This is a genomic window from Streptomyces sp. NBC_01433, assembly GCF_026340105.1.
Classification (GTDB): Bacteria; Actinomycetota; Actinomycetes; order Streptomycetales; family Streptomycetaceae; genus Streptomyces.
Genome location: NZ_JAPEPM010000006.1, coordinates 172046 through 227739, shown reverse-complemented (window position 1 = coordinate 227739; position 55694 = coordinate 172046). Strand labels below are relative to the sequence as shown.

Sequence of the window (55694 nt, the reverse complement as noted above, 5' to 3'; positions counted from 1 at the left end):
GACAGTGCCCCGGACGTCATCAAGTCGGTGAACGCCGATCTGTTCCAGCGGATACGGGTGTACCCGTTTCCCGCCCACGGGTTCGCTCACGACACCCTCCAACGGCAGATCTCCGCGGGAAAGACAACTGCGTTGAGCTGCGGACGCGGAGGGCGGCTCGTCCGGGCCATCAGCCGGGCGGGCACCGTCGACTTCCCGACTGCCCCAGCGATCTACACCGACCGGCACGGCCGGCTGACCCTGCAGGCGCCCCCGCTCGCCGGGCTCCCTGCGGACGATGCCTGGTTCTACGCACCCGCCGAGGTGGCAGCCCTGCTTCTGTTCCCGCAACTGGCGCTCATCCTCGAAGGCGCCGACGCCGGCGTCATGAGCGGGCTGCGCCAGCTCCTCTCCTGAGCTCCGCCGTTCATGCCCGGACGGCGTGGTCGGCGGGGGGCGCAGTTTGGCAGGGCTGTTCTTGAGTTCACGGCGAGGTCGCAGGTCGGTTGTCCCGTTCCTCGTCGGCGGTTGAGCGTTTTCACCATCTGCTGAAGGTGCGTAGCGCGGGCAGTGGCGGGTTCAGAGACGGAGGGCGTGTATGCCTCTGTCGCTCGCGAAGTACAGCAGCCCATCGGCGGCGAGCGGCGGAGGCCCCGAGGTGCTCTCTCCCGCACTCACGCGCCAGCGGGCCTTGCCGGTGCGGGTGTCGTGGCAGTACCAGTCCTCCAGGTAGCTGATGAACAGGCGATTCCCGGGGGCTGCGTCCGCCGCGTAGGAGGAGTCGGGGCGCTCACTTCGCCAACGCTCATGCCCGGTGCGCGCGGCATACGCTCGCAGCGTCGTGCGGTCCTCGTCGAAGCTGCTGTCCTCGCTCCAGCTCAGATACGCACCGTCCCTGTCAGCGGCGATGGTTGGGCTTTCGTTGAGCGTGGTCGAGAAGGCCGGCGCGGTCCAGCGGCGCTTGCCCGACGTGGCGTCGAAGGCCTGCAGCCGCTGCTCGTCGCCGCTGCCGCGGCCCGGCGCGCTGATATAGACGGTGTCGCCCGACGCCACTGGCACCGAGGCGTGCGCCGCCGGTGCCGTCCAGCGGACGGCACCGGTGCGCGGGTCGTACGCCACCAGCTTCGAGCCGATGCCGACGTTGCCGTTACGCCCGAAGAGCAACCCCTCGGCGAAGGCGTCCAGAGTGCACCGGCCCCCCGGCTTCTCCAGGGGCGCCGACCAGCGGACCACGCCGGTACGTGGGTCGAGCGCCGTCAGGCTCTCATCCGGCGGGGTGACGTACGCAAGGCCGTCACGCACTTCAAGGAGCGAGGCGTAGGCGCGCCACAGCAGGTCCCCGTTCCTCGTGTCGAGTGCGTACAGGACACTGGACGGCGGGTCAGGATCATCGTCATAGGTGAACGGCAGAAAGCTGACCATGGCGACGGAGCCGCTGACCCACACAGCCCCCGCACCGGGCTTGCTCAGGCGGCGTCCTGGGGCCTGGTGCCACATCTGCTCGCCGTCCGCGGTGCGCAGCGCCTGCACGGCGCCGCCGTCCGTAGCGACGAACACGGCCTGCGACGTCACGGCCGGTGCGCCGGGGAGGGCGCCGGCCAACGGCGCGTGCCAGCGCCGGCGGCCGGTGACCGCGTCGATCGCGTACAGCCCGTCCTCCTTCGACCTGACGTAGAGCACGCCGTCGTGATGCACCGGCGGGCCGTCCAGGACCTGGCCAATGCCGTCCTTGTCCGGCAGGACGAAGGTCCACAGCGGCTTGCGGATCGGCGGTTTGGCCTCCTCCGGAGCACCGCCGAGGACGGTGCACGCGGAGGTGGTGATGGCGAGCCCACCCACCGCACCGGTCGCCAACTTCAGGGCCTGGCGGCGGCCGATTTCCTGCTGTCCCCCCGGTGTACGCATCGGGGCAGGCTAAGCGACGGCCGCGGACCGGGGCTACATTCACAGGACGATGCCGGCAGCGCGCTCCCGCCCCGGCAGACGACCGACCGGCGCAGCACGTCGGTCGGCGCCGCCACCCATGCGGCTGGACCAAGCTCCTGCCGGGCCCGAAGCCGACGAGTTCGGTGCCCCGCGGGTGGTGGGCGTGAACGGGAAGTTCGAGTGCTCCGCATGGCCGCTGCAGAACCGGCCTGAGAAAAACGGTGGGGCCCGGTCTGGAGTCGTGCCCATACTGGCGACGACGGAAGCGAGACTCCTATGCCGCAGGTTGACCCGGACGTTCTCGGCGCGCTCATGGAAGCGGCGAAGGATGCCGTCTCCTATGAGGCCATGGCCCTCGTGCTGGCGGCCGCGGACATCGACACGAACACGGCCGTCGAGCAGCGCGCCGCCCTGCTCGCTGCGCTGCGCCTCCGCCTTCCTGGGACCGGGAAGGCACAGGGCTTCACCGGGACGTTCTTCGGCGGCCCGCGCAGGCCTTGGTCTGTGAGTCTGCCCGAGGTCACAGCCGACCAGCTCAAGATCTGGAGCATGTACGCCGATGCCGTGAGCGACCCGTTTGTCCGGGGCCGGCTTCATCATCTGCTGTTGGTCGCAGGACACGGCCACAAGCCCGATCGCGTCCGGGGCGCCGCCTCCGGGTATCTGGGCGCGGCGCCGCTTCTGCTCGCCGCCCCCGAACGTGTCCCCGGGCTGGCACTCGCGACCGAGTGCCTGCGCTGGGCCGGAGAGCTCGCCCGAACCTTCAACCAGTCCGACCTGCGGAAGCACGCCACCGACGGCATGGTCGCTCTGGCGGAACGTGTCCTGGGCGACCCCGAGGACGAACCGAGGGTGGTGGACAGTCTTCTGCAAGGGCTGCGCACCCAGGATTACGACATCACGGGCCTCGCGGAACGCGCCGCGCATCGTTACGCCAGCGATGTGTACGCACAGGTCGACTTCCTCAAGCTGCTGCGGGGAGAAGTGGCATCCGGGCCCCGCCGAACTGACATCGACATCGCGATCGTCAACGCGTTCCTCGACGCCGCCGACGCCGACGTCAACACCGGGTTCCGCCGCCTGCATCTGCTGACCCGGGCCGCGACCGAAGCACGCGATCTGGGCCTGCCGGAGCTGCGGGTGCGTGCTGAGATGGCCCTGCAGCACACTGACCCAAACTCTCTGGGATGGACTCGCATTGGTCGCGAACTCAAGATCCCGCGTGCCCTGTTCGAGATGACGCGCGCGCACATCGACGCCGCCGCAGACTTGCGAGATGCCCTGTGGCGAACCACGGAAGACGTCCATCCGGCGATGCGCGAGCGCGCCGACGACGCCCGCGAGCTGGAGGGACTGCTGCGGATCCCGCGCACGCGCATCAACACCGTGGGGCCTGTCCAGGTCACCCCGCCCGCCGACGCCGACGACGACCACACCGTCGAACTGCAGGTCCGCGTGTTGGACGCCCTCGGAATCCTTACCGCCGATCAGCTCGACCACATCCAGGAGCGTTTCGTACCCGCCGAGGCCGAGCTGATCGCCGCCCTGGCCCACGGCACTGTGCTGCCCGAGCCGCGCGCCCGAACCCTCGCCCACGCTTTCCGGTACTTCTGGCTGGGGGAGTTCGACGCTTCCGCGTGCATCGCCCTGCCCCAGGTCGAGCAGATCCTCAGGCAGCTCCTGCGCCCCCGAGTTCCGATCGTGTCTGTGGCCAAGGGCCAGACACCCGGTACCGTCGACCAGCTGGGCGGGCTCATTCGCAGCATGCCGGCCGCCGGGTATCCCGCGGATTGGAGCCGAGCCCTGGAGCTTCTCCTCATCGACCCCGACCGCGGTATGAACCTGCGCAACAATGTCTGCCACGGCTTGATCGACACCCCACCCAAGCACCGCGTCGCGCTCATCCTCCAGGCAGCGATTTACCTGCTCAGCCACGCCCACGGTTATCGAACGCTCGCGCCGATGGCCCGGCCCGCACCCTAGACGGGTTCCGGGACTGGCGATCTCCCAGTCGCGTACTCACCGGGGACCGGTCCGACCAGGCGGTGGTCGCGACCCCAGAGGGGTCACGTGCGCTCGGGTGGGTTCCGTCGGAACGTGGCCGCCTCCAAGCAGTGGGCCCAGTTCGCCAGCCCGTTCTCGATGCGCGCGAGTGAGAGGTACGAGGTGTGCTGGAGTATCGAGGTGGCTTGGCTCAGCTCACCGGTGGCGACGGCCTCGGCGGCCTTCTGCCAGGCGGTCTGGAACTCCTGCTCCACTGCTGCGTCGACATCGCTGCCGGGCAGGCCTGCCGTCAGGCCGTCCGGCATGTTCAGCAGCGCCCGGGACAGGAGCGCGTCCAGGGCGCGCTCGCTCTCGCTCAGGGACTTGGCCGTTCCGGTCGCCTCCGGAACCTGGTCTACCGGGATGGCGGTGCCGTCAGCTATGGACCGGTCCATGGTGTCGAGCACGTCGGCGATGTCGGGCACGTCGTGGGCGAGGTACCGAATGCGCCCCAGGGCGCGGGCCATGGCCGGCAGCAGGATTTCGGCGCGCTCGCGCTCAGGGTCGGTAGGCACCACAAGCTCCGTCAGGTCGGATCGGCGATTGGGACAAGTGGTAGTCACATTAAGTAGGTTGGCCTGCTGCTGTTCAGAGAATGCGAGCGTGCCGGGCGGTTAGGTGCTGCCTCGAACCGACGCGGTGCCGCAGTCAGGGCTCCGGACGTTGGGAGCCAGACCGCTCATCTCTGGGACATGGGAGGGCCATGCATCGCAGGGCAGCCGTCAGCCACCGGCGGAATTCGCCCCACCTTCACTGCGACGCGTTACGCCGGCCCCACCACCTCGTGAGAGAAACATGCTCCATCGATGTCACACGCCGCCTGATTTCCACACCTCTATGGGCGTTGGAGATCCCCGAAGGAGGCCCAGTGACCACCATGACCGGACCGAGGTCCGTGCAGTCCCTCATCGCTCCGCCACCCATCCGGCGTGTCCGGGAAGTGGCCGTTTTCCGTAACCGCTTCGGCACCCTGTTCAACGACGACGTGATCGCCCCCTCCGGTGCTACCGGCCAGTACCTGCGATGGCAGTGGAACCAGGAGGGTGTCGTAGTCGTGCCCGTCGGCCCTGGCGGATACGCCCTCGTGACCTCCTACCGGTACCCCGTCCACGCCGCGTCCCTGGAGTTCCCGCGGGGCGGCGCCGAGGGCGACGAGGGACTCGCAGCGGCCGCCGCCCGCGAACTACGCGAGGAAACAGGGCTGGTCAGCCAGACCGTCCGCCCGCTGGGTGTCATCCATGCGGACACCGGCATCCTCGCCTCCCCGATCCACGTCTTCGTCGCGCAGGTGGACGCCGCGACGGCGCAGCCCGCCCAGCCCGAAGCCATGGAGTCCCTCACCGAACCCGTCTGGGTCACGCCCGAGGAACTGCCCCGGTGGCTGTCCGAGGGCCGGATCACCTGCGGCGTGACCCTGGCGGCGCTCGCGCTGGTCCAGTCCCGTCACCGCGCACCGGCTGGAGCGCGCGCCGGGACCGTGCCGGTGTAGGTACAGCCCGGGCCCCTCTGACGGCACCGCCGATCAGGTGCTCCGCCCGTGCCCATCACGGGCGGAGCACCCGCGGTCGAAGGCGCCGGTGCGGTGCTGGCGGCGTGATTCAGGCCAGGGCCACCGGTGGCCCGGTGCGCGCCGCCGGCGCAAGCGCCTGCTCTCGGGAGCAGGTCCTCGTCCGGGGCATGCAGATTTCCCCCTCCCGGATGTCACACGGAGGCCGCCGCGCACACCTCTATGCGGTCGGCACGTTCCCGCCAATGCCAAGGAGTCTCGTATGGACAAGTCAGAACACGCCGGACCGGCTCCCGTCCGGCGACTCCGATTCGCTCGCCTGCGCCGGCTGCTGTGGCGCGGAGCCGGCGGGGGAAAGCCGCTCGCCGAGCTGAGCACGGCGCGCGCCGTGTGCCGGGCCATGCTCTTCACGCTGCTGGCCGTCAGTCTCGTCGGCACGCTGCTGACGACGATCTACCTGCCTGCCCCGTGGGGGCGCCTCCTGGTGCTGCCCGCCGCCGTCGGAGCGTTTTGCACGGGCATTGCCGCATGCCTGTATGCGGCCCTTGCCTCGTTCTCCGTCATCGAGGCGGCGCACCGGCGGGCGGCCGCGACGAGTGCCGCGGTGAAGCAGAACGTGGCGCGCCGTAAGCAGGCCCGGACGGCCGCGGCGCCGGAGTGACATCCGTGCTGCTCAGCGGACGTCGGTGCCGTGCACAGACCCGAAGAGTCAAAACGGAAGAACCATCACAAAAGCATCTTGACGGGTATGGAGTCCGGTGTCAGATTCGGGGTGATCACCGCTCAGATTCACGACAGACGGCGGTGGTTGAGAGCTGGTCTGTTACGTGCCGAGGGGGTGTCATATGCGTTCACATGCGTCCGTACTGGCCGCAGCGATCAGGAGCGCGCTGCAGGGGGCCGGGCGCGCCCAGGAAGGACGTGCCGGTGGCCGGTCGCGGGGTGACCGACTTCGCTCCGGTCTCACTGCTGAGCGAACGCACGGCTGCGCAGCTGTCCCGGGAGGGCCTGGCGCAGGCGGCTTCCCGGGACGAGCCCAGCCTGAGCGCGGCACACATCAGCCTGTACGAACTCGGGCGCCGTACCCCCCAGCTGAGCACACTGACGGCACTGGCGAAGGCGCTGCGCGTCGAGGTCCGCGCGCTGCTCGTGCCAGTCGACGCTGCGGATCTGGCCCGTCTGCGGGTCGAGGCCGGGATCCGGCAGCGGGATCTGGCACGGATGCTGGGGCTGCCGCAGGCCCGTTGGTCCCGGACCGAGCGGGGTCTCGCGGCAGCGGAGGCTCCGGTCCTGGCACGGGCGGCCGACGCGCTCCACAGACCGTACGAGGTGGTGGCCCGCTCGGCCGTCCACACACGCCGTACGGCTCTCTCGGCTCCTGCTCCCAGGATGCGCCAGCGCGAAATGACCATGCCGAGGCCCCTGTTGACCACGTACGCTCCTTAGCTCGCACGCGCCCCATCGCGTAGATCCGGTCAGTGCCGGGTGTGCCGCACGGCGCACTTCCACGACCACAATTGAGGGGAATATGCCCATGGCACCGTCTTTCGAGGTAAACGTTCCGAAGACCGTCACGACGCGCGCGGGCGCCACGGCGGCAGGGTTGTGCGCCGTGATGCTCCTGGCGGGCTGCGGCGGCGGTTCGGACGCCCCGGCACGGAAGACGCCGTCCGCCCCGGCTGCCACCAGCACATCGCCCTCGGCCGGCCCGGAGGAGGAGGCCCGGAAGCAGGTGCTGGCCGCCTACCGCGGCATGTGGACGGAGCAGGTCAAGATCTACGGCAGCGGCTCGTTCAAGGGCGCTCAGTTGGAGAAGTACGCCGCCGACAAGGCCTTGGCGAAGGTGCGGGCAGCGGCCTTCTACTACCAGAACAACGACCTGGTGGTGAAGGGCGAGCCGAAGCTGAAGGACGACCCGAAGGTCACGCTCTCGCTGGGCGGCGACTCGAAGAGCGCGACGATCGTCGACTGCGTGGACAGCACTCACTTCGTTCCTCAGAACAGCAAGACGGGCAAGAAGTCCGAGCTCGCCGGCGACAACCGGCGCAAGGTGCAGACCTCCAAGGCTCAGTACGGCAGCGGGAAGTGGATGATCACCGACTCCACCATCGACAAGGGGTCGACATGCTGAGCCTGCGCGGCCGCGGGACTCTCCTCGCGGCCGCCGCAGTTCTCGTGCCGTTCCACTTGGGCCTGACTGCCGGGGTGGCCGCAGCCGACGGCGACAAGCCCGGCGGAGGTGTCGAGTGCCCCGATCTGGTCCCCGACTGCGACCTCAACGCAGGTGGTGGCGGCAGCCAGGACAAGCCTGATAAGCCGGATAAGCCTGGCGGCAAGCCGGGCGGCGGGGGCACCGGGGGCAGCGCGAAGTGCTTCATCGAGTGGGACGACATCGGCGAAGTCCCCTGTCACGACCCCGAAATGGGCTGGTTCAACCCGGCTGGCCAGTGCTACTGGGAGATCCTGGAGCCGCAGCCGGCCAAGGATGCCGCCGACTGGGAGTGGGGCACCGCGGCACCCGGCGACGATGCTGCGCGCGCCAAGGGCAAGGTCTACAACGTGACCTGCCCCGGCGCCGGCCGTGAACTCATGGGCGGCTCCACCTGGAGCCTGAACCCGCCGCCGGGCTTCGGCGGCGGCCCGACAGCCGAGGAACTCGCCCAGGAAGCAATCAAGAAGATGCGGCTCCTGGGCGCCGACATCGGCAGCGCCCCCAAGGCGGGAAAGACCGGCCTGGTCGGCATGCCGGTGTGGATCTGGAACAACAAGACCCCTCGAACCTGGGGCCCGGTGACCGCCAGCGCTTCCGCACCAGGGATCACGGTCACTGCTACCGCCAACGTGAAGAAGATCGCGTACACGATGGGCGACGGCGGCTCCGAGGAGTGCACCACCGCAGGAACGCCGTACGAGAAGCGCTTCGGCGGGCAGCCCAGTCCTGACTGCGGCTACCGCTACACCAAGACGTCCAGTTCCCAGCCGGACAAGGCCTTCACCGTCACGGCCATCACGACCTGGACCGTCCACTGGGCCGGCGGCGGCCAGGAGGGCGACATCACCACTACGCGGGTCGCCGAGCCCGCCCAGATCACCATCGGCGAGGCCCAGGCCGTCGCCAAGCCCTGATGCTCCCGCACCCTGAAGGAAGCCGTCCATGAGCACCGCACCCAGCCCGTCAGCCCCCGACACCACACGACCGGCACCCGCCCCGCAGCCGCTGGTACGCCAACCCGTCGTCCGCCGCCGCAGGTCCAGCTGGATCGCGCTCGGTGTGGCCGTGATCTGTGTATGCGGAGGCGCCGGCGGCTGGCTGTATACGGTGACCAGTCACCGTGAGCCGGTCGTCGCCGTCGCCCGGGATGTGCCGATGGGCGCGGAGCTCAAGGCCGAGGACCTCATCGAGGCGCAGATCGCCACCGACCCGGCGCTCAAGCCGGTGCCGGCCGCGGACCTGAACAAGCTGATCGGGAAGCGCACCACGGTGGGCCTGTCCCGCGGCAGCCTGATGACCCGCTCGTCGGTCACCGACGAGCCGCTGGTCAAAGCCGGTGAGCAGCTCGTGGGGGTGTCGCTGGCGTCCTCACGGCTTCCGGCGACCCGGCTGACTCCCGGGCAGACGGTCAAGGTGATCCACACGCCCAAGGAGTCGGCGACGGGAGCCGCGGGCGACGACAAGACGGCCGGCCAGACTCTGCAGGCCACCGTCATCGAGGTGGGAAGCGCGGACAACAGCGGCGACCGTGTGGTCGATCTCGCGGTCAGCGCGCTCGACGGGATTCGGCTGGCCACCTGGGCCGCCTCCGGCGAGGTTTCCCTGGTGATCGTTCCGGTGGAGGGCTGAGATGACTGTCATCGCGTTCTGCGGCGCCAGCGGCGGGCCCGGCGTCACCGCCACCGCGCTCTCGGCCCTGCTCACGTGGCCTCTGCCGAACGGGCGGCGAGTGGTGCTGGCCGAATGCGACCCCGACGGCGGGTCGGTGGCCGCCGGCTACCTCGAGTCGCGCGTCTTCGGCGACCGCGGCCTGCACCACCTGCAGATCGCCGACCGCCGCGGCCATCTGGAGGAGGTGTTCTGGCAGCAACTGCTCAACCTGTCCGAGCCGGAGGCAGACGCCAACCGGCTGCTGCTCCCCGGGTTGATCAGCCCGGCCCAGGCCGTGGGACTGCACCAGACGTGGCCCCGCCTCAGCCAGTTGTTCAGCGACCTCGAACAGCGCGAACCCGGATACGACCTCCTGGTCGACCTGGGCCGCTCCGGTGCCGCAGGCGCGGCCAGCGCCCTGGCCCGCAGCGCGGACCTGACGCTGGTCGTCGTCCGCGGCACGCTGCGCGCCGCACACGCGGCCAAGCCCCGGGTGGACGCCCTGCGCGCCGCGCTGCAGATGCACGGACGCGACAGCAGCCGCATCGGACTGGTGGTGATCGGCGAAGGACAGTTCCGGCCGCGCGACATCGCCGAGGAGCTGCAGCTGCCGGTCTTCGCAGAGCTGCCCTTCGACGAGAAGACCGCCCGCGTGCTGACCCACGGCGGGGACGGCGGGCGCGGCTTCGCGAACACGCCGCTGATGCGCAAAGCAGCCGAGATGTCCCGCACCCTCCAGGCCCTGGCCGTACAGGAGCAACTGCGCCTGCACGCCCCGGCCGAGCAACAACGCCCCACCACCCTCCTGCGCCGCCTGACCACGAAGGGAGCCACTCATGACACAGCGAGGTAGGCCGCTCTTCCCCGGGCCGGACTCCTCCGGCCACGGGCAGTTCTCTCCCGCCGCCCCGCGCCGCGGCGACTCCACTCCCGCGGCCTCCGGCCCCGTTGTGCTCCCCGGCGCGCCCACGGCTGCGGGGCGCGCGGCGCTGTGGGACTGGGGCACCGTGCGCGCGCTGCGCGACGAGCTCAGCACGCGAATGGCGCCGGAGTACCAGGCCTACAAGGAATCGGCCGGCAAGGAGATGACGGGCGAGGAGGCCGAGCAGCGCGGCTGGGAACTCATCCAGGACCTCGTGGCCCGCTGGGCAGCCGATTTCTCCGCATCTCGGCAGATCTCTCCGACCTCCGCGGACGAAACGGGCCTGGCCCAGGCCCTCTTCGACCTGCAGTTCGCCCACGGCCGGCTCCAGCCCTATCTGGACGACGACAGCGTCGAGAACATCCTCATCAACGGGTGCGACGACGTATGGGTGGACTACGCGAGCCAGCCCAACCGCAAGGTCGCGCCGATCGCCGAGTCCGACGAGGAACTCGTCGAGCTGCTGCAGATGCTCGCCCGGCGCCACGGCGCCGGTGAGCGCAGCCTGTCCAAGGCCTCCCCCACCCTGGCCCTGCGCCTGTCGGACACCTCGCGCCTTCAGGCCCTGACCGAAGTCACCCCGCGCCCCTACGTCGTCATCCGCAAGCAGCGGGTACGTGACGCCAGCCTGGAAAAGCTCGTCGAGTTCGGCACCATCGACGCGAGCCTGATGCACTTCCTTCGCGCCGCGATGGCCGCCCGCAAGAACATCATGATCAGCGGAACGCAGGGGGTGGGGAAGACAACCATGCTCATCGCCCTCGCCCGGGAGATCGACCCCCAGGAGCGGGTCGGCACCCTGGAGACCGAGTACGAGCTCTTTCTCCACGAGGTCGGCCACCTGCAGCAGGTCGTGCCGATGGAGGCGCGGGAGGGCAACGGCGAGCGGGTCGACGGGCGGGACGCCGGTGAGATCGAACTGGCCGACCTGATCGCGCCGTCGCTGCGCATGATGCTGCGCCGCATGATCGTCGGCGAGGTCCGCTCACGGGAGATCGTGCCGATGCTGCAGGCCATGAGCGCCGGCGAGGGCGGCTCGATGTGCACCATCCACGTCAAGCGCGCTGACGCGGTGTTCGCGCGGATCGCCCAGCTGTGCATCCAGCACGGCGGCGGCATGACCCAGGAACTCGCCTACCTCACCTCCGGCATGGCGCTCGACTTCGTCGTACACATCCACATGGACGACCAGACCGAGCACGGCGGACGGAAGGAACGTTTCGTCAACCAAGTCCTGGAAGTCACCAGCGAGTTCAGCGAACTCACCGGGGCCCCGGCCTTCAACCGCATCTTCACCCCGGGTCCCGACGGCCGGGCCGTGCCCACGGGCATCCAGCCGGCCTGCCTCGACGACCTGCTCCGCGCCGGATTCAACCCGGAGTGGCTCTCCACCTACCAGAACATCGGGGCCTGGACGTCCCGACCGAACGGCAAGGTGGCCTGAGCATGGGAATGCTGATCGCCGGATTCGCCACCGCCGGCACTGTGATGGGCCTGCTCCTCCTGATCGCCGGGGTGCGGGGCACCCCCGCACCGACCAGTGCCCGCCCGGTGAAGGTCCGCCAGGCCCGGCCGCCCCGGGCCCGCCGCATCCTGCGCCTTCAGATCGGAGGCGCGGCCGCGGGCGGCATGCTGATCTGGGCCGTCACCGGCTGGCTGCCCTCCGCCTTCATCATGGCCCTCGCCGTGTTCTTCCTGCCCTGGCTGCTCAGCCCCAACAAGAACGCCACCGAGCAGATCGAGCGCCTTGAGGCGCTCGCCCAGTGGACCAAGCGGCTGTCCGACCTGGTGAAGACGGGCATCGGCGTCGAGGACGCGATCGCCACATCGGTGCGCACCGCGCCCAAGCCGATCGAGCGGGAGATCGCCGACCTGGCGGTACGCCTGCACTCGCGGATGGAGCCGCGCGAGGCCCTGACCGCGTTCGCCCGGGCCCTTGGGGATCCGCGGGCCGACCTCGTCGCCGCGGCCCTGCTGCTGCGCATCCGCGACCGCGGCCCGGGCCTGGCCGACGTCCTGTCCGACCTGGGAAGCCGCACCAAGGACATCGTCCGCCGCCGGCGCGACACCGAGGCCGAACGGGCCAAGCACCGCACCACGGTCCGCTGGATCTGTGCCATCACCGTCGTCGTCGTCATCGCCACCTCCTTCAACAAGGAGCAGGTCGCACCGTACGGAACCCCCTTGGGAATGATCGTCATGCTGGTGCTGATGGCCGCGGTCGTCGCTCTGTTCTGGTGGATGAACCGGCTGGGGACCACAGTCACGCTGCCGGGCTTCATGGGCACCGGCGCCCCCGCCGCGCCCTCCGCCCAGCCGGTCGACCAGACGGAGGTGGCCAAGTGACCCCGCTCGCCCTTGCCCTACTCATCGGTGCCGGCATGGGCGCCGGCCTGTTCCTGCTCGTACGCGAGCTCTTCCCGTCCGGCCCCGCCCTCGGACCCGCCCTGGAGCGCCTGCACGGAACCGCCGCCGCTCCCCGGTCCCACACGTCCGGTGACGAGCCCCCTGCCCTGACCCGCGCCGGTGACGCCGTCGCCGAACGGGTGCGTCACCTGCCCGGCATCACCATCCCCGTCAAGAACCTGAACCTCGTCGGCGAATCGGTCGGGGAGCTGTTCGGGGCGAAGCTGCTGCACTTCGCCGTCGGGCTTCTCCTGCCCTCCCTGTTCACGCTGATCGTCGCAATGGCCGGCATCCAGTTCCCCATCATCCTGTCGAGCCTGGTCGGCCTGCTGACCGGCGCAGCAATGTGGTTCGTTCCCGACGCCCAACTCGCCAAGCGCGCCACCCGCGCCCGCGCCGAGGCCACCCAGGCGATCATGGCGTACGCCGAACTCGCCGCCATGGAACGGGTATCCAGCGCCGGCGCCCAGGACACCCTGGAACGGCCCGCCGAAGTCGGCAGCGGCTGGCCCTTCCAGCGCCTGCGCGCCGCCCTGCTGCGCGCCCGCCTCGACCGGGCGCCCGCCTGGGAGGCACTGCGCCAGATCGCCGACGAACTCGACGTACCGGCCGCCGCCGACATCGCCGACATCGTCAGCAGCGCCGGCACCGACGGCGCCGCCATCTACACCACCCTGCGCAGTCGGGCCGAAAGCCTCGCCGACGAACAGGCCGCCGCCGACCAGGCCCGCGCCAACGCCGCCTCCGAAAGCCTCGTAGTGCCCGTGACCCTGCTGTCCATGGTGCTGCTCGTCTTCTTCGGGTTCCCGGCCGTAGCGCGCATCTTCTCCGTCTGAACAGCAAGGGAGCACCACCGTGATCAACGACCTGAACCTGCGCATCGCCGTCACCGCCCACGCCGCCGTGCTCCGTCTCACCACGTCCCTCCACCAGCACCTGGACGAACTGCGTGAGGACGGCGAACGGGGCGACAACAACATCAGCATGATCATGTGGATCGTGGGGGTCGTGGCGTTCGCCGCCATCGCCATTGCCGCGTTCAAGGTCCTGGGCCAGGCCAAGCTCGATGGAATGACGGGGCTGTGATGCCCCGATCTGCGTGGCTGCGCCGCGTGGCGAGAAGGCTGCGCAAGGACGACGGTGACGCGTCACTGGAGGCTCTGATGATCTTTCCGGCGGCACTCCTGATCGCTCTCCTGCTCGCGGAGGCCGGCAACATCTACTACGCCAAGACCCTGGCGACCACCGCCGCACGCGAGGCGATCGCCGGTGCCCGCGGCTACGGCAGCTCCACCGACGAGGGCCTCGCGCGCGCCGACGCGCTGTTCGCCCGGGCCCCGGACAGTCTGCTCAGCCCGCGGGTCAGCGTCACCAGCGGCGCCGAGCGCATCGAGTTCACCGTGACCGGAAAGGCCCAGTCCGTGCTCGGCCTGAACATCACCGTGAGAGAACACGCCACCGGCCCGGTGGAAAGGTGGTCCAACCCGTGAGCGCACCCGTGCGCCGGAAGCTGGCCGACGACGAGGGCCGCATCGCAGTCGAGTTCGTCATGTGGGTGCCGGCCGCCCTGCTGTTCTTCGCGCTGGCCATGGTCGCCGGACGCATCATCACCTCAAGCAACGCGGTCGACGCCGCGGCCGCCGACGCTGCCCGCGAGGCCTCCCTCGCGCGTACCGCGGGCGAGGCCTATCCGCGGGCGAGAGCGGCAGCGCAGTCGGCGTTCGACGACAGCAAGCTGCACTGCTCGAGCACGTCGGTGACCGTCGACACCTCCGGGTTCAGCGCCCCTCTGGGCCAGTACGGGGCGGTCACCGCACGCGTGCGCTGCACCGTGCAACTTGCCGACCTGGGACCCGGTTTCGGCTCCAAGACGGTCGAATCGTCCTTCACCTCCGTCATCGACAGGTACCGCCAGCGATGAACCACCTGCCGCGTCTTCGCACGCTCCTCGCCCCGCTGCGCACCGATCGCGGCTCCCTGTCGCTGTGGTGGATCCTCATGGTGATCCCGCTGCTCATCATGCTCGGAATCACCTACGACCTGGGCGGCAAGCTCCGCGACATCGAGCACGCCGACGCGATCGCCGCCGAGGCGGCGCGCGCCGGGGCACAGGCCATCGACCCCGCCCAGGCGGTCCCCGGCGACGCCGTCGTCCTCGATCCGGGCAGGGCCTCCGCCGAAGCCCGCCGCTACCTGAGTGCCGCCGGAGTGGACGGAACGGTCACCGTCGAAGGCAACGGCACCACCATCACCGTCGACGTCACCACCCAACGCCCCACCGTCTTCCTGCAGATCCTCGGCCAGCCCTCGCTGGACGTCGAAGGCCACGCCTCGTCCGAGCTGCTCCACGGCGTCGGCGCACCTGAGGAGTGAACCCGTCATGACACCCCGCCGTTCCCGCAGCCTCGCCGTCAACCTTCTGCGCGGCCTGGCCAGCCTCCTCGCCCTGCTCACGCTGCTGGTCGGGCTGCCCGCCCTCCTGTGGTTCCTCACCAGCGTGCTGCTGCCCCACGGGGTCTCCCTCGACGAGATCACCGCCCTGATGACGTCCCGCAACCTCGGCGCACCGTTCTTCGCCGTGGTCATGGCGGGCGGCTGGATCGGCTGGGCCGTCTTCGCGCTGTGCACGTTGATGGAGGTCCCCGCCCAGCTGCGCGGCCGGCCGAGCCTGACCATGCCCTCCATGGGCGTCCAACGCCTGGCCGCCACCCTCGTCGGCGGCGTCCTGCTCCTGCTGCCCGCCCAGGCCGCCATGGCCGCACCGTCCAACAGTGCACCCGCGCACGCGCCGGCCGTCTCCGCCGCCACGGCGCCGCAGGCCGCACCCGCCAGCGCACCCCAGTCCGCTCCCGCGGCCCCCACCTCCACCAACTACACCGTCCAGCCCCGGGACAGCCTCACCAAGATCGCCCTGCAGGAACTCGGGGACGCCTCGCGCTGGACGGAAATCGCCCAGGCCAACGACGGCCGCACCATGGCCGACGGCACCACCTTCTCCGCCCGCGGCGTCCTTCAGCCAGGCTGGAAGCTGGACATGCCCAAGGACTGGAAGCAGCAGGACCAGAAAGCGGACCCCTCCGGCGCCCAGCACAGCGAACACACCGTGCGCACCGGCGAAACCCTCTCCAAGATCGCCGAGGACGAACTCGGGGACTCCGCCGATTACATGGACATCGCCCGCCTCAACCAGGGCCACAAGCAGGACGACGGCCGCACGTTCACCGACCCCGACACGATCTTCCCCGGCTGGAAGCTGGCCCTGCCCCAGACCGGCTCCGCCCCCTCCCAGGACAAGCCCGCCGACAAACACCCCACTGATGAACAGGACCCCCAGACAGACCAGGACGCCGACACGAAGGACCCGTCCCGGCAACCCGAACCCCCCGACCACGATGCCGCCGGCTCCGACACCAACCGGGACCCCATGCCCTCCTCCCCCGCCGAGCCTGCCCCCGAGCAGTCCGCCCCCGAGCAGTCCACGCCGGCGGCCGAGCCCGCGCCCCAGGACGACGGCCCGAGCATCGCCGTCACCGCGGCCGCCGTCACGAGCCTGTTCGCCGCCGCCGTCCTGGCCGCGCTCGGCGCGCGCCGAGCCCACCAGCAGCGCCGCCGCCGCCACAAGCGGCGCATCCCGATGCCCGCCAAAAACACGCCCAGCGCCAACCTCGAGCAGGAACTGCGCAACACCTCGTCCGCCGACGGCCTCGACCTGCTCCACCAGGCCCTGCGCACGCTGGCCGCCAACTGCGCCCGAACCGGCCGGCCCCTGCCCGAAATCGAAGCAGCCCGGCTCGATGCCCGCGGCCTCGAACTGCACCTCTCAGCTCCGGCCCCGGCCATCGCCCCTTTCACCGAAAGCGAGTCCAACCCCTCGCTGTGGTGGTGCCCCGGCCGAGGCGCCGCACTGCTGTCCACCGACGAAGCCCGCGACATCAACGCCCCCTACCCGGGGCTGGTCAGCATCGGGGAGACCCCCGATGGCGACCCGGTTCTGGTCAACCTGGAAAGCATCGGTCTCCTCCAACTCCAAGGCAGCACCCAGGATGTGGCCGCGATCATGCTCGGACTGGCGGTCGAGCTCGCCTCCTCCGCGCTCACCGACGACACCTCCCTGCTGCTGTCCGGACTCGGCGCCGAGCTCGAAAACGTCTTCCCCGCCCGCGTCCATCACCATGAAGCCCTCGCAACCGCGCTCGACGAACTGCACGCGCACGACGCCCTCCAGCGCGGCGCCCTGGACACGGCCGGCGCGGACAGCCTGCTCTCCGCCCGCCTGGCCACCGACGGCGGTGACACCTGGACCCCCCAGGTCCTCATGTGCCCGACGGCCCCCACCGGACAGCACGCCGAGGACCTGGCCGACCTGCTCTCCTCCCGCCCACGCACCGCACTCGCCGTGATCACCGCCACCGAGAGCGCCCTGGAGCTACCCGGCACCTGGCTGGTGCCGGCCACCCCCGGCGCCGAAGTCGAACTGCCGGGCCTGGACCTGACCGTCACCCTGCAGCGCCTGGAAGCCGAGGCGTACGCCCCGCTGCTGGAACTGCTGGCCACAGCCAACAGCACCGCCGACGCCCCCGCCCCCGCATGGACCGCAGAACCGAACGGGCCGCTCCCCAACGAACCGGATGGGCCCGACGACTCGGGTCTCACTCCGCAGGCCACCGCCGGCAGCCCGCCGGTGCCACCCGTCCAAGTCCACGTCACCACCACTTCCGCGGGCAACTCCGCCGCAGCTCTGCCCGACCTCAGCGCACTGGCCCCGCAGGCGGCCGGCGACGCTGCCGACGGATTCGCGGACTACGGGCCGGAACCGGACCCCGACGACGGCCTGTCACCGGAGGCCGCCGGCATCGGGATCGACCCGCAGAACGGGCCCGCGATTCTGCAGAGCCCGCCGACGGACGACGACTTCCCGGCCGAAGCGGCTTCGTACCCGTCCGAGGACCCGTGGGCTGCGGAAGAGAACAGCGCCCTGAGCGCCGCCGTCAGCGACCCGGACGCGCCCGCCCCGGTAGTCATGAACAAGCCGACGCTTCCTGATGACCCTGACGGCGAGGCCCCGGTGGACTTCGACGACGTCTTCGCCGAAGTCCTCGACGAGCGGCACGGCCACTCCCCCTTCGACGTACCGCAGGACGTCACCGATTCCGACACCGAAGAACCCGACTCCGCTGACCCCGCCCGCGCCCTTGCCGACGCCGCCGTCGGCGATGGGGAAGAAGACGACGCCTTCGCACCCGTGCCGGCCACCGTGCAGGCTCCGGAACCGCCCCTGGCCCGGGTCACCGCCGTCACCTCCAGCGTGCTCGCCGCGCTGAACACGCCGCCCGACCCACCCGCCGCCCCGCAGATCCGCGTCCTGGGCTCGGTCGACGTGGCCGGAGCCCTCGGCCGCGTCGAGTCCTACCGGCGCAACACACTCACCGAGATCGCAACATGGCTCGTCCTGCACCCCGGCCACGGCCGGCGCGAACTCGACGAAGCAATCTGGCCAGGCCAGCGGATGCTCGCGGGCACCCGGAACGCCCTCATCAGCAAGCTGCGGGCCTGGTTCGGACGCGATCCCCGCCTCCCCGCCGACGCTCCCGACAGCTTCTACCTGCCGCCCATCAACAACGGCGTCTACACGTTCAGCGAGGACGTCACCGCCGACTGGCACCAGTTCAAGGACCTCTACCGCCAGGGCATGCACCGCCAGGGTGAGGGCGCCGACACCGCGCTCGCCCACGCCCTGGCCCTCGTCCGTGGCAGGCCGTTCTCCGGCATCGACCAGAGCCGCTACGTGTGGGCCGAGCACGACATCCAGGAGATGATCTCCGCCACCGTGGACGTCGCCCACGAGCTCGCCGTGCGCCGTACTGCCGCCCGCGACTTCCGGGCCGCGGCGAACGCCGCATCCGTCGGACTGACCTGCGACATCCAGGCCGAACTGCTGTACCGCGACCTGTTCCAGATCTACAGCGAGACCGGCGACCGGGCCGGCATCGAGCGCACCGCCCATCAGCTCAACAGGATCGCGACCGAGACCGGGCTCGACAACTCCCCCGAGACGGTGGCACTTCTCAATTCGCTGCTGGCGGCGGCGAGTGCGTGAGAACCGGTCCAGGATCCGCGGTTTCGTGAGCAATTCCGCGTGAGCACCGTCCGAGCAAATCCGGACGATCATGAGCAGCGGCAACGCTCAGTAGCTGTCAGTTGTCCCGCTGCCACACCTGACGCCCGTCTCGCACCCGGCCACCGTGTCACTCGGCCCGAGCGCCGCCTGACCATCGGCTGGTGACCACCCGGAAAGCGCGCGGCGAGCAGGGACCGCGATCTCTGCGGCAAGCTGTGTGGTCACAAGTATTTGGGGGTCAGGTGGACGCCAACGGCACGGAATCCGTGGTCGACGACCGAGCGGACCGGTCGAGCTCGATCGGCGAACGGGCTGGTGACCTGGTGGCGTGTGTCGTCGTGTGGGGCGCCGCGCTGATGGCTGCGGCGGCGGTGCAGGAGGTGTTCACCTTCCTACCGGGGTTCGTGCCGTGGGGCGGTGAAAGCCCGCGGAGTTTCCTTACGTCGATCGGTGCGGCGGCAGGGCTTGTGGCTACGGCGGTCTTCGCGTCGTTCGGCGCGGGGACGATATCGGTGCGGGTCGCCGGTGGCCGGCTCGTCGACGGCATGGGACTACGGGCGCCGGTGTCGATGCGGCAGACGCTGCGGTGGGCGGCTGTAGGGGCCGCCGCCGCGGTGGCCTTGTGGGCGATGGCGAAGCTCCTGGCTCTCTTTCCGGGCCTGACGTCAGTTCCCGCCGGCGAGGATCCGCGACTCATCGCCGTTGCGCAGACCTCGACGCCGATCCGGTTCATGTACGGGCTCATCGCCCCCGCTCCGCTGGAGGAACTTGCTTTTCGGGGACCTTTGTTGGCGCTGTTGCTGGCCCTCCTCGCGGCGCAGCATCGCGGCAGTTGGACGGGGCGCCGGTGGGTGCGGTGGTCATTGATGGGCACCGCCATCGCGGCTTCGGCGGTTGTGTTCGCGGCCGGGCACACCATCGGGGGGAGCGTCAACGTCGCGCACGCGGTGGCCAACGCGGTGATCACCACGGCTGTCACTCTGTGGCAGCGGTCGCTCTTCCCGGCCATGGCCGCACATGGGCTCTACGATGCGTGGGCCTTCGCTTGGGGATGACGCACTACTGGGCCGTAGAACTCCGACCCGGGAGAGTCGGCCCTCTGGCGACAAGAGGTGTCCGATCAGAGCCGGGGCCGAGCGCAGCCGGTGCCGCTCGTCATCGAAGGCGTCGGGCCCACCCCACGGCAGGCAGAGCGGCGGCCGGCGGCGAGGTGCTGCGGGACTGGCGGGGCCCCACCCTTGACCATCCGGTCCGGCAGCTTCCCGGGGTAAACGCCGCCCAGGCCCGATCGGTGACGGCGGATGCCCGGGCACGGTCGCCATTGCCGATACCGTGCGGTGTCTATGGCGTCACATAGTGGGCGCCGAAATCTGGAGGCACCACCGCATGCTGATTGCTCAGCGCCCCTCGCTGACCGAAGAGGTCGTGGACGAGTTCCGCTCCCGGTTCGCCCTTGAGCCACTGGAACCGGGCTTCGGCTACACGCTCGGCAACTCCCTGCGCCGTACGCTCCTCTCCTCGATCCCGGGTGCGGCCGTCACGTCCATCCGTATCGACGGTGTCCTGCACGAGTTCACCACCGTGCCGGGCGTCAAGGAGGACGTCACCGACCTCATCCTCAACATCAAACAGCTGGACCTTTCTTCGGCGCACGACGAGCCGGTCGTGATGTACCTGCGAAAGCAGGGTCCCGGCCTGGTCACCGCTGCTGACATCGCGCCGCCGGCCGGTGTCGAGGTGCACAACCCGCACCTGGTCCTCGCAACGCTGAACGGCAAGGGCAAGCTCGAGATGGAGCTGACCGTCGAGCGCGGTCGCGGCTATGTCTCCGCCGTCCAGAACAAGCAGGTCGGTCAGGAGATCGGGCGCATCCCGGTCGACTCGATCTACTCGCCCGTTCTCAAGGTCACCTACAAGGTCGAGGCGACCCGAGTCGAGCAGCGCACCGACTTCGACAAGCTCATCGTCGACGTCGAGACCAAGCAGGCCATGCGCCCGCGTGACGCCATGGCGTCTGCCGGCAAGACCCTGGTCGAGCTGTTCGGTCTGGCCCGCGAGCTCAACATCGACGCCGAGGGCATCGACATGGGCCCCTCCCCGATCGATTCCGCCCTGGCCGCCGACATGGCGCTGCCGATCGAGGAGCTCGATCTCAGCGTCCGCTCGTACAACTGCCTCAAGCGCGAGGGCATCCACACGGTCGGTGAGCTCGTGGCCCGCTCCGAGGCCGACCTTCTCGACGTCCGCAACTTCGGTGCGAAGTCGATCGACGAGGTCAAGGCGAAGCTGGCCGGCATGGGCATGGGCCTCAAGGACAGTCCGCCCGGATTCGACCCGATCGCCGCCGCCTTCGGCGACGCGGATGCGAGCTTCGTCGAGACCGAACAGTACTGAACGCTGGGCCGGGTCGGAAGGCGATGCGTCACGCCCGTCATCGGCGTGCAGTGAACCGGTCTCCCGCCCCGAACTGGAGCCGATCTCCACCGAGCTCGCCCGGCATTGGGAGGCGGGCGACCGCTGTATACCCGGCCGTCCAACCGAGAGCGGACGCTCCTCGCCGCCACCACTCCTGGTCCGGTCGCTGATCGCGCGGTGCGGGCGCAGCACCGCACCCCTTTCGCGGGTTTCGGCAGGCACCGCATGTCCGGCACCGACGCACCACTACGCTTGCCGGGTGAGCACTGACGCACCTCTTGGATCCACCCCCGACGAGCCTTCCGATCCGCCGGCGGAGGCTGAGCTCGGAGACTGGGACGACCTTGAGATCGCGGAGGAATGGGAGCGGCTGTGTTCCCCGGCGACGCGCCGTGTCCTGGCGCTGGCGCTGGGCGCGCTGAGCGCCGCAGCCTCTCGCGACGCGGCACTGTTCGGCGACCAGCCGTTCGACACCACTGCGGCCGGTCGTGGTGCGGGATTCCTGGTGCGGTTGCCCCGCTGTACCGACGGCCTGGGCAGCGCCTTTCGCAGCCAGTTCTCCCCGGTCGCCGAGGGACTGCTGGACGATGTGCTCGGCGGCAGGGTTCCGCTGGGGCGCAATCCGGCCGAAGGCCTGCTGATGCACCTGATGATCGAGGAAGCCCGCGCGATCCACCTCCGCGCGGTCACCGACACCGTCTTCCGGGCTCAGTCGGGGCTCACTGACGATGACCTCGATGACTCTGGCCAGTTCGACTGGTCTGCACTGCGCGAGCTGCTGTTCATGGAAGACGATCTTCTGAGTATCTACGGCGGCATCGCTCTGAACCGTGCGAGCGGGCCGGCGCCCTCGCTGATCACCACAGCGGACGCATGGGCCTACCACTACGGCGTTCTTCCCTTCCGGGACAGCAGCGGGTCCTCTCCGCAGGAGCGCTGCGCTGGTACGCCGGTCCTTCTGAGCCTGGTGGAGGGCGACGCCTGGGCGGCACTGAATGAGAGGGCGGGCGATCGCCCACGCGGACCGCGGGCCGACATGCTCTCGCCGGCAGGTGCCTTGCTGTGGGCGGGCGTCGCCGAAGAGCTCGCTGACATCGGCTACCACGAGGCCCTGGAGTGGACGGACGAGCCCTACGTGCCGCTGATCCCGGACGACGAGGACCCCGAGGACATCCTCTTCATGCGTCTGCCCCGCTGCGCCGACCGGCAGGACCAGGCATTCCGGCTCCAAGTGGCCCGGGCGTTCGCGGACTTGGCCGCCGACGTCCGTGCAGGTGCGCTGCCGGTCCCCCGTACGCACGGTGAGGACCTGGCGATAACCATCACCTGCAATCGCGCCGCCGAGCGGGCCGAATCCGCCCAGTGCATGGCCGAGGATCCCTTCGATGCCGAGGAGAGCGAGGAGGACTGGTACGGCATCCCGCTGTCCGCCTTCGCCCGTCTCGCCCCGTCCGAGTTCGACTACTCGATCATGGACGAAACTCTCACCGCAGCCGCGGAGGCCTATCTGCTGTGGGGGGACGAGACGGGTTATGAACACCCCGCTCACGAGGTGAACCAGAAGATGAGTGGGGAGGATCTGCGCCCGGAGAAGTGGTTCGACACCTTCGCCAACGTCCACCCCCGCCCTGCCGGCCGCGGATACCCCGAAAGGGTCTGGGACCGGCTGCCTGCTGCCGCCCGCGACGCCCTACAGCTCCAGGCTCTGCAGCAGGAGATCAGCGACGCCCGCCGTCAGGATCCCGGACCGCAGCCCGATGACCTCGACCGCCCCGCCCGTGACTGCGGATGCGGCTCATCCTGCTGTCCTGGGCCCGGCCCGTGGCACGGCCTTGGCAGCGCTTCCGCGTACGAGCAGCGCGCCCTCGGTGACGTCCGCGCCCGCACCCCCTTCATCGCGGCGATGCGCCAGCGCGTCCTCGTCGAACTGGGCCGCCTCCTGCACAAGAAGAGCGGGCACGCCCAGCTCCTGGACACCGACGAGCCGTTCAAGACGACGGGCTGCCTCGTCCTGAGCGACCGTCCCCCGGTGGCACTTGAACAGCTGCACCGGATTCTTCCCGGTGTCACGGCCCCGGGACGTCGCATGCGGCTGGGAGTCTGCTGGGCCGGTCCCGACGGCCGTCACGAAGAAGCGCAGTGGTACTGCGTCGACGTGACCGGCATTGAGGAGCACTCGGCCGGCCCGAAGGACGAACCATGGCTGCGCGTGGCAGCCGACGAGGTCTTGCAGGCGGGTATGGCCCTGGCCGACATCATCGCCGTGCGACGCGCCGACCCGACCACACCCCTGTCCCCCCTGCCCGCCTGACACCAGCCCCAGGACCCCTCATGCCCCCATCAGCACCGGACCCCCGCCGTGCCGCCCTGACCTCCGCTCTCCTTCCGCTGCTGCGGGCCAGCTGCCCCTCAGATGCAGGCGGATACGGCGGCAGCGTCGAGGTGCGCTTGCCCGACGCCGAGGTGGAAGAACTGGGCGGCGCAGACCTGCTGCGGGCGTCCCTACGCGCTGCGGCGCAGCAGCTGGGTTGGAAGATCGAAACCTACGCCATGACGGGCACGCGACACGGAACGATGTTGGGGGTCATCGACCGCCGCCCGGTTCCGGAGGCCTTCACCACGGTGGTCGCCGCCGACATCGCACGCCGGACGCGTGCCGCTGTCGACCGGGTGGGGCGGCCGGGCAGCCCTGCCCCGCAGCCTTCACCCGTCTGCGACCCGCACATTCCCACGGGAGAGTTCAGGGCCGCCTGCACCACGGCAGGCCTCCGGGCACCCGATCCGGTCTAGTGCTGCTCCGCGAAGTGCCCGCGCAAGCGGGCCCCGGTCGCGGTTCCCATGGAGGGACAGCATCACGGCCCTTCAGGCGGTCGCAGACGTCCTTGGATCGTTCCCGGGAGCCGCCCGTGATCGGTGCTCGCCCTCATCTTCACCCGGCCCAGACCGCTCGCCCAGCTGGGCGTGCGTGTGCAGGGGCGCCTCAGCCTGCGGTGCTGGCCAAGCGACGCATGATCGTCATGAGTTCGTCCGGCGGGGCGATCCTCATCGTCCGGCTTTCCTGGTCGAAGTGCGTGATCGTTGTCAGGGTGCCGGCGCGCCACCAGAACACTCGAGGGGAGAGGCGTCCGGGGCCGTCCTCGTACGCGCCCTGCCCGAACTGCGCCAACGCGTTGGCGGCCTCGGCCACGTGCTGATCGGTGAGCGGATAGAAGACGAGGTTGTGCCGGTTCGGGACAACCAGCAGCGCACCCTCGTCCGGAATCTCGGGGCCGTCGGCGGCCCGCACCGCCTCGTCGAAGACGAGCACCTTGCTGGCCGCGAACACCGACTCCGGGTGGCCGAGGATGTGGAGAATCGCGCCCCCGGGGAGGTCGGCGGTGTCGTAGTTGACCGGCTCGCTGAGCAAATTGGAACGCGCAGCAGCCGCGAGGGTGTCCCACTCGACGAGGGCCACGTCGCGGTCGCTGAGGACGCGCACATTGTCAGGGGCGTCGAGGGCGATGCCCGCCAGGAGGTCCGCGGCCAGCGGTTGCAGATAGCTGAACTGCCCTCGCGCTTCCTCGGGTATCGATTCTTGGGCGACCAGCCTCAGGTACACGCCGCTCAGCGGGTCCGGGGCGCTGCTGGGGTCGATGCGGGCTGACAGGTCGCTCATACGCGATTCCTTGGTTTCGGTAGGTGGTCCGTCGGGCGGCTCACAGGTGGAGCGGCTCACCGATCAGATCACGCAGCCCACGCCGCCGCACCGTCATTCTGCGCAGGCGTGGGGATGATCACAGAATTGTCACCGGCTCGAGATAGCCGCAGGCCAGGGGCCCTCGGCATGATCGAGGGATGTTCGCCAAGCTCCGCCGAAACCGCCGTCCCACCTCTGCCCCCGAGCCGCCCGCCGCGCCCTTTCCCTCTCTTGATGTGCCGGCCGAGGCGTTGGTCGCGGACGGCGAGGTTCTGGCTCGCATTGAGCGTGTCCGGGCGGCGCTCACCAAGGCGGGAGCCCCGGTCTGCGCGTACGCCCCGGAGCCGGACTGGTTCGCGGAGGTCCGCTCGGGCGGACGTCTGGACCTTGGCCCGCAACGGTTGAGCGAGATCTCTGGTCACATCGGGGGCCTGCCCGCACAGTGGATGCTCTCCGAGGAGATTTGCGTAGAGCTCCTGCGCCGGATCGGTACGAACGCCGCTTTGCAGGAGCTGAAGGACGAAGGCATGGACGTGCGGTTCTGTGGCGGCGACCTCACAGGTGTCAACGAAGCGTCCGTACGGGCCTTGGGCGACTACGTGCGCGCGCAGCTCACCGCCCATGAGGAGTCCGGTGGCCGACCGAAGAGCTCCCGCCTCACCTGACCGGATCCTGCCGCGCCTGCGGGAAGGCGCGAAATCGGCCATCAGCTTCCTCGGGCGACTCGGGCCCGCTACCGTGGCTTCATGACGAGGTTCCAGGTCGAGATGAGCGACGAGTCAGGCAGCAGGCTTCAGCGGGCCGCCGCGGCCGAAGGGGTCGACCCCGACACGTTCGCGACCGCCCTCATCGAGGCGAACATGCCCCGGCATCTGTTCCTCACGGGCGCACAGGCGTGCATCGACGAGTTCGGAGAGCCCTTCGCCGTCCGGTTCGGCCCGAGCCGTCCCGGCCGCCAGGTCGCCTGAGCAGAAAGGCCTTCGTGCAGCTCTCGATCGATCGCGGTTGGCTGTTGGAAATCCTCGAGCAGCGCCTCGGTGACCACCCGGACATCTCTGACTGGGGCGCGACAGCCGCGGCCGTGGCCCGGCACAGCGACACGATCATGGATCAGGTCGTCTATCCGGAGCCGCATCACCGGGCGGCCTCCTTGCTGCACAGCCTGCTGCGGGTGCCGGCGCTCGCCCACTCCAACGAAATCTTCGCTCTTTCGGTTGCGTACGGCTTTTTGAACATGTGCGGCCTGACCGTGTCGGCGAAGGCCGACGAGGTGGGCGACCTGGTTGAGGCGACGCTTGCTGGAACGCTGGACGTTCGGCAGATCGCCGCTCGTTTCAAGAACTGGACCACCTGAGCGGCCCCCAGCGGTCCGCTTTGAGAGCGTTTTCCCACACTTCGGATATGCCGCATCTCCGGCTAAATCCGTACGCCGGTCGGCAGGTCTGCAAGGGCCGGGCTCGTGGGACCGCTCATCGCGTAGCTGGGTACATCGGCCCCGGCAGGGGCAAGGCCGGCAGGGAGTTCTTCTCCTCCAGCGAGGTATTGGCGAAGCCGGGGGTGTCGAGAAGGACTGGCGTCCAGCCAGTGGCAGACGGCTGGCAGTCCAGGAGTACCCGCTCACAGCTCTCGCCGGCATCGAGCCCGGCGCCAAGGAGCTGCGACGTCCCGACCTCGAGAACGCTCTTCTTCTCGCCTCCGCGGACGAATGGCGCGACCCGTCCGGGGTGGGGGTGCTGGTCGGTCATAAGGGGCTCCTCGCTCGAGGTCGGTGCCTGTCGGCTGAGCCTATGCTCCCGCACAAGCAGGCAGGCCCGAATCGGCCCACTCTCGTCCCGGTGCTGCGCTGCCCGGCCCGGAGCGAACCGGGGGCGCGCCACCGCCAGTGTCAGTGGCCGCTGCGACAGTGATCTCATGACCGCGACCATGACGGACGTGCGAGAGCGCGACGGCCGGGAACTCGTCGACTTGCTCCGTGTGCCCGTGCGCAACGTTCTCACCGAGCGGGCCGACGGGATCCGGCGCACCTTGCCGCCGCGCCCGTCCGATGCCCGCGGCCGGCACGAGTGGCTCCGCTCCCTCGACGAGAACCAGGCACGACGCGCGGCGCTCCTCGACCGTCTCGATGCGCTGTGTGGCCACCTGTCCGGGCGGCAGGCCCCCGGGTACGCCCCGGTCGATCTGCTGCCTGCGGAAGCGCTGGAGGAAGCCGACGGTTTCACCGGCGAGAGCACTGCTCGGCTCACCGCCGAGTACCGGCGCACGAAGCTGACCGCAGACCCCGAGAGGCGCGCACCCCCGGAGGGCCGGGGCGTTGTCAGTGGTACGCGTTAGCGTGGGTCCCAACGGCTAGTCGCGTACTGCCGTCCGCTGCCGTCACCGGCGCCCACGCCGCTCGGTGACCCAGTTGGCCAAGGTCTCCCGGGGCCCGCGTTGAGGTGTTCTGCCCGGTATGAGTACTGACTGCCGACGGCAGCGTGGGATCGTCGCGCCAGGGAGTACAGCATGCCGAAGAAGCAGTCCACCGCCGCCAAGAAGTCACGACAGGCCGCCCTCCAGGGCGCGAAGTACACCTCAGCTCTTCGCCAACTGCGCAGCCCGCGAACCGCCGCTGCCGTGCTGGCTCCCGGCGAGCGCGGCGCGCTGGCCATGACGATCGGCAGCTGCACCTCGACCGTGCACGGCCTTCGGGACCTGGAGAGCGACCTGTACTGGTCGGGCTGGATCATCGCGGCTGGCCAGAACCCGACGGACCTCTTCCCGGACGGCGGCCGGCTGGAGCTGTCCCGCAGCGAGCGGGGCATGATCGATGATCAGGCTGCGGAAATCTGGGGCACCGTTCCCTTCTCCCAGACCGCCGACTCCTACGGCCGCGCGGTCGCCTGCGCGATCGAGGCTCTCGGCGGGCAGATCGCGGACTGGGATGTTCAGGTCGACGAAGACCGCCGGATCTACATCACGCTCGGCGAGGACTATGCGGACCGCGAAGCCGATGAAGGACAGCCGCGGCGATGGGTGGTCGGGTGGACGGACACCCGCGGGTGGTTCACCTTCCTCGAAGCGGCCCACGGCGAGTCCCTCGGCAGCTGTCTGAATGACCTGGCCTGCCCCCTGATGGCCCTGCCCGGGCAAGTCGCCGCCGAGGTGGCGCACCTGTGGGGCGGGGCGCTGGCGGCCGAGCAACTCCCGGGCCTGGAAGAGCCGAGGAGCGATTGGTGCCCGCCTCACGGCTACGTGCTGGAGCCGCCCGTCACCGGTGACCCGACGGACGTGAACCTGGACCTGGAGCGGTCCCTTGCCGCCTACCTCGCCCACCCGGCCGGCGGCGCGCGGCAGGCCGCGTAGACGCGACACCAGGGTGTGGAGGGGTCGGCACCGGCCGGCATCAACCGGGCGAGGGTGTCGCGAACCTGGGCGCCGGGTCGTAGTTGACGCCGGTGGTGCCGCTGAGCAGGGGTGAAGTCGAGCGCGCAGGTGCATGGTGAATGTCGTCGGGGATGCTGGACTCGGCATGTGTTTTCGGCGCCTCGGCCCAATCCGCTCCGATGACGCCTTCTTCACACGATTTGGTCGCTAGGCTGGCGACAACGCGCCCTGGCCGCCGCGTCCCCCCGTGCATGGCGGCCGGGGCCGTTTTCGTGCCCGCACACCGGGTGATGGCGGGTTGCGGGACAACTCCGGCCGGTACCCCATGGTCGTCATCGGAGCAAACCAGGGGCGGGATCGGGGAGTTGCCTGCGAGGCTGTCTCTCTGAGTCAGCCGGTTCGGGGAACGGACGCACGATGAGCGCCAGGCACGTCACCTCCGCACAGCACCGCCGGGTGGAGTGGAAGGTCCTTGACCGGGCCATGGCCCGGTTCTCGACCGACTCGCTGATCGTGCTCCTCCAGGCAGCGCTCGTTTCACCGGACAGCGCCCGCTTTCATGATCATCTGTTGCTGCTGTTCACCCGCGTTCTGCGCACCCCGGCCCGCGGTGGCATCCCGGCCGGCGCCGCCGACCTGCCCGTACTGGTGGAGGCCTCTGTGCGGGCGGCGCCGGGGCGAGGCGTCGTGACGGACCGGGGTCCGGGGGATGTCCGTGACCGAGTGCGGTTCACCGTGGCCGGGGACCGTCTGCTGGTCCACCCCGGGCAGCTCGCGCACCCCCTGCTGGTTCTGCGCGTCCTGAAGATGACCGCGGTGGCTGTCGACGCGCCTCTGCGCGAGGTTCTCGGATTCGGGGCGGAGGACGTCCTCGAGCTGGTGCTGCGCCTGAGTGACCGGAGCCTCGCCGCGCTCTGCGCTGCCTGGCCGGAGCCCGCGGCCGTCGCGGACAGTGAGGAGGGCCGCGAAGTGTCCTGCCGGGTTACGCCCGCCGAGGTCCGCGCGGCCGCCGCGATCGCCTGCGCGGACCCCGTACAGCTTGTGCAGGCCGCTCGATGCCCGGAGCGCGCCGGGCGGGCACTGCAGTGGCTGACGTGCCGCGTCGAGGATCTGCCACTGCGCTACCACCCCGAGGTGCCGCTGCTCGGGCCGATCGTGGCGGTGACCGCGCACGGACGCTGCCTGCCCGTACCGGCCGGCACCGCGACGGAGGCCGCCGCCCCGGCCGTGGCCCGTCTGCTCACCTGCCTGCCTCCGGCGGGCCTGGAGGCGGCCGAGGAATGCATGCAGGAGCTGACGGTCGCCCGGCTCGCCCAACTGCTGGGCCTGGAAGCCGTTCCCGCCCGGCCGGGGCCGGTGTGCCTGCTCTCCTCGCCGAGCCATCGCTACGACATCGCCGTCGTCAGCGCTCTCGCGGACGGCGCCCTGGCCGGCCGCGTCGAGGAAGGCCGGGCCGCACTCGCCGACGCCGACGTCCCCGCTGGCCGCGGCCGGCTCGTGGTCTACGGCGGCCCACGGTTCCTTGGGCCCGAGCTGATCCGGGACACCCTCTTCCTCCACGTGGAAGAGGTGGCGGAGATCCTGCACGACGCCGAGGGCGACATCGCGGCCCTGGCGCTGTTCGTCCTGGAACTGACCGAGCATCCTGGCGTGCACGGAGTCTTCTACCGTGACGCGCTCGACGCGTGGTCGGCCTGGCACCGCGGCGGGACGCTGCTGGCGCCCAGCCCCGACAGCGACGACGTCGCCATGGTCCCCGAGGCCGTACGCGACGAGGTCTGGGAACGGGCCGCCGCGCGCGCGGGCGTCGACGAGGTCCTGGCCGCCGCCGGACTCCCGCTCGCCGAGGACTTCCGGTTCACACGGCTGAGCGAACCGGAGACGGGCGCATCCGGCGTGTACGCCGATCTTGAGGACGCCACGGCGGCCGGCCCGGTGGTGGTGCTGGCGGCTACTCTCCCGCCGCTGGCGGTCATCGCCGTCCCCTCCCGCGAGCCGGGCGCTGCCCTGGACGCGGCCGGGATCGCCGGACTGGCCAACTCGCTGCGCACCGCGCTCACCACCATCGCGCCGGCCGCCGTCCACGCCGCACTTCCCGGCGGTGCGCCGCTCGTCGTGCAGGTGACCGTTGCACACCAGCCCCACCGGCAGGCGGGCCCGGATGCGGACGCCGCGACGCCCGGCCCTGCCGGAGACGACGCGAGCGGGGACGGCGGTCCGGGGGTGGAGGAGTGGCTGCTGCTGCGAGCGGGGGCGGATCCGGAGGCCGGACGGATCGGCATCGACGTCGACCCGCCGCTGCTCGCTGCGTTCAGCGGCGACGGCCGCCAGGGGCACCGCATCCTGGGCCGGCTCCTGCACCACCTGATCGGGCAGGTCCGCCGCGGCCGCGGTGCCGGACCGGGCACTGACGCGGAAGCCTTCACCGAGGCCTGGGACACCGCGTACCCGGTGCTGCGGGTAGCCGCCGCCACCAACGCGTGGCCCGCCACGGCCCCCGCCTTCACCCTGCCGCACTCCCTGCACATGCACGCCCGAGCCCTGCGCACCGCGGCCGCCGCCGTACGGCGCGCAGGCGTGCCAGCCGGCAGCTGGCGCGGTTCCGACGCCTACCGCCGGGGCGGCCCCGCCGAGCAGCTGCTGCACGCGCTGGAGAGTGAACTCGACGAGCAGGTCCGCGCCTACCAGCCCGCTCTGGTGGGCGAGTTGGCGCGGCAGCTGAACGCCGCCTGGGCTGATCGCACCCGCTCGGACCAGCAGAGCGCGGTGAACCTCGCCGCCCCCTGGGCGGCGAACTGGATAGCCGAGGCCGGGCGGCGCCAGGTCGACGGGGCCAGGGCCACCTCCGCCCTGCACCTGCTGCTGCAGCAGGCACTGGCCGGCCCGCCCGCCGGCGGCCGGCCCGTCGACGTCCTCGCTGTCGCCGAGCTCGTGGCGCTGGCCGAACTTGTGCTGCACAGCGGCATCACCGCGGTCACCGCCGCACGCCGCCTGCACGACCTCCACCTGGAGATCGACCCCAGCGGCGTCTTCACCCTCACCTCCGGCTCAGGCGCCGGCGAAACGGAGACCGTCCCGTCGCAGGACACCGTGAGCAGCGAGCATGTGGGCTTCGACGCCGACGCCTACCACTGTGCCCGGCAGCAGCGCCTGATCGCCCAGGCCGTCGCAGCGAAGCCTGAACTCACCGACGCCGCCTCCGTACTCGCCGCCCCGGCTGCGCGTACCGAGGCCGCCTTCACCGCGCCCGACCTGCCCGCCGGCAGCCAGCTCGCGCAAGCCGATCAGCTGCTTCATCAGCACTGGGGCTGCGGTTTCGCCTCGCTCGGCGCCGTCCTTTCCACCGCAGCCGACTGGGCCACCGGACCGGAGGGAACCGCCGCCGTCACCACCGAGGACCTGGTCGCCGAGAGCGCCGCCTGGTCCGCCCTGCCCGCAGACCATCTGCGCGCGGCCGTTGAACGGCTCAGGCTGCACCCGGGCAACGCCGCCGGCACGGGCCCGCACGCCTACACCGAAGTCGAACGCCGCTCACGGCCCTTGATGCACCCCCTGATTGACGCCGGCCAGACACTGCTCGTGCTGCCCTGGCTCGCCTGCGCCGCCCGCGAGGCGTACGCCGCCTATCTCGACGACGGCCGGCTCCCTCACCCCGACCTTCCCGCCCCGGTCACGCAGGCGCTGCTGCGCCACCGCCAGCAACTCGACCAGCACCTCGAGCGCGAGATCAGCGAGGCGGCCGGAGCCGTCGGGCTGCCGCACCGCTTCCGCCTCCTGGAGAAGACGGCCGCCGCCCTCGGCATCTGTGGCCTGAGCGGAGAGATTGATCTGCTCGTCGCCGATCCGGCGACCGGACGGCTGTGGGTGATCGAGGCGAAGAACCCCACCGGGGCCGTCGCCCCCCACGCGCTGCTCCAGCACATCCAGAAGTTCACGACCCGCTACCGCGACAAGCTTCTGGCCAAGACCGCCACCATCGCCGCCCACCCCCGCCAGGCGGCAGCGGCCTGCGGCGTCAGCGGCGAACAGGACTGGCGCGTCCTGCCCTTGATGGTCACCCGCACCATCGAGCCGGCCGCGTTCCTCGCCGACCCCCGCGTCCCCCACATCAGCGCCGACCGTCTCACCGCGGTGCTGGCCGACCCCGACGACCCCGAGCCCGGCTGGATCCCTGCCACCGAACCGGCCAGCTGACCCGGGATCACCGCGCCACCCGAATGCGGCCCGCAGGGCGGGAGGCGGTGCCCAGGTGATTCCCGCCGGGTGGGTCCCGTTGCAGGGTGCCGCCCGCCGGACGGGCGGCCCCCTGGCGGCCGGGCCCCGGCGCCGGACATGATCAGCCGCATGGGTAGGAGCGCCTGGGACACCGAAGCGAAGAAGACCGTATGGGCCGACGACGACATCGAGGGCTTGCCACCCGGCATGGCCGACGGCCGCTACCGGTGCCGGGTCTGCGGAGAGTGGCTGATCCTCAAGGGCACCCTGCCCGGCGCGAAGGTTCAGCCGTACTTCGCCCATCGCGGTGGAGAAGGCTGCAGCAGGCCGGAGGAAGAGGCCCTGCTCGACGCCGCCGACGAAGTCGTCATCCGCCTCCGCGAGCAGATCCGTGCGCTGGCCGGTATCGCGCACTGCACCACCACTTCTCCCGGAGAGGACCCGGCGGACCCGTCCGGGATGCCCCCCGCGGTCATCGCCCAGTGCGGCACCACCACCGTGATCTTCGAAGCCCCGACACAGAAGCTGCCCGGGGCGGAGGCGATCCGGCGCAGGATTCTGGCGGTGCGCGACGAGCATGGCGGCGCGCAGCACGTGTGGTTCCTCAAACGCGACCTCGCCCAGTTCAACGCGCTCGATGCGCACCCCGTGTGGCTGCGCGGCAAGGACGTCCTGCACGAGCAAGTGGCCCCCAACGAGCAGCAGGAGGCCATCCTCGCGGCCGGCGGCCACGTGTACTGGCTCGATGGGAAAGTGGTCCTCGTCCCCTACGGCATCCGCCGCTTCCAGCACCCGGTCCAGAGCGGGCAGGACTGGACGAACTGGCCGCGGTGGCGCTCCGATCCGCGAGAAGACTGGAGGATCAGCAAGCCGCGCCCCGCACCCGACGCCCACACCTGGGGCTTGGTGCCCATCGCGTTCGCCTCCCTCACGCGCACTCGGGGCACCTTCCGGCCCGCCGACGCGCACCACGTGATGGACGAGATCTACACCGCGCAGGAAAGCCGGTTCCACTGGCGAAACCAGCGCGCCCGCGAGACGTACGCGACCGTGCACGCCCCGCCCCCGGCGGAATCGGGCACCGAGCCCGACCCGGCGCCCGCAAAGGCCCTCCGGACCGAAGATCCCGCTCCGGTGACAGCCTCCTCCGCGTCACACGAGGCGGAGCCCGAGCCGGCGGTCGAATCCGTGCAGACCACGTTGGCAGCACACGAGGCCGGGGGGCCGACGGACACGGTGATCCCACCAGTCCCCGTGCACCCGCCGTTCGTGGCGCCCGCTCCTGCCGCCCAGTCCCCGTTGGTACGGGGATGGCAGCGCCTGTTCGGATTCTCGCGGCGCGGAGGTTCGTGAACCCCGCTGTCCGGCCTGCTCAGCCGACAGGGATGCGGGCCTTGCCGGTCGGCCCTGAACTGGCCGTACGCACATCCGCGTTGTTGGGTAGCCTCTGGCGGATGGTGAGGGAGGGGTAGTCGCAGATGACACAGGCCCGATGGGGGAAGGCGATCGCAGCTCTGCACGCGCAGGGCCGAGCAGTCCGCGCGGCAGATGAGCGTGTCGAGGAGTGCCAAGCGGCGGTCGTAGCGGGTGAAGCGATGAATGTCCGGCTGACCACGGCGGTGGCGCTCTGGCGGCTGTGCGAAGCGGACTACCTTCGCAGTGCCGTCGCGCTGTTGCGCGCGCACCTCTCGAACGGCCGGCCGCCGGTGCGGATGCCGGCCGCTGTGGTGTGGCCGCGTCCACTGCGCCAGGCCTGGAAGGAACGGGCGCAGGACCGCAGCGGTGGTGTGTGGCGGGCACTGCCCGGCCCCAAGCTGCTCGCCCAGGTCGAGGCAGCCGGTTCCGACGTCCTGCTGGACGATGTCGCCGAGGCGATCAGGGCGCTGCAGGCGAGTCTGCGCGGCCGCCGGACTCGCCCCCGCCTCTACGAGGCGTACATCCCGGACCGCTCGTCGCCGCAGTTCGACACCGGCAGGACCGCGCCGACGCTGCCGGGCTTCCCTGACCCCGGGCACTGGGTCAACCAGACCTTCGCCCGCGGGAGCAGCCGGCGCCTACAGCAGGGACGCGGGACAGAACTGCGCCAACTCGAAAGCGATGAACAAGCCGTGCATGAACGAGCGGAGACCTTCGGCACCGTGGTGCTGCGGCTGCTCGAACACCACCATGGTCCCGCGGCCGCGCCGGCAGGACGGCCCGCGCGGCGGGGAGCGGCCCGTTGGATCGGCCGTGAGCAGCAGGCGGTGCCGTCCTTGGCCCGGTGGCCGGAGAAGCTGAGTACGGCCCAGATCGTCACGGTGGGCGGGCTCGGGTGGCTGGTGCTCATGCTCGCCGCCATTCCGTGGTCTGTGGCGGCGAAGGCACGCATCCTCACCGACCATCCGATGCTGTTCCTGTTCGCCTCCTTCGCGGTGGCGGGCCTGGGCGCCGGCGCCGTGTCCCGGTTCGGCCCGCGCCTGATGCGGCTGCCGGGCCTCACCGCTGCGCTACCCGGCGTCGCCGCGGCGGCCGCGGCCTGCGTGGTGATGCAGGTCCAGGGCCCTGTCGCGGGCTACTTCTTCGCGGATGCCCTCGACCGCTTCGAGCGCCAGTTCACCAACGGATGCCTGGCCGCCAGCCCCTATCGGCTCGATGAGATCCAGTCCCAGACCGTGGGCAAGACGCTGGTGGTCCGCCCGATCAGCGGCGACACGACGCTGCGCCTCGAACCGGCCGAGGACGGGGGAACACACCCGCTGCGACCGCAGGACAGCGACACCCGCGCGGTGTTGGAGAAGTACGGCTGCCCCTGAGCTCGCGCGCCGCGCTTGCACCGATCCACTCAAGGAGGCGCCTGCTTGCAGGAGTTCGGCATCGGCTGACACTTTCACCGGATGAGTGCGAACCGCCGGGCCGAGTCCCTTGTCATCGCCGCGCGGTGGAAGGGCTGGGGCCTGTTCCGACCGGCCGGGCACGGGTTGTGGCCCGGGCCGCGGGGCTGAAGTGCTGCCACCCCGAGCAGTACGTTCCGCAACCAGATGGGGAACTACGTGGAGCCGAAGGTGCCGCTGATGGGGAATTGCATGAACGCTCACACTCCATCCCTTGTTCGCGTTCCGTATCTGGCTGCCGCATGCCAGGATCTGCCCATGTTCTCTTTGGGGCGGGACGGCATGCGCGACCTGCAGGCGCGGGCCGAAAACTTGAGCGCGGACGTTGCCGGTGGCCGGTGGAAGCCGAACCGCTTCGAAAAGCGGGCGCTGCGAAAGCTGAGTGGAGAGGACGGCCCCGTGATCCACCGCGAGGCGATCGTCACGATGTTCAACGAGCTGTACGTCGAACGCGGGCCTCGGCAGATCAACAAGATGACGGGGCGGTTGACGGGGCGGTTGACGACGCTGCTGATGGACACGGCGGCGGCGCAGGACCAGCCGTCGATCGCCGTGCTCTCTGACGGGCAGGAAGCGCTGGGCGCGGTCCGTTCTCTCGTCGGAAGCACGGCGTAGCTGTATGAGCACAGGGTGGCTGGTGCTCATAGCCATCGCCGCGGTCGTCGCCGGCTTGTTCCTGGTCGGGATGTACCGGGGCGCCGCGAACCTTGCTCGCTCGCAGACCCGGCAGGACCTGGTCAAACTCGGCACCATCCCGACGATCGCCAAAGCGCTGACGGGCGTGAGCAGTCTGCCGTCGTATGCCTTCATGGCCCCCTTCGCAGAGGGCCGCACCCACTCGTTTGGCTGGCTGTGGTGGCGGATTGAGAAGGACGCAGACGGAGACCCGCGGCAGCACATGGGGTGGGCGCTGACCTACCGCAGAGCCCGCAAGGCCGCCGGCCTTCCGCTCTCGATCCGAGCACACCACACGGAGATCATCCTGGCGCAGGGGCAGGACCCTCCGGCTGACCGCTGACGCAGGCCCTCGCACCGACCGCCTCGTGATCCTCAACGGCTCCGTGTCCCGGCCTGACACCTCGAACTTGCCATCGGAGAGCCTGACCGAAGTGACGGACACCGGCAGTCACAGGCACGTAGCTTGACGGCATGGCAGACATGCGGAATCTGTGGTGGTCGGCTGGGCGAATGGCCTTCAGCATGGCGGAGAACGGCAGTTGGCGAGACGCACGGTGGTCCGACTCCCTGCGCCGCTCGGCAACCCTGCTGGAGCCGGTCTGGCCAAAGCATGACACCGGCGGACCCTTCACGTTCGCGCTTCCCACGATCGCCCTGCTCCTGTACGCGAGCCCGCTCGACAGCGAGCCCGAGCGTGCGCCGGTAGAAGACATAGTGACCGCGCTCGCCCCGCGCCGCGCCGACGGGGACGGACCGTCACTCGAGGACACCATCCGAGCCGGCCTGGCGGAGCGCCATCACGACCTGAGCGATGACTCGAAGCTGTCCGCCCTGGTTCGGTGGCTGACCGCCTACCACGAGCCGGTGACCCACACCGCGAGCGGTTGGGATCTTCCATCACTCGAGCAGACGCCCGGCGGCTCGCTGCTGGACGCGGGGGCGCGGTGGGTGCACCACAGCTTCACGCACCACTACCTTCAGGGCAGCGTGGCCTGACCGCCCGGCGGGCTCACGCGAGGCGGCTCAGTTCGAAGGTGGCGCTGACGGCGCCGTGGTCGGACAGCTCCTTCTCGATCGGCTCCAGGTGCACCTGGTAGTCGACGAGCGTCGGCGCCAGGGCGGGGCTCATGAGGATGAGGTCCTGGCGCCGGGGTACGTCGCCGTCCCCGAACGCGGCAGTCGGGGCCATCCCCTGCCCGGAGGGGTGGCTCGCGTCCAGGAACCCGGCGCGCCCCAGAAGTTCGGTCGCGTCCCGATCGGAGACCTCGCCCTCTCGGGGCAGCCGGAGTTGGCCGTTTTGAGCGTGGGCCGCAAGCTGCGTCCAGTCAGGTTCCGGGTAGCCGAGGCCGATGGCGTTGATGTCGCCGACAACGAGCGACCGGCGGCCGGGGGCGGCCAGCACGCCCAGCGGCGACACCTCCCGCGCGCGGTTGCGCGGATCGAAGGGGTCCAGGTGCAGGTTACGTAGTTCCAGCAGCCCGTCCAGGCCCGGCACGATCAGGTTCGCCCAGCCCATGACGTGGTGGTACCGATCCCGGTCCGTGCCCTGTGCGGCGAGCTGGACGCGACGGCTCAGCATGATCACGGTGTGGAAGCGGTGACCGCTGGTGGTCTCGTTGGCGTAGGCGAGATAGGCGCTGGTCATGCCGAGGGCGTTCAAGGTCTTGTACATGCGCCGGTTCCCCAGGAGGTCCCAGAAGTTGCACTCCTGCAGTGCCAGGACGTCCGCCTCCAGGCTCTTGAGGAACGGGATCTGCCCGTGCCATCGGTCGCCGATGCCGAGGCCGAAGTCGTCGTGGCCGCCGAACAAGGTGTTGAACGTGACGACTCTGAGCGTGGTCATTCCGGCGCTCCCAGCGTGATGGTGGCGAGGTGATCCCATGTCACGGTCTTCGACTCGCTACCCGTCTGGGCGGTGACGTCGACGAGATGAACCGTGCCGATGTGTAGAGGGGCGTGGCTGGGACGGACGCGGCGCAGGATGCGCTGGGCCGCGTCGGAGTCGGCCTCGGCATGGGCGTAGGCGGTCGTCAGGTGCTGCAGCCCCCACTGGTATCGGCACGCCTCATCCCCGAGCGCGGCCCGTGCGCCCGCGCGGGCGGCCGTGTGCAGGGTCGCCAGGTCCTCGTCCGGCGCGAGGTCCGCGATGACCCCGCTGTGATAGGAGAGCAGCGACCCCACGGTGACGGTGAACGGCGCGACGCCGACGAACTGCGCGGACACCTCCTCGACGAGCTTGTCCCGCTGCTCCGGGGTGATCGCGTCGGCCGGGACGCTGATCTGGTCGACCGTGATGTGCAGCCACTTCAACTCCACCGGCGTGATGGGGAATCCGGCTTCCACGAGAGCCTGGTTGGACTCCGTGACCAGGTCGCTGAGTGGCTGGTGTCTTGGGTCGGCCCAGTCCACTTCGACGTACCAGTGCAGGAGCGTCCCGGCTTGCCACGGCTGTGCGCCGGCCTTGAACTCGAACGGCTTCATGGAGTGGAACGGTACGGTCGGCCGCATCACTGAGGCAGAGACTTCGTCCACCTGGCTGGAACTCGCCCCCGGCACGTTACCGGTAGAGCGGGTCCTGCGGGTCGTGGATCTCGAAGGGCCGGTCGGGGACGCGTTCCGTGTGCCGGATCGAGAGCTGCGTGGAGGTCTCGGCCATCACCATCTCCACCATCTGCGGAGGGCGCGGCAGCAGTACGCTGGGCGGACAGCCGGCGGGCAGAGCGCTCTGATCGAGGTTCTCCAGCCACCAGCGCATCCAACCGTAGAGGGCCGACGCGTAGAACTCCGGCTGTCCGCCCTTCGTGTGCACGTGCACGGTGTATCCCACGGGCTGCCACACTGACGGCGGCTGGACCCGCACCCACACCAGCGCGCTGCAGCTGCCGGTGACGGCACCGACCACCAGGACCCCGGGATACCCACGCACCGCCTCCTCGAGGACATCGAAGGCTCCGTTGGGCGACGGGGCGTCGGTGGCGTCCACCACCACGACGGACGCGCTCTCCTTGATCCTCGGCTCGGCGTTCGGCGGCGCCATCAGATGCAGAGCGGGACCATCCTCACCCTCCACGGCCGACAGGTCGCGGGGGATCACGTGGACGCAAAGGTGCTCCGCCGGGGACGAGACCCGAGTCTCCAACATCCACGCCGCCAGCACGGTTCCAGCTGCCTTGCTCATCGATCCCCCTCGTGTGTTCCCAGTTCTTGACCATCGTTCCCGCTTCGACCCGGGAAAGGAACAGGGACACGGGCCATTCCGGCCTGCCGCCCCCCGCGCTCCCTGCCGGTGGCGCCGGGCGGAGTCGGCGGCTACGGAGTCCCATCTCCAGCCCGCCGCCGTGGCCCGCAGATCGGTCGCGGACGGGGAACAGCGCGTCAGCACGCGCTCGCGCGTGGTCCGCACGGATATACGTCGGGCAAGGAGGGTAGGCAGCGCCTTGGCTCAAGCGCCCTTGCAGACCGTGCGTTCGAGCCCGCGTGCGGCCGTGAGTTCGGTAGCGTGCGGGAGCACTGAGCGTGATTCCGCGGGTGAAAGGTGGGGGCATGGAGAGCTTCTTCTCTCCGAAGAGAACGTGGGCGCAGGGCCAATACCTGCACTTCGTGGCGAGGTTGGACGACGCGGCGTACGTGGAGTACACGCAGGCGCACCACGAGCTGCTGGCCGAGTACGGCGACCAGGTGGGGACCGTACCCGCCGAGTGGCTGCACTGGACCGTACTCGGCGTCCATCACGCCCTGACACGGGAGCAGGTGGAGTACGCGGTCGAGCGGGTCCGCACGAAGCTGGCCGACTACGGCGGATACGTGGACGCCGAGCTGGGCCCCGTGTGGCCCGGACCGAGTGCCGTGACCGTCGCGATGTACCCGGAGCCGCCCCTCGCGGCGGTGACCACCAAAGTCCGCGAAGCCATCTCCACTGTCGAGGGCATCAGCCCACGACCGGCTCCGGACCGTGAGTGGCCGCACTCCACACTCGCGTACTACCGCACAGGCGACGTCCATGACGCTCGCTTCAATCGCCGCCTTCGCGAGATCCGGCCGGCCCGCGTCAAGATCAGCATCGACCGCGTCCACGCCGTCTACATGCACCAGGACCTCGACCTCGGGTACTACCGGTGGGATCACCTCGCGGAACTGCCCTTGGGACGCTCCGCGGTCCTGACGGTGCGCGACCGCCTGGACGAGCTGGTCACTCAGGCGGAGCGGGAAGGCAGTAGCTTGTGGGCCGAGGCGTGGCAGCGGGTGCGCTCCGCCCTGGCCCCCGCGTTCGGCGACGAGAAGTTCCGCCCGTCCCACTCCACTCTCGACGTCGGCATCGACAATGTCGAAGCTGCGGGTGCCCTCGCCGTCAGCCTCTACCTGCTGGCCCGTGAACGCTCCGTCTCCGCGGCCGACATCACCCTCCAGGACCTGGAGGAGCTGGCCGGCGAACCGTTCCGATACACCCACCCCCGGTTGCACGAGCAGATTCGCGACCGACTCGGAGCGGTGGGGCACGCGTTGGATGACGCCGACGATCCCGTCATGGTGCGCTGGCGTGCCCTGGGCTACGTCCACGAGGAGCCGATGTACGGGGATCTGGAAGACAGCTCGCTTCGTGCTGGTCACGCGGGCGAGAACGGGCTGCACCGAGTCCTCGCGCCGTTCTACCGCGACCGCATCCGTCTCTGAACGGCGGCGACCGGGTCGCGGCCCACCCCATGGCAGCCGCAGCGGGACGACGAGCGCGTTGCAGAGCGCTGGAATCAGGCACTGCGTGAGGCTGACTCCGAGCTGCTCAGCCAGATCTGCCCAGGCAAGCACGGGCGCCACGGTCGTCTGCTGGTTGGACAAGGGACACGACTGCGGCCCCACACTGAGGGAAGACCGCGGCCGGCAGGCCGGTAGCGTGGCTCGGAAGTGCCCCTGACGATGACTGAACGGGTCTTGCCCGCCAAGCCCTCACCGGCCCGCGGTCAGGAATGCGCGGGCGTCAGCTCTTCACGCACGGAGTAGTCCGCTCCCTCGTCCCGCACGACGATGGGACCGTACTTCCGCTCCAGCTCGACATAGGCGGTGCGGCCTGACCCTGCCTTCTGGTATCCGGCCCACCGGGTGAGGTTCGCGCGGGTGAGTTCGACACCCGCGTCCTGGTGGGCGAGGTAAATCCGTTCGGCCCGCTGGCGCTTACTCTCGTTGTCCGGCGCGGTCCCCAGAGGGATCTCCGGCAGGGGGTCGGCCTGGCTGTCGTCGACTTCGTCGACCTCCCCCTTCTTGTCGGCATCCACGTCCGCGTCACCGTCCTCGGGGTCTTCCTCGGCGTCGTCTTCCTTGTCGTCGTCCACCGCACCAGCGTCACCGGTATCCAAGTCGTCCGCAGGATCCTCGGCTTGCGCGGACGCGGCAGTGTCCTGCGCGGGGGGGTCTTCGCCGGGATGATCGAGGGCCGTCTCCCATTCGGGCCCGATGACGGCCGCCGCAGCCCCTTCCGGTACCTGAGAGCGGGAGCGGTCGGCGGGGCTTTCCGCCGACCGCGCCGGGCCGTGCTCCACAGCGGCCTCAAGGGCCCGGCCGGCGAGCCTCGCCGGGAGACATGCTTCTTCCGGGACGACCTCAGAAGTAGTCGGCCGCCCGGAGGCCGGAACTGGCTCCGCCGCCGGACGGACCGCGTACCCGAGACGGCTCCGGCGCAGCGGCCGGAGCTCGTCGCGCCTGGCCTTCCTCCGCCAACGCCATCCGTACTCGTCGCGCAGCTCCTGGCGGTACTCCAGCTTCCTCTGGAACAGCTCAAGCGCGACTTCGTACGAAGGGATCGTGCTCGGCCAGAGCTTTCGGCTGCGCCAGATCAGCCATGTCGACCACGGGGCAAGCAGCCAGCGCCCCAGGGAGAGTGCGTAGTCCTCTCGCCCCGCGTCGCGAGCCGTCGCGGTGGCGACCGCGTGCCGGACAGCCTCGGTGATCGCGATGAACAACAGTGGGATAGTCGCATGCATGACCGAGGCAAGTATGTCCGGATATGCAGCCATTGCATTGAACGCCACCGTGGCGATGGTGAGCAGCCACGCGATGTGCCGCAGCAGCGGATACCGCAAGTCCACCCAGGTCAGGGCAAGATCGAGGCTCAGCATCACAATAATTCCGATATCTATACCAAGCGGGAATATCAATGCAAACCATCCAAATCCCTTCTCTACCGCTAGATCACGCACGGCGGTGTAGGAGCCGACGAACCCCGTCAACGCAATCAGGAGCGAGCCGAACCCGATGATTCCGAAGGTCACCCGGCGCCCGCGGGTCCAGACGATCCGGCGGCGCCCGTGGTCCCCCGCCGGTGCCGCCCTGCCGAAATCACCGGTCGTCGTCATGGATTCATGCCCCCTTCGTCGTGCCAGTGCGCGCAGCGCCGTCGCCCATAGAGGTGTGCTCAACGGCGACCGTGTGACATTCCGTCCCTCCGCAGTTTTCGGCGAACGCGCTTCCGGATCTGAACGGTAGGAGCGCGGGCCCTCCCCATCCACCGCGTTTCCCCCCGAGACGCACCCTGTGACCTGGTCGTTGTCTTCACCGTCACGCCGATACAGGGTCGAACCGATAGCGCGGCTCCCCTAGGCTCCAAGATCCCGGCATATGCCGGGGATCGAACGACGCCGCCCGGGGGCCGCCGTGATGACCGCGCTGACAACTACCGTCGCCCTGCTCGCCGGCCTCATAGCCGGCACGGCCGCACGGCCCCTGCTGTTCGTCTGGACGGTTCCCGCCCACACACCACTCCGGCGGTCCTGCCCCGCCTGTGACGCACCCCTTCGAGCAGCAGTACCACTCCTCTCCCCGCCTCGCGGCCGATGCTCGGCGTGCCGAACGCCTTGGTCCGCAGACCGCGGCCTCCCCGAGGCAGTGACCGCTTTCGCCTTCGCCCTCATCGCTGCAAGCGGCATGACCGGCTGGACCGCCGCGGCGCACTACTGGGTCGCCGCATGCGGAACGGCGCTGGCTCTGATCGACGCGAAGGTGCACCGGCTCCCCAACGTCATCACCCTCCCGGCCTTCGCCGGGGTCATCGTCCTGCTGGGAGGCGCCGCCGCGAGCGGAGAACAAGGCAGCCTCCTCCGCTCCCTCGCCGCCGCGGCAGCACTGGGGGCCGTCTTCTTCCTCATGACCTTCGGAGGCATCGGACTCGGCGACGTGAAACTCGCCCCCGCCCTCGGGGCCCTGCTCGGCTGGCACAGCTGGAGCATCGTGTTCCTCGGAACCTTCGCGATGTTCGCACTTGGCGCTGTGGTCAACCTCGTACGCGGCCGCATGCGTGGGCGCGTAGCGTTCGGCCCCTACATGATCATCGGAGCACTGGGCGTATCGGTGCTTGCGTCATAGTCGACGGTGAGACCGCCCAGCCCTGCGGTTGTGCCTGGGGCGCGGCGGACCCTGACGCTGCGAGGCTGTCGCAGGTACGCTTCGATCATCCACGGGTACGGCGTACGAGAGCGGCCCGGTTCCCCCCGCATCTGCCGTGGGGGGAACCGGGCCGCTCGTCGTAGGTGAGGTCAGCCGTTAAAGCGTCCGTTGGCGACATCGCAGATGAATCCGGCGAACGAGGCCGGGTTGATCAGCAGCGCAGGGCCGTTAGGGTCCTTCGAGTCACGGACGGCGATGCCCTGGTGTGACTCAACGACGTTGGCGACCTCGACGCACTGGCCTTCCTGAGCGCCGCTGTACGACGACTTGCGCCAGGCGGCGCAAGGCAGGTCCGTGGCCATGAGGGTCTTGGGTGTCACTTGGACTGTCCTTCCAGATACGTGGTGATGAGATCCCGTGATTCGTCCACGGGAAGTGCGATTGCGGCAGCGAGCGCGAAGACGTTCTCCATGTAGGCGATTTCTTCGGGATCTTCGCTGTGGGTGCCGCCCATCGGGTTGTCGACGCTGACGACAGGTACCCACGGGTGCCCGAAGTTCAGAGTCGTGGTTGCCCCGTTGGAGCCGTAGGCCGGGTGCGCGTTGAGCGGGATCACCTGAAGATCCACGTTCGGCTGGTTCGAGGCGTCGATCAGCTTGCGCAACTGGTCACGCATGATGCCGGGGCCCGCTTCGAAGTGCGCGTGAAATGCCGACTCAGGAACGAGCGCGTGCAGCTGGACCGGGTTGTCCTTCCGCGTCAGCACTTCCTGCCGCGAGAGCCTGATCGAGACCAGCATCTCAGCCCGTTCGGGGCTGACGGAGACCGGCATGCCACCAATGATTTCCCGTACGTAGCCGGGCGTCTGGAGCAGGCCGGGTACGACGACCGGATGGTGCGTGCTGATCTTCCTGGCCCGTGCTTCGAGCTGAACGAAGTCGACGAGCGGCTGACTCACGCGGCTTTCGTAAGCCTTCCACCAGCCGTGGTCACCTCCTGCCGGCTCCTCAGCGACCTTCGCGACCTCATTGATCCCCTCCGCGTCGTCGACGCCGAGCTTGGCACAGAGGTCTCGTACCTCGTCACCCGAAATCCGATACAGGCCGCGCTCGATGCGACTCAGTTTCGTGGTGTCCCAGCCCGGCATGAGCTTCGCGGCTTCGCCTGACCGCATTGGCTCGCGCCACCGACGGATCTGGGCGCCAACTCGACGTCGCATGACGGTGGGTGTGGCGCGCTTGGGGGTCTTCGACGACGCGCGCTCACGAGTCGTCGACGCACGATTCTGAGTCATGGACGCAGTGTTGCACGACGGCGACTCATCTGACGATGCCGGACGCATGTTCGCTCTTTCAGGCAATTCTGCCATCGCTGTTGCGAGTTCACCGCTAAAAGGAGCAAGCTGAGTGCAGCAAGGAGCGCGGCGGTACATCTAGTCGCACTCCAGGCATCACGCTGCATTACATCTTGCTGCTTGAACGCGGTCGGGGGCCCCAGACCCGACCGGAATGGCCCGTCCGTGTCCCGTCAGGGCGGAGCCACGCCCCCAACGACGGAGACCCTGCGATGCGAGCGCGAGCGTTACCAACCGAGCCCCGTCCTGACAGGCCGTGGATGGACCTCGACAACAAGCGTCAGCGCCAGTGGCAGCCGACGCTCAGGCCGGCGGCGAACCGCGGCCTGTACCTGCAGCGGTTGCGGGTCTCCAACAACCGCGAATGGTGGGACACCCTGCCGGCCCCGGAGAGCCGTCGTCAGACGCGTTACGTCACATACGCGTTGAACTGCACGAACGGCAGCGCCGACGAGGACCTGAGCGCCCTGCGTCAGTGCGTCGAAGACGCGGAGGGCGCGGTCAGCTACTACGTGACTGACTCGTACGGCACCAACAACCCGAACGACCGGCCGGGCTGGCTCGAGGCGTGCCGCCTGCTGCAGCTCGGCTTCGTCGACGGCATCGCGGTCATGAACCGAGACGTGATCAGCCCTTCGGACGACCACTACGAAGCCGTCGTCCAGTGGATCGGCGGGAGGCCCGCGCTGCTGATGCTCGTCCGCCCAGAGGGCAGTGACTCGCGCCTGTCTCCTGTCACGCCCACGATCCGGGAAGGCTTGTGACCACGCCTCGCGGGCTTTCACGCCCGCCCGCCCGTAGCCCGCACCCCGCCCTGCCTGAGATCAATGCTCTGGACGCGCTGGCCACGGCGCAGGCAGAGAGCCCTGCTGGCAGGCGGTTCAGACGAGGTGCTCGTGTTCAGCAAGGGCCGGGCCCGCGTGCCCTGGCGGCTGTCTCGCTAAGGACGCTCTTCGGAGTCCGCCCAGTAGTTCGTGAGCATTTCGCCGGGCCATGCCGGCTGCGTGACCGGCCCGCGAGGCAGGAACTCCCTGAAGCAGGCCACCAGGTCGATGACGGGGGATCCCTCATCGGCGTCGAGGTCCTCGACGTGCAGGTCCAGCCCGTCCACCCGAAGCAGCCTGGGGTGAGAGATGGCGATGCGGGCGGGGCGCCGGTGGTTGTGGTGCACGAAGGTGCCGGTGGCCGGCCACGCCGGATTGTCCCGCGGGCTTCGAGCGTGCAGGGCCACGTCGGCGGCCGAACCCTCGTGGAAGTGCCAGAGGACCTGAAGGTGGGAGAACTCTTCGATGCCTTGAAGGGTCTCCTGAGGGAAGTCCGGATCCAATCGGATGATCGACACCACTCCACCCTTGTAGTCGTCAAGCCGTCCGGTGTGGCCTCCAACAACCCTGCCGATAACCGGCACATTGATGAACTGCTGCGACACGAGGGCCCCTTCACTCGGGTTGGGGTGCTAGTCCGTTCGGGACGCGGACGAGCTTCGGCCGCGTCAGCCTACGCCGAGCGCTGCGCGTGCTCTGGCGTCGAGTTCGGCGGCTGGGCTTCCCCCTCGCGCTCGGAACGGGCTGAGCGACCGCCTCATTTGAACAATTGTTTCTTTGGCTCGGCCCGACTGCACTCCGGTCATGGCGTCGAGCGCCTGACCCCAGGTGTTGCACGCGGCCTCGAGCTGGCCCTGTTGCACTTGCACGGCGCCCAAGTAGCCGAGGGTCACCGCATGGGTGCGGGCGAATTGGCCGCGACGGGTTCGGACGCTGTGACGGAACTGCTTCTCAGCACCTGGAAGGTCGCCGAGGTCGCGAAGCGCGGCGGCGGTCTCATGGGCGAGGCTGGCCTCGCCGAAGAAGAACACCCGGTGCGGCTCAACATCCGCCGCGTTGGCACGGCCGAGGTCATCTTCAGCCCGCAGCAGCGCGGCGATGGCGGCCTTCTTCTCTCCTGCGGCGGCCAGGCCGCGGGCATGCACCACACCCAGCAGGGACCGCTCCCGCCAGCACGCCTGGGCGTAGCGGCGGCTGGCCAGGGAGGCTTCAGCGAGTCGGACGGCTTGCTGCGGCTTTCCGAGGTCGACTGCTTGATGGGCCATCGCCCGGAGCACGTGGCCGGCCAGGGGTGCGTCTCCGGCCTCTTCTGCGAGCTTGGTGGCTATCGTGAGCCAGCGCTGGGCGAGTGGATGCTCGCCTCCGTCGAAGGCGGTCCAGCCGGACAGGTAGGCGAGCTCGGCAGCCGCCGAGGTCATGCCGCGTCGGATCTCCTCGGTGGGGAACCGGCCGCTCAGCAGTTCCGCGACTTCGGATCGAAGGTAGGCGACGAGGGCCGTGCGCCCGGCACGTCCCCCACGTTTCTGGTCGCGCCTGGAGAAAATGGCGGCCATGTCGCGGACGTCTTCGACGTCCTGAGCCGTCACCGTGTAGTTCGACAGGGGCCTGCGTGTTCGGGCCCGGTCTGCGGCCTGCTCAAACCACTGGTCCTCGGGGAGGGCCAGCGCGGCCACCGAGTAGACCGAGTTGGCCATCAGCTGTCGGCGGTCAATATCCATGTCCGTGCTCCCGAGCGTCACCAGCGTCGTCAGAGTGTCGTCGCTCCACGCCGGCGGCTGCGGCCCGAGCTCGGTGTCTGTCGCCAGTCCGATCTCTACAAGCGTGACGAGGCGTCCGAGCCCGCGGGAGAGCGTCTCGGCCAAGATAAAGGGTGCGCGGCCCTCTACCGGTGCTCCGGCGATCCAGCGGGCGATGTACGGCTGGGCCACGCTCTGCAGCTCGGTCGCGCCGTGCTCGGCGGCGACCGACCTGAAATGGGCAGCCAGTTGCCGCTGCGACAGGCCCAGCTCATGAATGACGGCTTCCAACCGCGTGTTGCGCGTGCGCCCCATGGCGCGCCCCTGTCCCCAAGACGATCTTGTATCACGTGTATCGCGCTGCCGAGCCTGGCGGACTACCCGCTGGTCCGCGAACGCGGTTCTCTCGTGAAGACGATATTCCTCCAACGCCACTGGGGTGCGGGGGAGTCGACGACCTCATCCACACGGGCCCACTCAGCGGCCAGAGCTGATCGCACGCTGGCAAGCGAGGAGAAGCGGCCTATGAACGTGCACTACCTGACGCGGAGGAACCCTGCCCGCTCGGCGGACGGGGCCGCCGTTGAGACGCACGTGGGACCTGTCCTGTCGGATCAAGGAGTGTGTGCGGTGACAGAACATCCTCTCCACCACGTGCTCGGCTCGGACGTGCCTCAGTTCAAGGCCTCGTTCCCCGCAGACCCGGCGGCCATCCCACCCGTACGTCGCAGGTTGCGGACCCTGCTGCAGGAGGACGGCCTGGAGGACGTTGCCGACGACGTCGCCCTGATCTGTCAGGAGCTCATGGCCAACGCGGTCCTGCATGGGTGCCACGGCTTCCCGCCCGGAATCACGCTCACGGTTACCGTGGTGTGGTCCGATGCCCAGCTGCGTGTAGGCGTGCGCGATCCGTCCAGCGTGCGGCCCGAGGAACAGGAGCCCTCCGGGAGCCGGACGAGCGGACGCGGCTTACGGCTCGTTGACGAGCTCTCCGACCGCTGGGGCGTCGAGGCCGACCGCAGCGGCAAGACCGTCTGGACGGAGTTCGACTGTCCCCGGAGGCGAGCCTCGTGAGGGTCCAACCGATGCCCCGCTCCTTGACGCACTGTCCCCAGCCAAGAAACGCGACTTCCGAGAGCGAGCCGCCGAACGCGCCGGGCCTCGTGCCGCCCTCAAATGCCGCGGCGGCCCGTGTCCGCACCGCGCCGACCGGCGCGAGGGAGGAAGCGTTCGGGCACCTGCTGAACCGACTGGATGAGTCAGCCCGGTTCACGGCAGCAGCAGAGGCCGAGGCGACCGAGGCGCTGCTGGAAGACGTCCTGGGCGAGGCGGCCGCTCCGGACCGAGCCCAGATCGCCGCTTGGACGCCAAGGCTTGAAGCCGTCCTCAAGATCCTTTGCGAGAACTCGGGGCGAATCGTCCAACTTCACGGGACCGACGCAAGCGAGGCCGTCCAGCACGGCCTGGCGGTCCTCCAGGAGGTACCGGCAGGCGCACCGGGCTTGGGACGACTTCGACGTCTCGCCCACGGCGTCTCCGTGATCCTCGACCTCGCGGGAGACGCACCGTGAACAAAAACCTTCCGCAACGCCGGACACACCCGCAGCCCTTCAGTCCGCAGCAACATTATGCGCCCGCCGCTGCTCACCCCCTGATCGGAGACAACGTGTTATCCGCACTACGGCCGGCGCTCGGTTGGCGCAGGCGCCCCTCTTCCCCCGCCCTCCCGGCGCAGCGGCCCGTCCCGCCTCTGGGCACCGTGCACGCTGTCGAGGACCTGGTGGAACGGGCTAGGAGGGCGTCCCCTTTTCCCCGCGACGACAACGACGTCACGCTGCTCCTCGTGGGCCTGCGCCGACGGCTCTCCCGCCTGGAGCAGATCCTCGAAGCCACGGCCCCGGACCCGGTCAGGCAGGCACGCAGTATCCGTGAGGAGCCGTTGCCGAAGGACCGCATGCTCCTGGTGATCCTCACCATTCGGCTCGCGGAGATCGCTCACGACCTGATCGATGCGATCCCGGTGAACGCCCGGCTGCGTCGCACGGACGCACCAGATCCCCGCCCCTCCGAAGGCTGGGCAGTGGACGGCAGCCAGACCGCTGCCGACCCCGAACTCGACACGACCGGGATGATCCCCCTCCCCCTGCTAGCCCGTAGGCCGGCACCGGGCCCCGCCCGAACTGGCGTCTCGCACCGCAGGACGAGTCCGGCAGCCGAGTTGGTCAGTGCCGCAGCGGGTTCGCTGGCGGACTGCGGGCCGCCCGCATAGACCCGAGCCCGGCGGCACACGAGCTGCCGGTGCTCGTCCGTGGGCTCCGGCTTCCGACTCTGGGGGACCGCCCGGCACACCGTCGGCCGGATCCCGGAAGCCGACAGCGAGGCAGATCCCCCGTGCTGCCGTCCCGGCTGCCGCGGTTCCCAGACCTCCCCGCGGCAGCCGGTCCACACCCTCCCTTTCGGTTGCCCCCGACCCCTTCGTCCGAGGACTCCATGACCCCCGACATCTCCCCCGCTCAGCCGAGGCGGCCCAGAAAGCGCTGGCTCGTCGTGACCGTGCGCGCCCGGCTGGTGCTGGTCGCGGTCATCACGGTCGCCGCCTTGATCGGCGCGGTCGCGGTGAACGCCTGGCCGGACTGGCAGCGGCAGGACAGCCTGCGACGCGACTCGGCCACCGGCCGCCTCGGAGGAGAAGCAAGCCTGCCGCTCTTCGTGGGCGCGCAGACCGAACGCAAGTTGACCGCGGCGTACCTGGCTCACCCCACGGCCGCGACCAAGGAAGCCCTGGCCAAGCAGCGGCGGCTGACCGACCAAGGCATCGCGAGCTTCAAGACGCTGTCCGGCACCACGCTCAAGACGGACGAGCGACAGCGCTGGGAGTACGTCCAGGACATCTACACGCGACTGGAGAAGCTCCCGCAGACCCGTCAGGGCGTCGACGCCCGTACGGGGACCACGGACGCGGCCACCGGTTACTACACCGACCTCATCGCGCGGATGATCGCCTTCTACCAGGCCCTGTCCGCGATGGACGACGGACCGCTCGCCCTGGAGACCCGCCCGCTCGTCGGTCTGTTCTGGGCCAGTGACGCGCTCGCTCAGCAGGACACCCTGCTAGCCGCGTCCCTGCCGTCCGGCGGGATGAGCTCCGCCCACCGGACCGCGTTCGCCTCCGCCTTCGGCACACAGCGGGTGATGTACGAGCGGTGGATCGCCCCCTACCTGCCCGCGAAGGAGAAGGCGCAGTACGACGCCATCATCAGCAGCGCGGACTGGAAGTCGCTGCTGCGCGCCGAGCAGTCCGTGATCAACGCGCCCGGCGACGGCGGCGCCGACCTGGGGAACATCGCCGCACTGCGGGACTGGGACGGCACGTACGCACGGGTGAGCCAGAAGGTCGCCGCGCTGAATCTGGCCCGCACGCAGGGTCTGCTCGCCCACGGATTTCAGCGGGCGGACGAGATCCGGGCCCAGGTGCTGTGGCTCGTGGGCGCCAGCCTGCTCGCCATCATGGTGATCACCGCGTTGATCATCGGGCTCCTGCGGACCGTGATCCGGCGCTCGCGCCAGGTCAGCGAGCAGGCGATGGCCGTGGCGGAGGAACACCTGCCGGCCATCGTCACGGCTCTGCAGCACGGCCAACCCGCCGACATCTCGATCCTTCCCGACCAACCCCCCCTCGTCGGGGACGAGTTCACCCGTATCGAGAGCGCGGTCCATTCCCTGGCACGCCAGGCCGCCGACTCGGCCCTCACGGTCTCCCAGGAACGTGTCGGCTTCCAGCGGTTCACTGCCATGGCCGCCACCCGGGCCTCGGGCCTCACCCGAAACCTGCTCGCCGACCTGGACACCTTGCAGCAGCGCTACGACTCGGACCGGGAACTGGTCACCGGGCTCTACGCACTGGAGTACACCGCGACCCGCGAGCGGCGCCTGCTCGAGAACCTCCTGGTGCTCTCCGGCGGCTGGCTGGACGAAGGCTCCGACCGCCCCGTGTACATCGCGGACATCGTCATGAGCGCGATAGGCGAGAGCGACGGCATGGGGCGGACCAAGGACGACGTGCGGGCCCAGGCCTGGATCCAGGCCGGCGCGGCGCCCGAGCTCATCCACCTGCTGGCCGAGCTCATCGAGAACGCGGTGAAGTTCTCCCCGAAGGAATTCCCCGTCGTCATCCGCGTATCGGGCACGTCCGCCGGCATCGCCATCGAGGTCGAGGACCGCGGGCAGCCGCTGCAGGCCGAGCACCTCGCTGGGCTCACCGCCCGCCTGGCGTACACCCCGCTGTACCAGGAGCTGACGGAGACGGACCAGTTCGGTCTCTTCGTCGTCGGTCGCCTGGCGCAGCGGATGGGCCTGACGGTGACGCTGCGGGACTCCCCCTTCGGCGGGGTGACGGCCATCGTCCTGGTGCCCTGGACACTGCACACCGTCGCCCCCGAGGATCAGCCGGCCGTCGAACGACCTTCCGCCCCGGTGTCCCACGTCACGGGCAGCGGACTGCAGCTCCGCCAGCGCGCCGTGGCGCTGGAAGCGTCCCCGCCCCGGGCCTCTGCCGCGCCCGCCCCGCAACCAGCGCCGGAGCCGCGGGGCGGCAGCGGACAACTGCCCGAGCGGCTGCCCGGCAGCCACCTCGCCGCCCAGCTCCGCACCGACACACCGGGCTCTTCCGGCCCCCCGGCGCACCCCGCCGCGCCCGCGCCCGTCCTCGACACCGACCTGTTCGACGCTCTCGACGACATCAAGCACACCGACCCAGGAGACCAGCGATGAGCCTGACACAGCACTCGAACACCGTGGAAGTCAAGCAGCGGGGCCAGGCCCCGCAGTTCGACAACCTCCGCGACCAGCTCGCCGCGAGCGTGCCCTCGGCCGTCGGCATGCTGCTGCTGGCCACGGACGGCCTCGCCCGGTGCGCGTACGGACTGCCCGACGGTCAGGACGACACGGTCGCCGCCGCCTCCTCGGGACTGGCCAGCCTCGGCAACGGGATGGCAAAGGCGCTGGAGGGCGGCCACTTCAAGCACCTCAACCTCACCCTGGAGAGGTACCACGTGATCGCTACGGCCTGCGGCGGGGGATCTGTGCTGGTCGTGGTCCTTCCTCTCGACGCCCGTCTCGGAGACGCCGTACGCGAGACGGTCAGGATCGCCTCCGCGTTCCGGCTCCGGATGGACACCGCGCCCCGTGCGGCGGCCGGGAGCTGAGCGGGGTGAGCGGGCATCGCGGGGTCCGTCCCTTCACGTGGACGGCCCCGCGCCTGGCCACGACAGGGGCGGACGACAGCGGGCGGATCGTCATGCAGACGCTGATCCGTACGACGGCCCCGGCGGACCGGATCGCCAGTGTCCCGGAGAAGTGGCAGATGGTCCTGCGACTCGCCGACCGGCCGACCGGGATCGCCGTGGCCGAGATCGCCGCCGTCCTGCGCCTCAAGCTCACCCCCACTTCGGCCCTCATCGCCGAGCTCGAAACCCGGGAACTCGTCACCCACGAAAGCACCCTCGGCGACACCGACCTGGACACCGACCTCCTCATGAGAATCAGGAACGGACTTGAACAGCTCTGAACCCCGCCCGCGCCCGCCCGCGCAGAGCGTGAAGATCCTCGTCGCCGGTGGCTTCGGCGTCGGCAAGACCACGCTGATCGGCGCCATCAGCGAGATCGAGCCGCTGCGCACCGAGGAGCGCCTGAGCCACCTCAGTACCACCGTCGACGACCTGGTGGGCACCCCCGACAAGGTGACCACCACGGTCGCCATGGACTTCGGACGGATCACCCTCGCCACGGACGTGCTGATGCTCTTCGGTACTCCGGGACAGGACCGGTTCTGGTTCATGTGGCCGGACCTCGTCGAAGGCGCCAAGGGTGCGATCGTCCTCGTCGACACCCGCCGGCTGGAAGCCTCCTTCGCCGCGCTCGACTTTTTCGAGCAGTGCGGCGTGCCGTACATCGTCGCCGCGAACTGCTTCGACAACCAGCAGGACTTCAGCAGCGGCGAGATAGCCGCGGCACTCAAGACAGTCGATGAGCACGACATCTGCATGGTCGACGCCCGCGACCGGCACTCCGTGCGCGACGTCCTGCTCGCCGTGATCGACCGGGCGATCTCCCGTTCCCGCACCGCCGCGACCGCCTGACCACCGCTGACGCCCCACGACCGGGAGAGACCATGTCCACCACCGCGCCCACCAGCTCGCTGCCCCTCTTCGACGACCGTGTGCTGGCCGACCCGTACCCCACCTACGAGGCCCTGCGGAACACCGGGCCGGCCGTGCACCTGGAGAAGTACGACGTGTGGGCCATCGCCCGCCACGCCGACCTCGCCGCGATCCTCAAGGCCCCCGACACGTTCGGTTCCGAGGCCGGCATAGCCCTCACCGCCCTAGCCAACCGCCAGATACTCGCCAGCACGGTGCTCGCCTCGGACGGCACCGTCCACACCAAGCTCCGCAGAGTGCTGTCCCAGCAGCTTGCCCCCCGCGCGATGAAGTCCCTGACCCACCGCGTCACCAGCCGGGCCGAACGGCTGGTGGAGACGTACACGGCCTCCGGCCGGTTCGACGCCGTCGGCCTGGCCCGGCACATGGTCTGCGACACGGTGATGGAACTGATGGGCCTGCCCGAAGCCGACCGCGAGCTGATGCTCGACGGCGCGGCCGCCACGTTCGACGTCTTCGGCCCCGCCAACGACCGCTACCAGCAGGCCCTCCCCCTGGCCTCCCGCATGGTCGACATGCTCCACAAACATCTGACCCGTGAGGCGGTCGCCCCCGAGTCGTGGATGGGCGCGATCTTCCAGGCCGTCGACGCCGGACAGATCGAGGAGAGCGATGCCGTTCCGCTCGCCTCCGCGTACACGGCCGCGGGCATCGACACCACCGTCCTGGGCCTGACCGACACCCTCGTCCAGCTCGCCCGGCACCCGGAGCAGTGGCAGCTGCTGCGCCGCGACCCGCTCCGCTGGGCCGCGCCCGCCTTCCACGAATCCCTGCGGCTCGAAGCGCCGATCCAGGGATTCGGCCGACTACTGACGAAGCCCGCCAGCATCGACGGGGTGCACCTGGACGAAGGCGAGCAGGTCTGGCTGCTGTACGGATCCGCCGGCCGCGACCCGCAGCAATGGGGCCACGACGCCGACACCTTCACCATCCAGCGCCCCCGCTCCGATCGACACCTCGCCTTCGGCGGCGGACCTCACCTGTGCGCCGGTATCCCGCTCGCCGAGCTCCAGGCCCGCTCCGTCCTGCGGGCCCTGGCCGCGCACTGCTCCCACCTCACGCTCGACGGCGAACCAGTCCGCGTCCTCAACAACCTCCTGCGCGGCTACAGCTCCGCCCCGATCACCGTCGAGCTCTCCCCCCGTACGTCCGCCTCCGCCGCCAGGACGGCGGAGACCTGCCAGCAAGGGCCCGTGACGTGACCCTCACGCGCAGCACTCCAGCCCTGCCGCCGAGTCCCGTGGTGGCTCCCGGGGTCCGGCAGGTCGGGCCAGGGTGGGAGGTCCTGCTCATGTCCGAACCACTCGGCCGGCTCGTGACCCGCGCCCTCGCGGGGAGACCGGCGAAGGTCGCTGCTCTGGGCTGGGTCTTCGCGCACGCCGGCCAGTGGGGGATTTTCCTGCCCGAGAAGTCCGACGATCCCGCCTGGCCGCCGGACACGACCTACCTCGCGGCAGGCGGGAGCGTCACGCTCCCGCCGTTCAACCGGCGATCGCCCGAGCACGACGGTGCCTTCGGGTGGGTGAGTCTGGACGGCTCCCCGCTCAGCCGAACCCTGCTGCTCCACCCCGTCGTCACCGCTCTCGCCACCGACTTCCCCTGCCACGCCTCTCCCGTTCTGGAGCCCCGCCCATGACCGCCGCCTGCCTGACCGCCTCACCGGCCGACACCGCCGCGCCCGACGCCGACCACCCCGATCGCGACGAACTCGTTCCGCTCGCGGAAGCACTCGACGTTCAGGTGGCCGAAGTCCCCGGCACCGCAGACGCGTTCGAGCACTTCTTCGGCGATCTGTGACCGCACGCCCCCGAACCATCCCCCTACCGCCGACCGACCAGCAAGAAGACTGAGGCGACATGAGCTCCCGATCCGCTTTCCGCGCCCAGCGCGGCATCATGGTGCGCTCCGTACTCCTCCCCGCCCTTCCGATCCCGCCAGCGCCGGACCTGACCCGGCGTACCCCTGCCGAAGCGGATTCCTGGCGGCGCTGGCTGCTCGAAACCTGGAGGATCCCGCAGATCGCGGTCGCCGTCCGGTATGCGAGCCCCGACCTCGCCCGCGACCTCGACGACCTCGCGACGCGGCCGGACGACACGGAAGGGCTGGGGCCGCTCGTGCTGACCCTGCTCAGCTACGTCCTGCGCCTGTCCTACCGGGTCACGCCGTTCGGGTTGTTCGCCGGAGTCGCCGAGGGCCGGTTCGGCGCCGGGG

58 protein-coding genes (2 of these 58 running past the window's edge) are annotated in these 55694 nt (G+C 70.0%); 46 read left to right on the top strand and 12 right to left on the bottom strand.

The genetic code is table 11. The features are described 5' to 3' along the window. A protein-coding gene (locus OG413_RS44580) for a hypothetical protein (RefSeq protein ID WP_266815748.1) crosses the window boundary here: on the top strand, positions 1-396 show its 3' portion. 324 nt of this gene lie to the left of the window's left edge; only the last 396 of its 720 coding nucleotides appear in the window; the start codon falls outside the window, past its left edge; it ends in the stop codon at positions 394-396. Between the two features lie 162 nt (positions 397-558). Here OG413_RS44580 and OG413_RS44575 read toward each other — a convergent pair whose 3' ends face one another. Next, complete coding sequence (locus OG413_RS44575; RefSeq protein WP_266815747.1) at positions 559-1884, bottom strand: PQQ-binding-like beta-propeller repeat protein; 1326 nt, start codon at positions 1882-1884, stop codon at positions 559-561. Between the two features lie 297 nt (positions 1885-2181). Here OG413_RS44575 and OG413_RS44570 point away from each other — a divergent pair, with 297 nt between their 5' ends. Continuing rightward, positions 2182-3888 (top strand): DUF4209 domain-containing protein, encoded by a 1707-nt coding sequence (locus OG413_RS44570; protein ID WP_266815746.1) that lies wholly within the window; start codon positions 2182-2184, stop codon positions 3886-3888. An 83-nt stretch (positions 3889-3971) separates the two neighbouring features. On the opposite strand, the gene OG413_RS44565 is transcribed toward OG413_RS44570, so the two are convergent. Continuing rightward, on the bottom strand, positions 3972-4463 hold the full coding sequence (locus OG413_RS44565; RefSeq protein WP_266815745.1) for a hypothetical protein: 492 nt from the start codon (positions 4461-4463) through the stop codon (positions 3972-3974). Positions 4464-4825: 362 nt separating this feature from the next. On the opposite strand from OG413_RS44565, the gene OG413_RS44560 reads away from it, so the two are divergent. The 19 genes from OG413_RS44560 to OG413_RS44470 all read left to right on the top strand — a co-directional run bounded on the left by OG413_RS44560 (position 4826) and on the right by OG413_RS44470 (position 23968). Next, positions 4826-5437, top strand: coding sequence for an NUDIX hydrolase (locus OG413_RS44560; RefSeq protein WP_266815846.1), 612 nt, complete (start codon positions 4826-4828; stop codon positions 5435-5437). A gap of 280 nt (positions 5438-5717) precedes the next feature. After that, positions 5718-6116, top strand: a complete 399-nt coding sequence (locus OG413_RS44555) for a hypothetical protein (RefSeq protein WP_266815744.1) — start codon at positions 5718-5720, stop codon at positions 6114-6116. Positions 6117-6382: 266 nt separating this feature from the next. Then, positions 6383-6901, top strand: coding sequence for a helix-turn-helix transcriptional regulator (locus OG413_RS44550; protein ID WP_266815743.1), 519 nt, complete (start codon positions 6383-6385; stop codon positions 6899-6901). An 88-nt stretch (positions 6902-6989) separates the two neighbouring features. After that, a complete protein-coding gene (locus OG413_RS44545) occupies positions 6990-7586 on the top strand; it encodes a hypothetical protein (protein WP_266815742.1) in 597 nt (198 codons plus the stop codon). After that, entirely contained in the window at positions 7580-8581 is a 1002-nt protein-coding gene (locus OG413_RS44540; RefSeq protein WP_266815741.1) for a hypothetical protein, read from the top strand. Before OG413_RS44545 ends, OG413_RS44540 begins: the two co-directional genes overlap by 7 nt. Before the next feature lie 28 nt (positions 8582-8609). Continuing rightward, positions 8610-9296 (top strand): SAF domain-containing protein, encoded by a 687-nt coding sequence (locus OG413_RS44535; RefSeq protein ID WP_266815740.1) that lies wholly within the window; start codon positions 8610-8612, stop codon positions 9294-9296. 1 nt (position 9297) lies between these two features. Further along, positions 9298-10170 carry a hypothetical protein gene (locus OG413_RS44530; protein ID WP_266815739.1) on the top strand — a complete coding sequence of 291 codons (873 nt, stop codon included), beginning with the start codon at positions 9298-9300 and terminating at the stop codon, positions 10168-10170. After that, positions 10154-11683 (top strand): CpaF family protein, encoded by a 1530-nt coding sequence (locus OG413_RS44525; RefSeq protein WP_266815738.1) that lies wholly within the window; start codon positions 10154-10156, stop codon positions 11681-11683. Before OG413_RS44530 ends, OG413_RS44525 begins: the two co-directional genes overlap by 17 nt. Positions 11684-11685: 2 nt before the next feature. After that, a complete protein-coding gene (locus OG413_RS44520; RefSeq protein ID WP_266815737.1) occupies positions 11686-12585 on the top strand; it encodes a type II secretion system F family protein in 900 nt (299 codons plus the stop codon). Then, positions 12582-13481 carry a hypothetical protein gene (locus OG413_RS44515; protein ID WP_266815736.1) on the top strand — a complete coding sequence of 300 codons (900 nt, stop codon included), beginning with the start codon at positions 12582-12584 and terminating at the stop codon, positions 13479-13481. Before OG413_RS44520 ends, OG413_RS44515 begins: the two co-directional genes overlap by 4 nt. Before the next feature lie 19 nt (positions 13482-13500). After that, the gene (locus tag OG413_RS44510; protein WP_266815735.1) at positions 13501-13731 is read left to right on the top strand and encodes a hypothetical protein; all 231 of its coding nucleotides are present in this window, start codon (positions 13501-13503) and stop codon (positions 13729-13731) included. Then, positions 13731-14135: a TadE/TadG family type IV pilus assembly protein gene (locus OG413_RS44505; RefSeq protein ID WP_266815734.1), complete on the top strand. Its 405-nt coding sequence runs from the start codon at positions 13731-13733 to the stop codon at positions 14133-14135. Before OG413_RS44510 ends, OG413_RS44505 begins: the two co-directional genes overlap by 1 nt. Beyond that, a complete protein-coding gene (locus OG413_RS44500) occupies positions 14132-14566 on the top strand; it encodes a TadE/TadG family type IV pilus assembly protein (protein ID WP_266815733.1) in 435 nt (144 codons plus the stop codon). The genes OG413_RS44505 and OG413_RS44500 overlap by 4 nt, the downstream gene beginning before the upstream one ends. After that, positions 14563-15018, top strand: coding sequence for a pilus assembly protein TadG-related protein (locus OG413_RS44495; protein ID WP_266815732.1), 456 nt, complete (start codon positions 14563-14565; stop codon positions 15016-15018). Before OG413_RS44500 ends, OG413_RS44495 begins: the two co-directional genes overlap by 4 nt. Before the next feature lie 7 nt (positions 15019-15025). Continuing rightward, on the top strand, positions 15026-18742 hold the full coding sequence (locus OG413_RS44490; protein ID WP_266815731.1) for a LysM peptidoglycan-binding domain-containing protein: 3717 nt from the start codon (positions 15026-15028) through the stop codon (positions 18740-18742). A gap of 263 nt (positions 18743-19005) precedes the next feature. Beyond that, positions 19006-19818, top strand: coding sequence for a CPBP family intramembrane glutamic endopeptidase (locus OG413_RS44485; RefSeq protein ID WP_266815730.1), 813 nt, complete (start codon positions 19006-19008; stop codon positions 19816-19818). Between the two features lie 331 nt (positions 19819-20149). Continuing rightward, positions 20150-21157, top strand: coding sequence for a DNA-directed RNA polymerase subunit alpha (locus OG413_RS44480; protein WP_266815729.1), 1008 nt, complete (start codon positions 20150-20152; stop codon positions 21155-21157). A gap of 280 nt (positions 21158-21437) precedes the next feature. Then, a complete protein-coding gene (locus tag OG413_RS44475; RefSeq protein WP_266815728.1) occupies positions 21438-23489 on the top strand; it encodes a hypothetical protein in 2052 nt (683 codons plus the stop codon). A 20-nt stretch (positions 23490-23509) separates the two neighbouring features. After that, positions 23510-23968: a hypothetical protein gene (locus OG413_RS44470; protein ID WP_266815727.1), complete on the top strand. Its 459-nt coding sequence runs from the start codon at positions 23510-23512 to the stop codon at positions 23966-23968. A 190-nt stretch (positions 23969-24158) separates the two neighbouring features. On the opposite strand, the gene OG413_RS44465 is transcribed toward OG413_RS44470, so the two are convergent. Continuing rightward, on the bottom strand, positions 24159-24833 hold the full coding sequence (locus tag OG413_RS44465; protein WP_266815726.1) for a hypothetical protein: 675 nt from the start codon (positions 24831-24833) through the stop codon (positions 24159-24161). Positions 24834-25012: 179 nt separating this feature from the next. Here OG413_RS44465 and OG413_RS44460 point away from each other — a divergent pair, with 179 nt between their 5' ends. From OG413_RS44460 to OG413_RS44450, 3 genes are all read left to right on the top strand, one after another. Next, positions 25013-25519: a hypothetical protein gene (locus OG413_RS44460; RefSeq protein WP_266815725.1), complete on the top strand. Its 507-nt coding sequence runs from the start codon at positions 25013-25015 to the stop codon at positions 25517-25519. 81 nt (positions 25520-25600) lie between these two features. Further along, on the top strand, positions 25601-25822 hold the full coding sequence (locus OG413_RS44455) for a hypothetical protein (protein ID WP_266815724.1): 222 nt from the start codon (positions 25601-25603) through the stop codon (positions 25820-25822). A 14-nt stretch (positions 25823-25836) separates the two neighbouring features. Continuing rightward, on the top strand, positions 25837-26208 hold the full coding sequence (locus tag OG413_RS44450) for a fic family toxin-antitoxin system, toxin component (RefSeq protein WP_266815723.1): 372 nt from the start codon (positions 25837-25839) through the stop codon (positions 26206-26208). Positions 26209-26323: 115 nt separating this feature from the next. Here OG413_RS44450 and OG413_RS44445 read toward each other — a convergent pair whose 3' ends face one another. Continuing rightward, a complete protein-coding gene (locus OG413_RS44445) occupies positions 26324-26599 on the bottom strand; it encodes a hypothetical protein (protein WP_266815722.1) in 276 nt (91 codons plus the stop codon). Positions 26600-26765: 166 nt separating this feature from the next. Between OG413_RS44445 and OG413_RS44440 the strand changes: the two genes are divergently transcribed. From OG413_RS44440 to OG413_RS44405, 8 genes are all read left to right on the top strand, one after another. Beyond that, complete coding sequence (locus OG413_RS44440; protein WP_266815721.1) at positions 26766-27185, top strand: hypothetical protein; 420 nt, start codon at positions 26766-26768, stop codon at positions 27183-27185. Between the two features lie 171 nt (positions 27186-27356). Further along, positions 27357-28196: a DUF6292 family protein gene (locus tag OG413_RS44435; RefSeq protein ID WP_266815720.1), complete on the top strand. Its 840-nt coding sequence runs from the start codon at positions 27357-27359 to the stop codon at positions 28194-28196. 438 nt (positions 28197-28634) lie between these two features. Then, positions 28635-32411: a hypothetical protein gene (locus tag OG413_RS44430; RefSeq protein ID WP_266815719.1), complete on the top strand. Its 3777-nt coding sequence runs from the start codon at positions 28635-28637 to the stop codon at positions 32409-32411. A gap of 150 nt (positions 32412-32561) precedes the next feature. Then, a complete protein-coding gene (locus tag OG413_RS44425; RefSeq protein WP_266815718.1) occupies positions 32562-33785 on the top strand; it encodes a hypothetical protein in 1224 nt (407 codons plus the stop codon). A gap of 242 nt (positions 33786-34027) precedes the next feature. Continuing rightward, entirely contained in the window at positions 34028-35224 is a 1197-nt protein-coding gene (locus OG413_RS44420; protein ID WP_266815717.1) for a hypothetical protein, read from the top strand. A gap of 237 nt (positions 35225-35461) precedes the next feature. Next, positions 35462-35917, top strand: coding sequence for a hypothetical protein (locus OG413_RS44415; RefSeq protein WP_266815716.1), 456 nt, complete (start codon positions 35462-35464; stop codon positions 35915-35917). 22 nt (positions 35918-35939) lie between these two features. Then, on the top strand, positions 35940-36320 hold the full coding sequence (locus OG413_RS44410) for a hypothetical protein (protein WP_266815715.1): 381 nt from the start codon (positions 35940-35942) through the stop codon (positions 36318-36320). A gap of 131 nt (positions 36321-36451) precedes the next feature. Then, positions 36452-36976: a hypothetical protein gene (locus tag OG413_RS44405; RefSeq protein ID WP_266815714.1), complete on the top strand. Its 525-nt coding sequence runs from the start codon at positions 36452-36454 to the stop codon at positions 36974-36976. Positions 36977-36989: 13 nt separating this feature from the next. On the opposite strand, the gene OG413_RS44400 is transcribed toward OG413_RS44405, so the two are convergent. The 3 genes from OG413_RS44400 to OG413_RS44390 form a co-directional block, all read right to left on the bottom strand. Further along, on the bottom strand, positions 36990-37823 hold the full coding sequence (locus tag OG413_RS44400) for an endonuclease/exonuclease/phosphatase family protein (RefSeq protein ID WP_266815713.1): 834 nt from the start codon (positions 37821-37823) through the stop codon (positions 36990-36992). After that, positions 37820-38461: a hypothetical protein gene (locus tag OG413_RS44395; protein ID WP_266815712.1), complete on the bottom strand. Its 642-nt coding sequence runs from the start codon at positions 38459-38461 to the stop codon at positions 37820-37822. The genes OG413_RS44400 and OG413_RS44395 overlap by 4 nt, the downstream gene beginning before the upstream one ends. Before the next feature lie 76 nt (positions 38462-38537). Next, complete coding sequence (locus OG413_RS44390) at positions 38538-39158, bottom strand: hypothetical protein (protein ID WP_266815711.1); 621 nt, start codon at positions 39156-39158, stop codon at positions 38538-38540. 365 nt (positions 39159-39523) lie between these two features. On the opposite strand from OG413_RS44390, the gene OG413_RS44385 reads away from it, so the two are divergent. After that, complete coding sequence (locus OG413_RS44385) at positions 39524-40651, top strand: hypothetical protein (protein WP_266815710.1); 1128 nt, start codon at positions 39524-39526, stop codon at positions 40649-40651. A 284-nt stretch (positions 40652-40935) separates the two neighbouring features. Here OG413_RS44385 and OG413_RS44380 read toward each other — a convergent pair whose 3' ends face one another. Continuing rightward, positions 40936-42324: a DUF2637 domain-containing protein gene (locus OG413_RS44380; protein ID WP_266815709.1), complete on the bottom strand. Its 1389-nt coding sequence runs from the start codon at positions 42322-42324 to the stop codon at positions 40936-40938. Positions 42325-42586: 262 nt separating this feature from the next. Here OG413_RS44380 and OG413_RS44375 point away from each other — a divergent pair, with 262 nt between their 5' ends. After that, complete coding sequence (locus tag OG413_RS44375) at positions 42587-43330, top strand: A24 family peptidase (RefSeq protein WP_323138044.1); 744 nt, start codon at positions 42587-42589, stop codon at positions 43328-43330. Between the two features lie 170 nt (positions 43331-43500). Here OG413_RS44375 and OG413_RS44370 read toward each other — a convergent pair whose 3' ends face one another. Then, entirely contained in the window at positions 43501-43731 is a 231-nt protein-coding gene (locus OG413_RS44370) for a DUF397 domain-containing protein (protein WP_323138043.1), read from the bottom strand. Next, a complete protein-coding gene (locus OG413_RS44365) occupies positions 43728-44645 on the bottom strand; it encodes a helix-turn-helix transcriptional regulator (RefSeq protein WP_266815707.1) in 918 nt (305 codons plus the stop codon). The genes OG413_RS44370 and OG413_RS44365 overlap by 4 nt, the downstream gene beginning before the upstream one ends. Positions 44646-44965: 320 nt before the next feature. Between OG413_RS44365 and OG413_RS44360 the strand changes: the two genes are divergently transcribed. Continuing rightward, entirely contained in the window at positions 44966-45469 is a 504-nt protein-coding gene (locus OG413_RS44360) for a hypothetical protein (RefSeq protein WP_266815706.1), read from the top strand. Positions 45470-45645: 176 nt separating this feature from the next. On the opposite strand, the gene OG413_RS44355 is transcribed toward OG413_RS44360, so the two are convergent. Further along, positions 45646-46134, bottom strand: coding sequence for a TrmO family methyltransferase (locus OG413_RS44355; RefSeq protein ID WP_266815705.1), 489 nt, complete (start codon positions 46132-46134; stop codon positions 45646-45648). A 63-nt stretch (positions 46135-46197) separates the two neighbouring features. Continuing rightward, a complete protein-coding gene (locus OG413_RS44350; protein WP_266815704.1) occupies positions 46198-47580 on the bottom strand; it encodes a Tat pathway signal protein in 1383 nt (460 codons plus the stop codon). Between the two features lie 315 nt (positions 47581-47895). On the opposite strand from OG413_RS44350, the gene OG413_RS44345 reads away from it, so the two are divergent. From OG413_RS44345 to OG413_RS44295, 11 genes are all read left to right on the top strand, one after another. Beyond that, positions 47896-48339, top strand: coding sequence for an ATP-binding protein (locus OG413_RS44345; RefSeq protein ID WP_266815703.1), 444 nt, complete (start codon positions 47896-47898; stop codon positions 48337-48339). 89 nt (positions 48340-48428) lie between these two features. Next, positions 48429-48836, top strand: a complete 408-nt coding sequence (locus OG413_RS44340; protein WP_266815702.1) for a hypothetical protein — start codon at positions 48429-48431, stop codon at positions 48834-48836. Between the two features lie 188 nt (positions 48837-49024). Next, on the top strand, positions 49025-49534 hold the full coding sequence (locus OG413_RS44335; RefSeq protein ID WP_266815701.1) for a hypothetical protein: 510 nt from the start codon (positions 49025-49027) through the stop codon (positions 49532-49534). Positions 49535-49755: 221 nt separating this feature from the next. After that, entirely contained in the window at positions 49756-52035 is a 2280-nt protein-coding gene (locus OG413_RS44330; protein ID WP_266815700.1) for a nitrate- and nitrite sensing domain-containing protein, read from the top strand. Further along, a complete protein-coding gene (locus OG413_RS44325; protein ID WP_266815699.1) occupies positions 52032-52469 on the top strand; it encodes a roadblock/LC7 domain-containing protein in 438 nt (145 codons plus the stop codon). Before OG413_RS44330 ends, OG413_RS44325 begins: the two co-directional genes overlap by 4 nt. A 5-nt stretch (positions 52470-52474) precedes the next feature. After that, a complete protein-coding gene (locus OG413_RS44320; protein ID WP_266815698.1) occupies positions 52475-52831 on the top strand; it encodes a DUF742 domain-containing protein in 357 nt (118 codons plus the stop codon). Continuing rightward, positions 52818-53402, top strand: coding sequence for an ATP/GTP-binding protein (locus tag OG413_RS44315; RefSeq protein ID WP_266815697.1), 585 nt, complete (start codon positions 52818-52820; stop codon positions 53400-53402). The genes OG413_RS44320 and OG413_RS44315 overlap by 14 nt, the downstream gene beginning before the upstream one ends. Before the next feature lie 32 nt (positions 53403-53434). After that, positions 53435-54685, top strand: a complete 1251-nt coding sequence (locus OG413_RS44310; protein ID WP_266815696.1) for a cytochrome P450 — start codon at positions 53435-53437, stop codon at positions 54683-54685. A gap of 89 nt (positions 54686-54774) precedes the next feature. Further along, a complete protein-coding gene (locus OG413_RS44305; RefSeq protein WP_266815695.1) occupies positions 54775-55119 on the top strand; it encodes a hypothetical protein in 345 nt (114 codons plus the stop codon). Next, positions 55116-55280, top strand: coding sequence for a hypothetical protein (locus OG413_RS44300; protein WP_266815694.1), 165 nt, complete (start codon positions 55116-55118; stop codon positions 55278-55280). Before OG413_RS44305 ends, OG413_RS44300 begins: the two co-directional genes overlap by 4 nt. 59 nt (positions 55281-55339) lie before the next feature. Continuing rightward, positions 55340-55694 carry the 5' portion of a lantibiotic dehydratase gene (locus OG413_RS44295; RefSeq protein WP_266815693.1) on the top strand. The gene runs 2774 nt beyond the window's last position, so the window shows 355 of its 3129 coding nt (coding positions 1-355); the start codon lies at positions 55340-55342; its stop codon lies beyond the right edge, outside the window.

Excerpts from the sequence above, each read along its gene's own strand:
- OG413_RS44575 (WP_266815747.1), bottom strand. The coding sequence starts at position 1,884 with ATGCGTACACCGGGGGGACAGCAGGAAATCGGCCGCCGCCAGGCCCTG.
- OG413_RS44570 (WP_266815746.1), top strand. The coding sequence starts at position 2,182 with ATGCCGCAGGTTGACCCGGACGTTCTCGGCGCGCTCATGGAAGCGGCG.
- OG413_RS44560 (WP_266815846.1), top strand. The coding sequence starts at position 4,826 with ATGACCGGACCGAGGTCCGTGCAGTCCCTCATCGCTCCGCCACCCATC.
- OG413_RS44555 (WP_266815744.1), top strand. The coding sequence starts at position 5,718 with ATGGACAAGTCAGAACACGCCGGACCGGCTCCCGTCCGGCGACTCCGA.
- OG413_RS44545 (WP_266815742.1), top strand. The coding sequence starts at position 6,990 with ATGGCACCGTCTTTCGAGGTAAACGTTCCGAAGACCGTCACGACGCGC.
- OG413_RS44540 (WP_266815741.1), top strand. The coding sequence starts at position 7,580 with ATGCTGAGCCTGCGCGGCCGCGGGACTCTCCTCGCGGCCGCCGCAGTT.
- OG413_RS44535 (WP_266815740.1), top strand. The coding sequence starts at position 8,610 with ATGAGCACCGCACCCAGCCCGTCAGCCCCCGACACCACACGACCGGCA.
- OG413_RS44530 (WP_266815739.1), top strand. The coding sequence starts at position 9,298 with ATGACTGTCATCGCGTTCTGCGGCGCCAGCGGCGGGCCCGGCGTCACC.
- OG413_RS44525 (WP_266815738.1), top strand. The coding sequence starts at position 10,154 with ATGACACAGCGAGGTAGGCCGCTCTTCCCCGGGCCGGACTCCTCCGGC.
- OG413_RS44520 (WP_266815737.1), top strand. The coding sequence starts at position 11,686 with ATGGGAATGCTGATCGCCGGATTCGCCACCGCCGGCACTGTGATGGGC.
- OG413_RS44505 (WP_266815734.1), top strand. The coding sequence starts at position 13,731 with ATGCCCCGATCTGCGTGGCTGCGCCGCGTGGCGAGAAGGCTGCGCAAG.
- OG413_RS44495 (WP_266815732.1), top strand. The coding sequence starts at position 14,563 with ATGAACCACCTGCCGCGTCTTCGCACGCTCCTCGCCCCGCTGCGCACC.
- OG413_RS44490 (WP_266815731.1), top strand. The coding sequence starts at position 15,026 with ATGACACCCCGCCGTTCCCGCAGCCTCGCCGTCAACCTTCTGCGCGGC.
- OG413_RS44480 (WP_266815729.1), top strand. The coding sequence starts at position 20,150 with ATGCTGATTGCTCAGCGCCCCTCGCTGACCGAAGAGGTCGTGGACGAG.
- OG413_RS44470 (WP_266815727.1), top strand. The coding sequence starts at position 23,510 with ATGCCCCCATCAGCACCGGACCCCCGCCGTGCCGCCCTGACCTCCGCT.
- OG413_RS44465 (WP_266815726.1), bottom strand. The coding sequence starts at position 24,833 with ATGAGCGACCTGTCAGCCCGCATCGACCCCAGCAGCGCCCCGGACCCG.
- OG413_RS44460 (WP_266815725.1), top strand. The coding sequence starts at position 25,013 with ATGTTCGCCAAGCTCCGCCGAAACCGCCGTCCCACCTCTGCCCCCGAG.
- OG413_RS44455 (WP_266815724.1), top strand. The coding sequence starts at position 25,601 with ATGACGAGGTTCCAGGTCGAGATGAGCGACGAGTCAGGCAGCAGGCTT.
- OG413_RS44445 (WP_266815722.1), bottom strand. The coding sequence starts at position 26,599 with ATGACCGACCAGCACCCCCACCCCGGACGGGTCGCGCCATTCGTCCGC.
- OG413_RS44440 (WP_266815721.1), top strand. The coding sequence starts at position 26,766 with ATGACCGCGACCATGACGGACGTGCGAGAGCGCGACGGCCGGGAACTC.
- OG413_RS44435 (WP_266815720.1), top strand. The coding sequence starts at position 27,357 with ATGCCGAAGAAGCAGTCCACCGCCGCCAAGAAGTCACGACAGGCCGCC.
- OG413_RS44430 (WP_266815719.1), top strand. The coding sequence starts at position 28,635 with ATGAGCGCCAGGCACGTCACCTCCGCACAGCACCGCCGGGTGGAGTGG.
- OG413_RS44425 (WP_266815718.1), top strand. The coding sequence starts at position 32,562 with ATGGGTAGGAGCGCCTGGGACACCGAAGCGAAGAAGACCGTATGGGCC.
- OG413_RS44420 (WP_266815717.1), top strand. The coding sequence starts at position 34,028 with ATGAATGTCCGGCTGACCACGGCGGTGGCGCTCTGGCGGCTGTGCGAA.
- OG413_RS44405 (WP_266815714.1), top strand. The coding sequence starts at position 36,452 with ATGGCAGACATGCGGAATCTGTGGTGGTCGGCTGGGCGAATGGCCTTC.
- OG413_RS44400 (WP_266815713.1), bottom strand. The coding sequence starts at position 37,823 with ATGACCACGCTCAGAGTCGTCACGTTCAACACCTTGTTCGGCGGCCAC.
- OG413_RS44395 (WP_266815712.1), bottom strand. The coding sequence starts at position 38,461 with ATGAAGCCGTTCGAGTTCAAGGCCGGCGCACAGCCGTGGCAAGCCGGG.
- OG413_RS44390 (WP_266815711.1), bottom strand. The coding sequence starts at position 39,158 with ATGAGCAAGGCAGCTGGAACCGTGCTGGCGGCGTGGATGTTGGAGACT.
- OG413_RS44385 (WP_266815710.1), top strand. The coding sequence starts at position 39,524 with ATGGAGAGCTTCTTCTCTCCGAAGAGAACGTGGGCGCAGGGCCAATAC.
- OG413_RS44380 (WP_266815709.1), bottom strand. The coding sequence starts at position 42,324 with ATGACGACGACCGGTGATTTCGGCAGGGCGGCACCGGCGGGGGACCAC.
- OG413_RS44375 (WP_323138044.1), top strand. The coding sequence starts at position 42,587 with ATGCCGGGGATCGAACGACGCCGCCCGGGGGCCGCCGTGATGACCGCG.
- OG413_RS44365 (WP_266815707.1), bottom strand. The coding sequence starts at position 44,645 with ATGACTCAGAATCGTGCGTCGACGACTCGTGAGCGCGCGTCGTCGAAG.
- OG413_RS44360 (WP_266815706.1), top strand. The coding sequence starts at position 44,966 with ATGGACCTCGACAACAAGCGTCAGCGCCAGTGGCAGCCGACGCTCAGG.
- OG413_RS44350 (WP_266815704.1), bottom strand. The coding sequence starts at position 47,580 with ATGGGGCGCACGCGCAACACGCGGTTGGAAGCCGTCATTCATGAGCTG.
- OG413_RS44330 (WP_266815700.1), top strand. The coding sequence starts at position 49,756 with ATGACCCCCGACATCTCCCCCGCTCAGCCGAGGCGGCCCAGAAAGCGC.
- OG413_RS44325 (WP_266815699.1), top strand. The coding sequence starts at position 52,032 with ATGAGCCTGACACAGCACTCGAACACCGTGGAAGTCAAGCAGCGGGGC.
- OG413_RS44310 (WP_266815696.1), top strand. The coding sequence starts at position 53,435 with ATGTCCACCACCGCGCCCACCAGCTCGCTGCCCCTCTTCGACGACCGT.
- OG413_RS44305 (WP_266815695.1), top strand. The coding sequence starts at position 54,775 with ATGTCCGAACCACTCGGCCGGCTCGTGACCCGCGCCCTCGCGGGGAGA.
- OG413_RS44300 (WP_266815694.1), top strand. The coding sequence starts at position 55,116 with ATGACCGCCGCCTGCCTGACCGCCTCACCGGCCGACACCGCCGCGCCC.